Here is a 57438-nt window from a genome sequence, read left to right as displayed (position 1 = left end):
AGATCCGGAATCTCGTAGGCCTTAAGCTTGTACACTTTGCCTCTGTCCGTAAAGAAGAGGAGATAGTGATGCGTGTTGGTTACGAACAGATGGTTTACAAAGTCATCCGTCTTCGTATCCATGCCGACGATTCCGCGGCCTCCGCGTTTCTGGCTTCGGTACGTGTTTACCGGAAGGCGTTTAATATAGCCCGTGTGGGTAATAGTAATGACAACATCCTCTTGAGGAATCAGATCTTCATCTTCGATGCTGTCTTCGCCTTTGGTAATTTCACTGCGTCTTTCGTCGCCGTAGCTTTGTTTGATTTCATTGAGCTCTTCGCTGATGATAGCGAGAATAAGCTGCTCATCGGCAAGAATAGCTTTTAACTCCGCGATCCTCTGAAGAAGCTCGGCGTACTCTTGTTCAATCTTTTCCCGCTCCAGACCTGTAAGGCGCTGCAAACGCATATCCAAAATGGCTTGCGCCTGATCGTGAGAAAGGTTGAAGGTTGTCATCAAGCCTTCACGCGCAGCTTCGGTTGTACGCGAAGAACGGATCAGGGCAATGACTTCATCCAGATTGTCGAGCGCGATACGCAGACCCTCGAGAATATGAGCACGAGCTTCGGCCTTGCGCAGATCGTATTCGGTACGTCTGCGGATGATGACTTTCTGGTGCTCCAGGTAATAATAAATCATCTCCCGCAGGTTCAGAACCCGGGGTTCCCCATTTACGAGGGCGAGCATGATGATACCGAAATTGGACTGCAAAGCTGTATGCTTATACAAATTATTGAGAACGACATTCGGATTCACGTCACGACGCAGCTCCATAACGATACGCATACCGTTACGGTCCGATTCATCGCGTAAGTCTGTAATGCCGTCGATTTTTTTGTCGCGGACGAGTTCGGCGATCTTTTCAATCAAACGTGCTTTGTTTACTTGATAAGGAATTTCATGCACGATAATCCGTGCTTTATTATTCACTTCTTCAATGTCGGCTTTCGCTCTCATGGTAACGGAGCCTCTGCCTGTGGCATAAGCCTGCCGAATTCCTTCGCGGCCGAGTATATACGCACCCGTCGGGAAGTCCGGCCCCTTGATTGATTGCATCAATTCCAACGGAGTTACATCCGGGTTCTCGATCATTTGCTGAATTCCGTCGATAACCTCTCCAAGATTATGCGGCGGAATATTGGTAGCCATACCTACGGCAATCCCGGAAGATCCGTTGACAAGGAGGTTAGGGAACCGTGCCGGCAAAACAACCGGCTCCTGTTCCTCTCCGTCATAGTTCGGAATGTAGTCAATAGTCTCTTTATTGATATCACGCAGCATCTCCATTGCGATCTTGGAGAGACGCGCCTCCGTGTAACGCATAGCTGCCGCCATGTCGCCATCGACGGAACCGAAGTTTCCGTGCCCGTCAATGAGCATGTAACGCAGCGAGAAATCCTGTGCCATCCGGACCATCGTTTCATATACCGGAGAATCCCCGTGAGGATGGTATTTACCGATTACTTCGCCGACGATTCTGGCTGACTTTTTGTGCGGTTTATCTGAATACATGCCCAGCTCGGACATCGCGTATAAAATACGCCGGTGAACCGGTTTGAGGCCGTCCCGGACGTCGGGAAGCGCACGGCTGACGATGATACTCATGGCGTAATCTAAAAATGAGGTGCGCATTTCCGAACTAATATCAACCTCAACGACTTGCGAACGCATTTCTTCGGTCATGATTTATCCTCCTGAAACGTGCATCCTAGGCTGGAATAAATCCAGCCTTCTATCTCTTGAAGCCTTAAATATCCAAGTTCTTTACATATTTCGCATGCTGATGGATGAAGTTACGTCTAGGTTCCACGTTGTCTCCCATCAGTGTATCGAAAATAGAATCGGCATCCATCGCATCTTGGATGGTGACTTGCAGCAGGGTGCGGGTTTCCGGATCCATGGTTGTATCCCATAATTGTTCCGCATCCATTTCCCCTAGACCCTTGTAACGCTGAACATTGACTTTGGCTCCTTCGCCAAACTCTTTCATGATCTCATCCCGCTGCTTGTCGCTGTATGCATAGCGGGCCACTTTGCCGCGCTCCAGCTTATAAAGCGGGGGCTGCGCAATATACACATACCCCACTTCAATCAGCTTGCGCATATAACGATAGAAATACGTAAGCAGCAAGGTACGGATATGGGCTCCGTCGACGTCGGCATCCGTCATAATGATCAGCTTATGATATCGAGCTTTGGTAATATCGAAATCATCGCTGATTCCTGTACCCATCGCCGTAATAATGGCACGGATCTCCAGGTTCGATAAAATTTTGTCCAAACGTGCTTTCTCGACGTTCAAAATTTTACCGCGGATCGGCAGAATGGCCTGGAAGTGACGGTCACGGCCCTGTTTGGCCGATCCGCCGGCAGAGTCCCCTTCCACGATGTACAGCTCGCTGATGGACGCATCCTTGGACGAGCAGTCAGCCAGCTTGCCCGGAAGGGAGCTTACTTCCAGCACGCTCTTGCGGCGGGTCAGTTCTCTTGCTTTGCGGGCCGCTTCGCGCGCACGGGAAGCCTGGAGTCCTTTCTCCACGATCTTCTTCGCGATCGCCGGGTTTTCGTCCAGGAACTCGAGAAGCTTCTCGGCAAACAGAGAATCGACGATCCCGCGCACTTCGCTATTGCCGAGCTTCGTCTTGGTCTGCCCTTCAAACTGAGGCTCGGGTATCTTAACCGAGATAATGGCGGCCAAGCCCTCACGAACGTCGTCACCGGACAGGTTAGACCCGCTTTCTTTGATCGCGTTCGTTTTGCGCGCGTAGTCATTCAGAATCCGCGTCAATGCGCTTTTGAAACCGGACTCGTGAGTACCGCCTTCGTGTGTATTGATATTGTTGGCAAACGAATAGATGTTCTCCGTATAGCTGTCGTTGTACTGAATAGCCACTTCAACCTGGATATTGTCCTTGCTGCCTTCGACATAAATCGGAGGTTCATGAAGAGCTTCTTTGTTCCGGTTCAAGTGCTCGACGAAGGATTTAATTCCTCCCTCGTACATAAAGCTTTCGGAAGTATCCGTGCGTTCGTCGGTCAGATTAATCTCGATTCCTTTATTCAAAAACGCCAGCTCACGGATTCTGGATTGCAGAATCTCGTAATCATATTCGGTCGTCTCCGTAAAAATCTCCGGATCGGGCGTAAACGTAACCGTTGTTCCGGTTTCTTCCGTTTCGCCTATAATCCGAAGATCATATTGCGGTTTACCTTGGCGATATTCTTGTTCATGGATTTTACCGTGCAGCTTGACTCGTACGTGAAGATGCGAGGACAGCGCGTTAACAACGGAAATACCTACCCCGTGAAGTCCGCCGGAAACTTTGTAGCCCGAATCGTCTCCGCCGAATTTACCGCCCGCATGGAGTACGGTGAGAACCACTTCTAGCGCGGGACGCTTCATCTTGACATGTTCCCCTACGGGAATTCCGCGTCCGTTGTCAATTACGGTAATCCGGTTGTCTTTATGAACGATGACGTCGATACGGGTACAATAACCGGCCAGCGCTTCGTCGATGGAGTTATCGACAACTTCCCACACGAGATGGTGCAGGCCGCGGCTGCTGGTCGAGCCGATATACATGCCCGGTCGTTTACGAACGGCTTCCAGCCCTTCCAGTACCTGAATCTGATTCTCATCGTACGAATTTTGGTTCAAAGTCATACACCCTTCACCTGCTTTTACATAGTCAAATCGCTCAGTTCGTCAACAGCTGATTTGCGCGTTTCTTCAAAGTCATCGAGGAGATTGGGGAATAATACACTTTGCCTTGCGTCACGACAAGCGATTTGCATTCCTCTTCGCCAATGATCTCGATCTTCTTGCTGCGAGTAGCCTCCGCAATAAACTGCTTGGATATCTTCGAAGACTTCTCGATCGACAGATCGAAAATCGCGATGAGTTCCGAGGAACGAATAATCTTTTCGCCGCCTAAATGGATAAACACAATCTCTCAACTCCTGTCGATGACGCTGCCGCTCGAAACATGAAAAACGGCCGCATGGTCTAACTGGTCCAAATGGACGCTTTCGAGTCCGGTCGTTGTGATAAACGTTTGTACTTTCTTCTGGAACGTCTGGATGAGTTGGGTCTGTCTATATTCGTCAAGTTCGGAAAGAACATCGTCGAGGAGTAATACAGGATACTCACCGACTTCCTCCCGGATGAGTTCTATTTCGGCTAGCTTTAAAGAAAGAGCAGTCGTTCTCTGCTGCCCTTGGGATCCGTACGTTTGTACGTCTTTGTCGTTAATGCAGAAAAGAAGGTCGTCCCGGTGCGGACCGATCAATGAGACGCCTCTTCGCATTTCCTGTTCTTTTATCTGTGATAACTTTATCATAAATCGGTCCAATAAAACAGATTCATCTTCAAAGTGCCCGTCCGCAAAGGAAGGAGCATACTCCACCCGGAGCATTTCCTTGCCGTTGGTGATTCCCTGATGAATCTGTTCCGCCCAGCTTTGGAGTTTCTTTATAAAGCTTTGACGTTTTTTCATAATTTTAACACCGAAGGCCGCAAGCTGTTCGTTCCATACATCCAGCATAGAGCTATTGGCCGCTGAAGGAGGGTAGGACTGTTTCAGCAAATTATTGCGCTGCACAAGCACCTTCTGGTATTGAGTAAGGTCGTAAAGGTAGCTGGGATAAACCTGCCCGATCTCCATATCGAGAAACCTCCGGCGGATGCCGGGGCTTCCCTTGACGATCTCCAGGTCTTCGGGGGCGAACATCACCACATTAAGCGCCCCGACATACTGACTCAGCTTCTTTTGCTCAAGCCCGTTTACTTTCGCTTTCTTGCCTTTGCCCGATATGGAAAGCTCGAGCGTGCTCATCCCGTATTTACGTTCCACCTCGCCAAAAAGTCTGGCATGGTCCTCCTGCCATTGAATCAATTCCTTCTCCTGATGGGTACGGTGAGACTTGGTCAGTGCAAGCACATAGATGGATTCCAGTAAGTTGGTCTTCCCCTGCGCATTGGGCCCTACAAAGATGTTAACATTCCGATCCGTCGAGATTTCCACATGTGGATAATTTCGATAATGTTCCAACAACAGCCGTTTGACAAACAATGGCGTTCCTCCTGTGCTTCCTCGGGCCTATTCCCGGGACACAACGAATTCCCCGCAACCTTCTACGGCAACTTTGTCTCCGGAGTACAGCTTCCGCCCGCGGCGGTTTTCGTTTTCTCCGTTTACTTCGATATGGGCTTCCTGAAGGAAGGATTTAGCCTGTCCCCCGGTTTGAATGCAGTCCGCCAGTTTCAAAAATTGACCCAAGGTTATATATTCCGTACGAATGGTGACCTCTTTCATCGAGTCTCCTCCGTTTGTTTGATTTAATTGTCAGTCTGCTTAGTTTGTTGTGCGGTACGGGAGAATAAGCTGCAAAATATTTTGCTGTTCTTCCGGACGGATAATAATCGGCTGCATAGCGCCGGTGAATCCGATGTGAATGTTGTCGCTATCCATAACTTTAAGCGCATCGAGCATATATTTGGAGTTAAAAGAGATCCGCAGCAGCTCGCCGTTGATTTTCTGAAGCTGCAGTTGCTCCGTTACTTTGCCCAATTCGGACGAACTTGAAGAAACCTCAATGGTTTCATCTTCTTTCATCACGAGTTTAACGATATTGGTCTTATCTTCTCTGGAAAGAAGGTAAGCACGGTCGATTGCATCGGCCAGTTCTTTGGTGCCCACAACGAGTTCTGTCTGGAACGACTGCGGAATAAGCTTGGATGTATCCGGATAAGTTCCGTCCAGGATGCGCGTATAGAACAAAATCGAGTTCATTTTGAACAAGACCTGATTATCCGCGATAACGATATCGATCAAGGAATTCTGATCCGGCAAAATTTTGCTCAGCTCGTTAAGCGTGCGTCCGGAAATAACGATCGGATGGAACTTTTGTCCGGGCTCCAGATCAAGGTTAATCTCACGGGAAGCCAGTCTGTGGCGGTCGCAAGCGATAAATTTCAGCTTATTGTCCGAAATCTGCCAGAGTACGCCGGTCAGAATAGGCGTAGTTTCATTTGTCGAAACGGAAAAAGACGTCTGCTTGATCATCGTTTTGAGCAGATCGCTTGGAATCCGGATCGTACGACTTTCTTCGATTTGGGGCAGAAGCGGATATTCTTCAGGGTCGAGACCCATAATTTGTACTTCGGAAGATCCCGAGCGAATGGTGGTTTGAAAATGGTCCTTAACTTCGATCTCGATCGTTTGGGAGGGGAGCTTGCGGATCATTTCCATGAAAAATTTAGCGGGGAGCACAACGCTTCCCGGTTGAAAGAGCTCAATTACTTTCAGCTCAGCAGTTTCGGTCGGCATAAAGCTTTGGATGGAAATGTCGGTGTCACTGGCAGTCAGTGTAACACCCTCTGAAGTGGCGTCTATTTTGATTCCGGTCAAAATCGGAATAGTCGTTTTACTGGAGATGGCCTTGGAGACGTGCTGAATGGATTCATTAAGGTGATCTTTCAATATCGTTAATTTCATGTTTTCACTCCTGTGGTTCTAAATTCTAGCCGGACTACATACCCTTATATAATACCTTTTTTTTATTAGTAATAGTAGTAGAGGCACTGGATATGTGGATATGTGGACGAAAGTCACAAAAAACAAGCCTATCCACATGTGCATAGTTTGTGCATAGGCTTGTAGTTATTAAGAGGACGGATTTTTGATTTTTTCCGTCAGGCTATGAATGATTTTGAAAAGTTCCTGATCTGTCTTCAGGGCCTCGCTAATTTTTTCGTGCGCGTGGATGACGGTCGTGTGATCGCGTCCGCCGAACGCTTCACCGATCTTGGGAAGAGAGAAATCGGTCATTTCCCGGGATAAATACATGGCAACCTGCCTAGGAAAAGCAACGGCTTTAGTCCGTTTCCTCGCTTTGAAGTCCTCCATTTTCAACCCGTAGAACTCTCCGACTTTCTGCTGGATATCCTGCATCGTAATGACCCGCGGCCGGCTTGAAGGAATAATATCTTTCAGCGCTTCCGCAGCCAGATGAGTCGTAATATCCTGGTTGCTCAAGGAAGAATAGGCGACGACCCTAATCAACGCACCCTCGAGTTCCCGAATGTTCGTATCGATCTGATTCGCGATATACACCATCGCTTCATTCGGAATTTCAAGATTCTCGGCCTTGGCTTTCTTGCGTAGAATCGCAATACGCGTCTCTAGGTCCGGCGGCTGGATATCCGTAATGAGTCCCCATTCGAAGCGCGAGCGCAGACGGTCTTCAAGCGTCGGGATCTCTTTGGGAGGCCGGTCGCTGGAAATGATAATCTGCTTGCCTTCTTCATGAAGGGCGTTGAAGGTGTGGAAAAATTCTTCCTGCGTCTGTTCTTTACCCGCAAGAAACTGAATATCGTCTATAAGAAGCACGTCGATGCTTCTGTATTTGTTGCGAAATCCTTCGCCGCGGTTGTCCCGGATCGCATTGATGAATTCGTTCGTAAATTTCTCGGAAGAGATGTAAAGAACGCGCGCCCGTGGATTATGTTCGAGCACATAATGCCCGATTGCGTGCATCAAGTGGGTTTTCCCGAGTCCTACGCCTCCGTATAGAAAAAGCGGATTGTATGCTTTGGCCGGAGCCTCCGCAACGGCAAGGGAAGCCGCGTGGGCGAACCGGTTGCCGGCGCCGATAACGAACGTATCGAACGTATACCGCGAGTTCATCATATGATGAAAAGTTTCTTCTTGAACGGGAGCGGCAGGCTCCTTCGGAATTTCCGGGGGCGGGGTTTGTACCGCGACAGGTGATTTCTCGTCGGACTCGTTTACGAATTTGACCTCGACCTGTTTGCCGAGAAATTCATAGATCGTGGTCCCGATCATTTTCGCGTAGCGGCTTTCCAGCCATTCTTTCGCAAAATTGTTCGGTGCGCTGATGACGACAGTCGTATCCGTGAAGACGGTAGCTCTTGTGGATTTAAGCCAAGTATCGAAGCTCGGCTTGCTTAATTTTTTTTGTATGATAGACAGGACTTGCTGCCATGAGTCGGTCGTATGGCTATCCACAACAGTTCACTCCTTTAAACATAAAAAAGACTTGCGGAAAACGCCATGTCGCCTTGCTTCATGTCAATTACCACAAAATCTTGTCGATTCTTATCCACACGAGTCAGGTTATGCAGAAGAGACTTGCTCGAATAGAGGGAAAATTGTTCACAATGTTATCCACAGGCTGTTGATAAACGAAGGGTATCAGGAGAATATCCACAACAGAAACAATACTATATTAGCAAATGAGAGAGGGATTATCAACGCAATGTTTTAATTTATCCACATATTCAACCCCTTGTGTAAAGTTAATATTAACACCACTAGATATTGTTGATAATTTGTTTGCTTTCGACAAGTTCTGCACAGAGGGCTGAAAAATTTGTACACAGGTTGTTCCGGCCGAGCTTCCACCTTGACTTTTAGCGTCTGTTTGTGCTTTAATTGAAAAAGACATTTTTGGGATTAGATAGATCCTCAGGGAGGTGCAAATAGATGCGTCCTACGTTTAACCCGAACACAAGAACACGGAAGAAGAACCACGGTTTCCGTAAAAGAATGAGCACGAAAAACGGCCGTAAAGTGCTGCAAGCACGCCGTCAAAAAGGTAGAAAAGTACTGAGTGCTTAATTGCCAGGCCACTTGATGTGGTCTTTTTTTCTGGGTTTTTATAGGCTTGTGAGGGTTTCGACCGATTAAACCGCCCGTTACCGGTGAAAACTAGAGAATGGGCGGTCAAAGAAGCGGTTTTGTTTGGAGTGCTTGCTTGTGGAAAAAAAGCTTAGGCTTGCAAAAAGAGAAGATTTTCAAAAGGTGTACCGCTACGGAAAGTCGGCAGCGAACCACCAGTTTGTTCTATATTATATGCCTCGTCGTGAGAACGAACATTTCCGGCTGGGGATCTCGGCCAGCAAAAAGATTGGAAACGCCGTCATCCGCAACCGGCTGCGCCGCGTTTTAAAGGAAATTATCCGGCTGAACGAGGAACGGTTTCCCGGTGGCTACGATTATATCGTCATTGTGAGAAAACCGGCCGTCGAAATGGATTTCCACGAGATGGAGAAGAGCATCTACCATGTTTTCAAACGAGCGGGACTGCTGCGAAAAAACAGCTGATCCCGGCTCGTTTTGGACATGCTTTATTTTCCAAGCAATTATTTCCTTGCCGGATTAAACTATGGTATAGTTTATGGTGGAATAGAAAACTGGGAGGACCTCAATTGATTCGTCGAACCTACAAATATGCACCGCTTCTTCTGCTGTTGTTCGTGCTAACGGGTTGCGGCACGTCGCCTACCTCGTATCCTCCATTGGATCCCGCGACAGCAGGATTTTTCACCAAATACTTCATTATCCCTCTGTCTGATCTGCTCGATTTCTTTGCCAATTCGATTGGCAATTCGTACGGTATCTCTATCCTGATCGTGACTATCATTATCCGTGTGATCGTTCTGCCGCTGACGCTCAAGCAATATAAGAGCTCCAAGCGTATGCAGGAAGTCCAGCCGGAAATGGCTAAAATCCGCGAGAAGTTTAAAGATAATCCGCAGAAGCAGCAGGAAGAGACAATGAAGCTTTTCCAGAAGCATGGTGTCAATCCGCTTGCCGGATGTTTCCCGATTCTGATTCAGATGCCGATCTTGCTGGCGCTTTATCAGGCGATCGTGCGGAATCCGCACATTTTTACTCATCAATTTCTATGGATGGAACTCGGTAAACCCGATCCGTTCTATGTACTGCCGATCGTAGCGGCGGCTACAACGTTCATTCAGCAGAAAGTGATGTCGGCTCAGAACCCGATGAACAAACAGATGCAGAGCATCATGTTTATTTTCCCGGTGATGATCTTCGTGATGTCGATGAGCTTCGCATCCGCTTTGCCGCTGTACTGGATTTACAGCAACATCTTCACCATCGTTCAGACCTATTTCTTGTACGGTCGATCTCCTAAAACAAAAGGTGGACAGGCTGCATGAAAAAAGTGATTGCGACGGGAAAAACGATTGATGATGCAATAAAGGCCGGTCTTGCGCAGCTAAGCACTACGCAAGACCGGGTGCATGTCACCGTCCTGGAACAGCCGTCCAAAGGTTTTCTCGGATTGATCGGCACGAAGGAAGCGAAGGTGGAACTCGAGAAGATCCCGGATCCGATCGAAGAAGCCGTTGCTTTTCTGAAAGAGCTGTTCGACACGATGGGGCTGGCTATCTCCATTGACCAGAAGCAAACGAAAGAAGGCCATTTGTTTAACTTAAGCGGATCCGAACTCGGAATATTGATCGGTAAAAGAGGACAAACTTTGGACGCGCTTCAATATTTGGTCAACATCGTCGCAAATCGGTTCTCGAATGCGCATGTCCGTATTCTGCTCGATGCCGAGCAGTTTAGAGACAGACGGAAGCAGACGCTGCAGGAACTGGCACACCGGCTTGCGGGCCGTGTCGTCCGTTCCCGGAAGGAATTGATTTTGGAGCCGATGAACGCTCAGGAGCGCAAAATCATTCATGCCGAGCTGCAATCGCATCCGTCGGTGAAAACATACAGCAAAGGCGACGAGCCGAATCGTCGCGTTGTAATTACGTTAAGATAACTGTCTGCAATGACCCTGTATTTTCTAGGCGTCATTGCTTTTTTCATAATTTGAGCGGTTACCGCTCCGCTTACGGGGTGTTTATTTTATGATTTCAGATACAATTGCCGCCATTGCCACTCCACTCGGGGAAGGCGGTATTGCGGTTGTGAGAGTCAGCGGCGACGAAGCCGTCAAGCTGGTGGAGCCGTTATTTCGGTCTAAAGTGAAATTGTCCGAGGCTCAGACACATACCATTCATTATGGGCATATCATTCATCCTTCATCGGGTGATAAAATAGAGGAAGTTCTTATCAGCGTCATGCGCGCACCGCGTTCTTTTACGACGGAAGATGTCGTTGAAATCAACTGTCACGGGGGAATTGTCTCCGTCAAACGGGTGATGGACCTCCTGCTGGAGCAGGGGATACGTGTTGCCGAGCCCGGTGAGTTCACCAAGCGTGCTTTTCTGAACGGACGGATCGACCTGACCCAGGCGGAAGCGGTCATCGACCTGATCCGGTCCAAATCGGACCGTGCTTTTCAAATTGCTCTGAAGCAGGTGGACGGCAATTTATCCAAAGCGATAGGCGAGCTGCGCTACCAGTTGGTTGAGCTGATGGCTCATATTGAAGTGAACATTGATTACCCGGAGCATGACGTTGAGGAAATGACCAATGCGTTTATCCGCGAACGCTGCATTGAAGTGAGTTCCCGTATCGACGAGCTGTTAAGAACAGCCGAACACGGGAAGATTTTGCGTGAGGGGATTGTGACGGCGATTATCGGCAAGCCGAACGTCGGTAAGTCCTCGCTGCTCAATACGCTGGCGCAGGAGAACCGTGCCATCGTGACGGATATTCCGGGGACAACCCGGGATGTGATCGAGGAATACGTCAATGTGGGCGGTATTCCGCTCAAGCTTCTTGATACGGCCGGTATCCGGGAAACGTCGGACCTTGTAGAGCAAATCGGGGTAGAACGTTCCAGGACGGCCTTGTCCGAAGCGGATTTGATTCTCTTGGTGTTAAACAGCAGCGAACCGCTGCTGCCTGAAGAACTGGCCATGATAGAAGAACTGCGGCAGCGTCAAACTATCGTCATTTTGAATAAAACGGATCTTCCCTTACAAATAGATAAAGAGGAGATCGAAGCCAAATTCCCACAAGGGCGAGTGGTTTCCTTATCTCTTTTGGAAGGAAGCGGCCTCGCGGAGCTGGAAAAAGCGATCTCGGCTATTTTCTTCGAAGGCAATTTGGAGTCCACGGATTTAACCTACGTCAGCAACGTCCGGCATATCGGGCTGCTGAAGCAGGCCAAAGGATCGCTTCGCGAGGCAATGGAAGCCAATGATGCCTATGTGCCAATCGACATGATTCAGATTGATATCCGGGCTGCATGGGAGCATCTCGGTGAAATTATAGGAGATTCGGTTGCCGAATCGTTGATTGATCAAATTTTTTCACAGTTCTGTCTTGGAAAATAAGACGGTATAGGAGGTAGAAAGGATGGGCTATACAGCCGGAAACTACGAAGTTATCGTCATCGGAGCGGGCCACGCGGGCGTCGAGTCGGCGCTGGCCGCAGCCAGGATGGGCTGCGAAACGCTTCTGCTGACAATCAACCTGGATATGGTTGCTTTCATGCCGTGCAATCCCTCTATCGGAGGACCTGCAAAAGGGCATGTTGTCCGTGAAATCGACGCGCTTGGCGGAGAAATGGGACGCAATATCGACAAAACGTACATTCAAATGCGGATGTTGAACACGGGAAAAGGACCGGCCGTTCACGCGCTGCGTGCGCAAGCGGATAAGTTTCTGTATCAGCATATGATGAAAGAAACCATTGAAAGCACTCCGAACCTGACGTTACGTCAGGGGATGGTGGAAGAACTGCTTGTGGAGGATGGCGTCTGCAAAGGCGTAGTAACGAAAACCGGGGCCGAATATTACGGCAAAGCGGTCGTTCTGACGACAGGTACTTATCTGCGCGGGAAAGTCATTATGGGTGAACTGATGTATGAAAGCGGCCCTAACAACCAGCAGCCTTCTGTCCGGTTATCCCAATCTCTGCGTGATTTGGGTCTGGAACTCGTCCGTTTCAAAACGGGAACTCCGCCGCGTGTGCATAAGGACTCCATTGATTTTTCCAAAACGGAAATTCAGCCCGGGGACGAAAATCCAAGATTTTTCTCCTACGAAACGAAAGAGGGCACCCAAGATCAGCTGCCATGCTGGCTGACTTATACGACCGAGAATACTCACGAGATCATTAACGACAATCTGCATCGTGCACCGATGTTTTCAGGAGCCATTGAGGGAACGGGTCCCCGTTATTGTCCGTCTATCGAAGATAAAATCGTGCGTTTTGCCGATAAGCCGAAGCATCAGATTTTCCTTGAGCCGGAAGGCCGCAATACTTCCGAGTACTATGTACAGGGACTGTCGACAAGCATGCCGGAAGATGTGCAGCTCAAAATTTTGCGTTCAATTACAGGCCTGGAGAAGGTTGAAATGATGCGTACCGGTTATGCGATCGAATACGATGCGGTTGTTCCGACGCAGCTGAAACCCACCCTTGAAACCAAACTGGTGGAGGGTTTGTTTACGGCAGGTCAGATCAACGGCACATCGGGTTATGAAGAAGCGGCCGGTCAAGGCATCATGGCCGGTATTAATGCGGCCTGCAAGGTGCAGGGGAAAGACCCGGTCATTCTCGACCGTTCCGAAGGCTACATCGGCGTGCTGATTGATGACCTGGTGACCAAGGGGACGCCGGAGCCTTACCGTTTGCTCACTTCGCGTGCGGAGTATCGTCTGCTGCTCCGTCATGATAACGCCGATCTTCGGCTCACTCCGATCGGTCATAAAATCGGGCTGATTCCGGAAGAGCGTTACCAACGTTTTATGGCGAAGAAGGAACAGATCGAACAAGAACTGCATCGTCTTAAAACGACCAAGGTCCGTCCGGAACCTCACGTTCAGGCTATTCTCGAAGAAGCGGGCACTGTCCTGCTGAATAATGCCGTGGATCTTCTTACCCTTCTGAAACGCCCGGAGATCAATTACTCTCACATCGAGGGAATGATTCCTCTGCCGGCTGAGCTTTCCGATGAGGTAAAAGAACAGGCTGAAATTCAAGTGAAATATGCGGGATATATCGAAAAACAGCTGGCGCAGGTAGAACGGCTTAAAAAGATGGAAAAGAAAAAGATTCCGGACGATATCATCTATGAAGATATACACGGAATCGCCACGGAAGCGAAGCAGAAGCTCGCAAAAATTCGTCCGATATCCATTGGACAGGCGAGCCGGATCTCCGGTGTAACACCGGCGGATATCTCCATCCTGCTCGTGTATCTGGAGCATTATAACCAAGTTATCGCTGCAAGGGGATAGAGGAATTTATGACCGATTTAATACAAGAGCAGTTTGTTAGTCATTTGCAGCCTCACCGGCTGTCTTTCTCCGATGAACAGCTCCAGCAGTTTGAGACGTATTACCGTTTGCTTGTGGAGTGGAATGAGAAAATCAATCTAACCGCGATCACAGAGCGCGACCAGGTTTATTTGAAGCACTTCTATGATTCGCTTTCGCTTGCCTTTTATGTGGACATGGAAAAAGTAGAGACTATGGCGGATATCGGTTCTGGAGCCGGTTTTCCCAGCATCCCTCTGAAAATCGCTTTTCCGCATCTGAAAGTTACGATTGTGGATTCATTGAATAAACGGATCGTTTTTCTTAATGAGCTTGTAAAAGAGCTTGGCTTGAAAGACGTAACCTGTGTCCATGCTCGTGCGGAAGATGCAGCCCGGCTTCAGCAGCACCGTGACCGGTATGATCTGGTTACGGCGCGTGCAGTCGCCAGACTCAGCGTGCTAAACGAATTTTGTCTGCCTTTTGTGAAGGTAGGGGGATTGTTTGTTGCGATGAAGGCCGCGGATGCGGAAGAAGAGTTGAAAGAGGCCGCTTTTAGTATAGGTTTGCTCAAAGGACAACTTAAACAGGTAGATCGTTTGGAATTGCCAGTCGAGAAATCCGTACGACATTTTATTCAAATCAGCAAGATAGCACCTACACCCGGTAAATATCCTCGTAAAGCTGGATTGCCATTAAAACAGCCTTTAGTGAAATAGGATGTTTCACGTGGAACATCGTTACCAGGAATTTCATGAATTCTTACCTTTATTGGCAGGAAAAAGATGGGCGTTTGACGAATATCTTATGTAGGGGATTTTTACGCGATTTAAAGATCTATGGATAGAATTGTCGTGACAGGGGAGTCTGCGACCCTTCTTTAATTCTTTGGTTTCAGATAAACGGGTTGGTAGAATGCCGAGGCTTTGCTTTCTCCTTCCTGTAAAATGTCGGGGAAGAGTTGGGTGGTATTATATTCATGAAAGAGCAGCTATCAAAACTTTTTGGTTTTACGGAGCGAAGCAATATGGATGAAGTTAAAAACATACCTGTACAAAACATCAATCCGAGTCCGTACCAGCCAAGAACGATTTTTGATGATGATCGCATTGATGAACTTTGCCAAACGATTCGTACACATGGCGTTATTCAGCCTATCGTTGTAAGGGTACGTAATAATACTTTTGAGTTAATAGCAGGGGAACGCCGATTAAGAGCGGTCAAAAAGCTCGGTCTGGAAACCATTCCTGCCATTGTAAGGGAATTCAACGATTCTCAAGCCGCGTCTATTGCTTTAATCGAAAATTTGCAGCGTGAAGGCTTGACGGCGATCGAAGAAGCGGCTGCTTATCAGCAGCTTATAGAGATGCATGATCTCACACAAGAAAGCCTGGCACAGCGTCTTGGCAAAAGCCAATCGACTATCGCCAACAAGATTCGTCTGCTGAATTTGAGCGAACCTGTTAAAATGGCGCTTATTGAGCGGAAGATCACGGAGAGGCATGCGCGTGCGCTGCTTTCTTTGGATCAAGAAGAGCTCCAGGTTAAAATTCTTGAAGAGGTTATAGCCAAAGAGCTTAACGTGAAGCAGACGGAAACCCGAATTCAATTTTTGAAAGAAGCTACCCAGATTAAGAAAAGCAAACGTGTTTCTTTTTCGAAGGACGTACGGTTGGCGCTAAATACTATCAGACAGTCCGTTGAGATGGTGGCCAGCTCGGGACTCAATATTAATACGGCTGAGCAGGATCATGAAGATCACTACGAAATCATCATTAAAATTCCTAAGCAGCATTCGGCAAAATAATCAAGGGATTAAAGCATAATCCTCCTGTATGACAAAGGCAGTTCCCGTAAAGGAAGCTGAATTTGTGGCAGGAGGTTTTTTTGTTTAGGGAGATCGGAATGTGGAATTAATTGAGGGAGAGGAGTGCCAGAATTTTTTTGAAAATTTAACGTAAAAATATCAGGAAGTTTGCAAACTTTTTAGGTGCGAGATACGTCATAGGTTTGTTCGTTATTTACGTATGTTTTCTATGTGGGGAAGAGCCGCATGTGTTCGGTTTAATCGACACTCCAAAACCGATTTGAGACTATAGCCGAGCGATCCGCCAAATTTCTTCGTTTTGTTGTCGGAACCTGTATTTTTATTAGTTTCGCTCTCTTGATTATGGTAATATAGTAGTATTCTCTTTGTTAAGTTTTTAATGAGAGGTTTTAAGGTAGTGGGGTGAATGAATTGTCCAAGACAATCGCGATAACGAATCAAAAAGGCGGCGTAGGGAAGACAACGACATCTGTCAATCTGGGTGCTTGTTTGGCTTCGCTCGGCAAAAGGGTACTGCTGGTGGACATCGACCCTCAGGGTAATACGACGAGTGGGATTGGGGTCAATAAAGCAGATGTTGAATACTGTATTTATGACGTCCTCATTAATGATATTCACCCGAAAGACGCTACAGTTGCTACTAAAATTCCGAATTTGAACATTATTCCGGCTACGATCCAATTGGCTGGCGCCGAAATTGAATTGGTTCCAACGATATCGCGTGAAGTTCGGTTGAAGAAATCGCTTCAGCTTGTCGAGCATATGTACGATTATATCCTCATCGATTGTCCTCCGTCGTTAGGGATTTTGACCATTAACTCACTGACGGCTTCCGACTCCGTAATTATCCCGATTCAGTGCGAGTATTACGCGCTTGAAGGATTAAGCCAGCTGTTGAATACAGTCAGACTTGTGCAGAAACATTTAAACACATCCCTGCAAATTGAAGGCGTTCTCCTAACAATGTTTGACGCCCGTACAAACCTAGGTATCCAGGTCATTGAAGAAGTGAAGAAATATTTTCAGCAAAAAGTGTATCAAACGATTATACCGCGTAATGTCCGACTCAGCGAAGCGCCGAGCCATGGACAATCCATTATTACTTATGACCCGCGGTCTAAAGGTGCGGAAGTATACTTAGAGCTTGCAAAGGAAGTGATTAGTCTTGAGCAAACGACTAGGTAAAGGACTCGGAGCGCTTATTCCGGAGTTGGAGATCGGGGAAGAGGACAAGGTCATTGAAATTCCTTTGAATCAGCTGCGGGCGAATCCATACCAGCCTCGTAAACATTTTAACGAAGACGGTATTCAAGAGCTGGCTTCTTCCATCAAAGAACATGGCGTTATTCAGCCGATCATTGTGCGTACGGTTTTAAAAGGGTATGAGATTATTGCCGGGGAGAGAAGATTCCGCGCTTCTCAGGCAAGCGGTTTAGCGACCATTCCAGCGGTTGTGAAAAAGCTTTCCGATCAGCAGGTTATGGAAATTGCATTGATCGAAAACGTTCAGCGTGAAGATTTGAATGCGATGGAGATTGCAATCGCTTATCAAGCCATCATAGACCAGTTTTCATTAACGCAGGAAGAGCTTTCGGTAAAAGTAGGGAAGAGCCGTTCTCATATCGCAAACTTCCTTCGTCTTCTTCACCTGCCTGAGTCCATTAAGCAATATGTTTCACGTGGAACACTGTCCATGGGACATGCCCGTGCGATTGTAGGGGTTAAGGATGACAAGGTGAAGAAAGAGCTGACGGATGCTTGTATTGCTGGTCAATGGAGCGTTCGCCAGTTGGAAGAAGAGATTAAGCGGCGTGAAGAGCTTGGTTCGGAAGACAAGGAAAAACCGAAGGTAAAAGACAAGAAGAAAGATCCTTATCTTCATCAGGCGGAAGAGCAGCTTCAGGATCATTATCGTACGACGGTCCGGATCAAGCATCAAAATTATAAAGGACGGATCGAACTGATGTATTACTCCAAAGATGATTTGGAAAGATTGCTGGAAATGCTTCAAGGGCAAATTTCCTGATTGCTTATCTAACTAAACCATACATAGCATACAAATCTTTGGCTTTCTGTCCGTAAAGAAAGTGAGAGAAGGTATGCTATCTTTGTGAGGAGGGACCGGCAGTGACGAAGCCGTTTTTATATTTCGATAATGCCGCTTCCTCGTGGCCTAAACCGCTGCAGGTCGGAGAGGCTGTACTGCGATGTATCAATGAGTGTGCGGCTAATCCCGGCAGAGGCAGTCATGCCATGGCTGTACAGGCAAGCCGGATTGTGTTCGAAGCACGCAAGCATGCTGCGAAGCTGTTTGGTTTTAAAAATCCAAACGATCTTGCGTTCGGTTCCAACACAACGGAGGCCCTCAATTTGGCTATCAAAGGCCATGTGAAAGAGGGAGAGCATGTTATCTGTACAGCAGTAGAGCATAACTCCGTCCGAAGACCCCTTGAATATTTGAGGCGTACCAAAAATGTGCAGGTCACCTATCTGGAAACCGATGAATTCGGGAGAATAAACATAGATGCCTTAAAGGAAAATATTCAAAGCAACACATCGCTCGTCGTTATCAATCATAGCTCCAATTTGCTCGGAAGCATCCTGCCTGTCGCTGACATTGGGCAGCTTTGCAGAGATAAGGGGATATGCTTGCTCGTAGATGCCGCTCAGACGGCCGGAATCCTTCCTGTTCACGTGGAGCGGATGGGGATCGACATGCTGGCGTTTCCGGGTCATAAAGGCCTCCTGGGGCCTCAAGGGACGGGAGGACTGTATATCCATCCCGGGCTCGATCTGGAGCCTCTAATGCACGGCGGAACAGGCAGCCAGTCGGAAGCGATCGACCAGCCTTCCGTAAGGCCGGACAGGTACGAAGCGGGCACGCCGAATACCCCGGGATTAGCCGGGTTAAGCGAAGGCTTGAAGTTTGTCCTCCGGACGGGTGTGGAAAACATCCACGCGAAGGAGTGGGGACAGACCCAGCGGATCATGGAAGCACTTCGGGATGTGCCGCATCTCCGGCTTCTCGGTCCCGCAATCGGCGAAGAACGGACAGGCATCGTGTCCTTCGTCTTAGAGCATATGGATGCGTCCGAAGTGGCGTTCATTCTGGACCAGCATTACGGCATCGCGGTCAGAGCCGGTTATCACTGCACGCCGCTTGCGCATGAAACCGCAGGCACAGGTGAAACCGGTGCCGTCCGGGCAAGCGTCAGCTATTTTACGACAGATGAAGAAGTGGATACTTTAATTGAAGCGGTCAAAGAAATAGCGGACTCCGTTATTTTATAAGCATGAATGCAGCCGACTGGAATGAACAAGAAACAGCGAGACAAGATAGCAGAGGGGAAGAAGGACATGGGTGAAAACAACATCGGGCTGCCGGTTGAACCGATTTTATCGGTTCTTTGTTTGCTTGTCTTGTTGCTGTTAATCGGAATGCTTGCGTTGTGGATTAAACTGGGCAAGCTTCGCAAACAATATAAGAAAGTCATGAATGGCGCCGGAGAGGTTAATATCGAACAGCTGCTTGTTCACATGCAGCAGCAGATTGAGGATCAGATTATCCTGCAGGGAGACACGACGGATCGGCTGAACCGGATCAGCCAATCCATGAAGCGGATGAAATCCAAAGTCGGCATTCACCGCTATAATGCCTTCTCGGACACGGGAAGTCTTATGAGCTTCACGGTGGCCATTCTGGACGAGTATGAAGACGGGATTCTCATCACCGGCATTCACAGCAGAGAAGATACATACATCTATGCCAAACCGGTCGAGAAGGGCGGCTCCCCATACTCGCTTTCTCCCGAGGAGAAAGAAGCGATCAGTCTGACGTTAGCGCAGAAGTAGGGGAAGACCGCCGGACGGAGTAAAGCGCGTGATGGAGGGAGCCGGCGATAACGTCGGCCATATTCATCACCAGATTGAGGCGGGTATTTTGAAGCACGAAATACTCCATAAAACCGCCGACGTTTACAATACCGGTAACATGAATATCGCCAACCGACGGAAGTTCCTTATTTACGCCTGCTCCCGGCTTAAGCGGGCCATGCCCGACTTGAATAGAGCCGACACTGGATACCTGACCGAGACAAGCGTCGATCGCCACGATAAAGGGATAGCGGTGGGCTATCTCGATGGCCGTAATCGTATCCGACAAATTCATGGCGTGTACCGGCTCGTCCAAGGTTCCGTACAGGGAATAGGAAGCGCCGCTTCGTCTCTTTAAATTGCTGCCAACCAGGGGGCCTAGTGAATCGCCTGTGGAACGGTCCGTGCCGACACAAACGATTACAATAGGTTGATAGGAGGGCAGCTTTTTTAGAATCTCGGAAAAGTATGCGGCAAGAGCTCCAGGCGTGTCGCTGTCCGAATGGGAAAGTTTAATAGAAGCGGGCTGCTCGGCAGCCGATTTCGTGGAAAAGCCGAATGGTTTCATTGAGGATCCCTCCGGGTTTGTCTTCTTAATCGTGGCAAGTGCTTTCGGCAGGCTTTAGCCGGGCGCTTAGAAGTTTTTACTAGTATACGGAGAAAACCGGAGAAATATACGTAGCCGATAGAGAAGAAACTAGAGTGAAAAGAGGGATGAAGAATGGGGGAATGGCTGCTCATTGCATTCGACTCTACCCAGCAGGCGCTGCGGGCCGAAATGCTGCTCGAATACGCGGACATCGAAATCGACCTGTGCCCGACTCCCAAAGGCGTAACGGCGGGCTGTGCGCTTTCCATTCAATTTCCGGCAGAGGACTATGCGGAAGTTCAGCGGATCATCGAGACGGAGCAGGTTGAAATCAGAGGCATTTATTTCAAAAAAGAATCCGGATATGTTAGGATGGAACAGTAAGGGCGGTGGAAAAATGACTAACATGGGGAACAGACTGGCTGCCATTACGGGACTACAAAATCCTGAAGAAACGGTGACCCATTTCGTGGATGATATCAAAAAATATTTGCTGGATTCCCAACAGCTGATCAAGTACGGAGCGACGATCGTTGAAATTGTCGTCATCTACGTACTCTCGCGTCTAATCATTAAAGTAGCCGACAAGCTTGTAACCCGGATGATGGAAACGAGGGAGAAGAGCCCTCTCAAATTCGATCCGAGGCGCACGGCTACAATCGGCAAGCTTATTCACAATATCATTTCTTATGTAGTCAACTTCATAACGATTCTGCTTATTCTGGCCCAAGTAGGCATCAATCTGGGACCTATTCTCGCCGGAGCGGGGGTTCTCGGACTTGCGATCGGTTTCGGAGCCCAAAGCTTGGTGAAGGATGTCATAACGGGGTTCTTCATCATTTTCGAAGATCAGTTTGCCGTAGGGGACGTTATACAAATCGATGCGTTCCGGGGAACCGTAGAGCAAATCGGTATCCGGGTGACCCGGCTCCGCAGCTGGACGGGGGAAGTTCACTTTATCCCCAACGGGAACATCAAGCAGGTTACGAACTATTCCATTAACAATTCGCTGGCGATCGTCGATATTTCGATTGCTTATGAATCCGATATCGATAAGACGATAGAAGTTCTGCAGAACACGGTAGACCGCATGGCGGCAGGCAACGAGAACATCGTAAGCGAGCCGAAGGTGCTTGGTGTCCAGTCTCTGGGACAGTCCGAGATTGTCCTGCGGATTACAGCGGAGTGCAAACCGAATATGCAGGCGGATGTGCAGCGTAAAATGTTCGCGGAAGTGAAAAAGCAGCTGGATGCGCACGGAATTGAGATTCCGTGTCCGAAAACCGTGACCTATTTCAAAGGGGAAAGGGGAGCCATATAGCCCTATGGAGAAGAAACAGTACGAACTCGGGGATATCGTGCAGATGAAAAAACAGCATCCCTGCGGAACGAATGAGATGGAGATTATTCGTATGGGCATGGACATCCGGATCAAATGCGTAGGCTGCAAACACAGCGTGCTGGTGCCGCGCGCCAAGTTCGAAAGCAAACTGAAGAAGGTGCTCCGGTCCTCGGCAGATAAGGGAGCGGGAGTTTCCGAAAACGGAGTGTCAGGTTCTTGACGCTCCTTTTTTTCTTGCCGAATTTGCCTCTTGCAGACTAACCATAGCTTGTGCTACAATAAAAAATGTTCTCGATACGGAAAGGTACCCAAGAGGCCCAAGGGGGCTGACTCGAAATCAGCTAGGCGGCGCAAGCCGTGCGTGGGTTCGAATCCCACTCTTTCCGCCATAACTTCACCAATGATAACCTCCTGCTTCGTTATGAAGCAGGAGGTTTTTGCATGCCATTGCGGTTCAGGCTTCACCTTCACCGGCTTCCCGAAGCAGGCCAAAAGTTACGTTTTGCGAAGCGGCGGACTTCGTCCGCTTTCAAGCCGCCCCGCCGGTACGTCCCTGCCGTTCTTTCCGCACAACGGAGAAACGGTCGATGACGTAACCGATAAGCGCCCAGGAAGCTACGGTAAGCACGTAGATCACAAACATTTTACCCATGGAGATCTCGTAGACATTCGTGAACATGGGAGCAAACCAGGCAGGGACGCTGAGGGAGTAGAAGAGCAGATACAGCGAGTCCTGATTATGGCCGAAATAATGAATCAGACAGAGTAAAAGGCCGAGCATCGTTCCGTAAAGCGTGAAGGATTTCTTCATAAAGGCAGAGCTCCTTTTCAGTGGTACAGCCGTTTCCATTTGCGGTTGTGATTTTTGGTGTCGGGAAACGAGTCCCCTTTCTTTAAGTGAACGATTTCCGGGTTGTTGATCCCCATATGAAAGGCATTCTCGCCGATTTCAATGTAGCGGCCTTCGTTGGGTGCCTTGTCGCCGGGCACGAACTGCGTTTTCTCACCCATTCTTTTCACCCCCAAGTTTTAATTACGGCGTTAGTATGTCCCTTGCTTAAGAAAGCATGTGCCGCGCGGGGAGCCCGCCGGTAAGCATACATTGGCAGTTCTGGCGGCTGGACAGGTTATGACTTGTAATGGGGGAAGCAATCTGCTATAGTATTTAGGTGCGAGTTTTGTAATACAATTAATTCTCGCTCCTTGCTCCCGATCAGAATTGGGAGCCGCTTAGTCCAAAAGGAGGTGACAAGCATGCGTAAATACGAAGTGATGTATATCATTCGTACAGACATTGAACAAGAACAAGTTCAATCTACTGTAGAAAAGTTCCAAGGCATTATCACCAACGGTGGTGGCGAAATTACGAAGCACGACCTGATGGGTAAACGTCGCCTTGCGTATGAGATCAACAAGTTCCGTGACGGACACTATGTGCTCGTACATTTCAACGCAGAACCTGCAGTTGTAGCAGAGCTTGATCGTGTAATGAAGATTTCCGACGAAATCATTCGCTACCTGATCGTTAAAGACGTAGCTTAATCAGCGTGTTAAGTAAGGAAGCATCGGAGGGATGAACGTTGTTAAACCGTGTAATTCTTATCGGCAGACTGACAAGAGATCCTGAGCTGCGTTACACACCTGCGGGTGTGGCCGTAACCCAATTTACACTGGCGGTGGATCGGCCGTTCGTAAGTTCGCAATCGAAGGAACGGGAAGCCGATTTCATACCTGTCGTAACGTGGAGACAGCTTGCGGAAACTTGCGCCAACTATCTTCGCAAAGGCCGTTTGGCGGCTGTGGAAGGACGCATGCAGGTACGCTCTTACGACAATAACGAGGGACGTAAAGTTTACGTAACCGAAGTCATTGCCGACAATGTGCGTTTCCTGGAATCTGCTAATTCCGCTAACCGTGAAGAGGGTTCTTACTCCGGCGGTTCAGGCGGTGGATATGGCGGCGGCGGAAGCGGCAGCGGCCGGAATACGCGGGATCAACAGCAGGATCCTTTCCTCGACGACGGGAAACCGATCGACATATCCGATGATGATTTGCCATTCTAAGTAGAAAGGACTGACTCAAATGAGCGAACAACAAACAAGCAGCCGTCCGCAACGTTCGGAAGGCGGTGATCGTCCGGAGCGTTCGGAGCGTAAATTCACTCCACGCCGCGGTAAAGGCGGTAAGCGCCGTAAAGTTTGCTACTTCACAGCAAACAAGATCACTCATATCGATTACAAAGATATCGAGACCCTTAAGAAATTTATCTCCGAAAGAGGTAAAATCTTGCCTCGTCGTGTAACAGGTACTTCCGCGAAGTATCAGCGTATGCTGACAACAGCAATCAAGCGCTCGCGCACAATTGCTTTGCTTCCATACACTACGGAGTAGTTTGTATAGAGAAGAAGACAGCCGGTTCTGCTGGCTGTCTTCTTTTTTATCGCTAAAAAAGAAAACTGAGCTGGAAGACAGCGGCATAAACAAGAATGATTCAACAAAAAAATAAAGCGAAGGAAGCCGGAGAGAAATTTCCGGTTTTTTTGCGTTCCCGAGGGAGCAGGACTGTGGATAACCGCTGAAGTTAGACAGTCCACAGGAACTTTTATAGAATGGAGATAGGACTTGGGGACATGTGGAAAACATGGCGACTAAATCCGGACGAAAGGTTATGCACATGTGGATAAAATACGAACGAAAGTTATCTACAAAACGAGGAGCGGCGGATGATTTGAAAATCAGCAAAAAGAACGCCGAGCATTACGAATGGGGAGACGGATGCGACGGCTGGTATCTCCACAAAGGAGACGAAACGATTATTCACGAACGAATGCCTCCGGGAACGAGCGAGGAGAGACATCTGCATGAGCGCGCGGCTCAATTCTTTTTCGTTTTAACGGGACGGGTTGTGATGGAAACGGATGGCGAGTGGCTTGAGCTGGGGCCTCAAGAAGGGCTTCGGATCGCACCGGGAACTCCGCACTGTATTCATAACCGTTCGCATGATGCTGCAGAGTTTCTAGTTATCTCCAAACCGGGTACTAAAGGAGACCGAATTCCTCAGGAAGAGCTCAAACCTGACTGAAATTTAACGTGCCCGAAGCCCGCTATGCGCCAAGTTCAGGAAACACAGCTCAAGCTGTTTTGTGGTATAATCGTGTATAAAGCTTTGTAAGGGATAAGGGGAGGAGCGGGCATTGTCCAATCGGGAAAGAGAGGTTGATCTCGCGAAGCGGGTCAAGGTCATTGAATGGCTCAAAACCGAAGTTGTCGATCAGGTAGCGCATCTGTTGAAAGGGATATGGGAAGGCAATCAAGCTAAAATTATAGATGGCCTTGCCAGTCTGATTTCCAGCGTATATATACTTGGCCGCAGGCTTGGGGTCTCTTTTCGAAGTTTAGATGAAGCAATCATGGATAAAATGAAAAAGCATAGAGAAGAAGGTCACCAGCTCGAGGATTGGTATGGAGATATCTCGGCGCTGGAAGATCATCTTCGTAAGAGGTGAACGCGTTGACAAAGAAAAACTTGCAGTTCATCGGATGGGGTCTGCTGTATATACTCTTTCTGTTATCTTTTATGACGTCCTACTTGGTGATTACGGCCAGTTTTCTGATGATTCCGGTCTTGATTCTGTTCGTGAAGCTGGACGCCAAACGATTTACGGCTTTCTATCTGGGAATTCTCCTGATTGTGAATTTATTGCTGGGGTGGACGGGATTCGTCGTCTTGGCCATTTCACTGTTCCTGCTGCCGCCGGTCATCGTAATCGGCACGCTTTATAAGAAGAAGGCGCCCGCACATCTGGTCATCACGTACGGTACGCTTACTTTTCTGGCCGAAATGCTGCTTACGCTCGTGATCGGGTTCCTGTTCAAATTGAATTTCATTAAGAAATTCAAGACGATCATGCTGGATTACTTAAACAACATGCAGCCTGCCGTAAAGGGAATGCTGCCGACCCAGGGCGACATGCAGTGGTATGTGGATGTGCTCGTACAAATCATTCCGCTGGATATGATTCTGTTCTCGCTCTACTTTATCGGAGTTACTCATCTGATCGGACGCCGCCTGCTTAATCGCATGGGAGAGGACATCCCCGGCATGCCGCCTGTGAGGGAGTGGAAACTTCCGAAAGCTTTCGTCTGGATTTACCTCATCGCGTTCGCGGCGGATATGCTGTTCGTATCGGCAACCAATTCGCTGATGTCGGCGCTGCTTATCAATCTGCTGCCGCTGCTTATGTTCGCGTTCGCCATCCAAGCAATTTCGTTTCTTGCGTTCGTGGCCCATTATAAAGGTTGGGGTAAACTGCTGCCGGTGGCCGGCACGATTCTTTTGATCGTGTTTATGCCGTTTTTGCTTGTGCTCTACAGTTTACTCGGCGTGTTCGATGTGGCTTTTCCGTTGCGGGAAAGGCTCTTCAAATCTAGATAAGGGTCAGGGGAGAATAAATGCCGAAATTCTTGTCGAAACGATGGCATGGACAACATATGGTATGGACGTTTGCGCTGCTCGGCGCTTTAACGATCGTACTGTTTCTGTATGAATGGGTATTGGGTGTCGCTGCTCTGCTCGCCTCGGGACTCGTGCTGTATTTCTCGTGGAAAGCGGAGAGTGCTTTTCGTCACGATTTGAATGCTTATCTGGGCACCATCACACACCGGGTTAAAAAATCCGCGGGCGACGTGATATCGGAGCTGCCGATCGGCATGATTCTATATAATGAAGAAAAAGAAATCGAATGGCACAATCCGTTCGTCGCCAAGCTCGCCAAAAAGGACTCCGTGATCGGGGATTCCCTGGAGGAGGTACTTCCAAGCTGGAAGCCGGGCAAGGAGAAGGAAAAAGAAGAGACGTATGAAGTCGAGCAGGACGGCCAGGTGTACAAAATATGGCACCGTCCCGAAGAACGTCTTCTGTATATCCGCGATGTGACGGATTACGTCCGGCTCGTTCAGAAGCATGACGAGGAAAAAATCGCGATCGGCATCGTTCTGATGGATAACCTGGACGAAGTCACCCAGGGAATGGACGATCAGACGCGGAGCATCATGCTCGCCCGGGTAACCGGTGAAATCACGGAGTGGGCTCACCGGTACGGCGTGTATCTGCGCAGGACCGCGTCCGACCGTTTTCTGATTCTGATGAATCAGAAGGCGCTGCGCGAGCTGGAGCAGAACCGCTTCGATATCCTCGATGAAGTGCGCGATCTCACGATGGAATACAAGCTGCCGCTTACGGTCAGCGTGGGGATCGCCTCCGGTATCGAGGAGCTTGAGGAGCTCGGCCGGGTCGCTCAGACGAGCCTGGACATGTCTCTGGGCCGCGGAGGCGACCAGGTGACCGTCAAGGCGGGCCAGCGCATCTCGTTCTACGGCGGGCGCACCAACGCCGTAGAGAAGCGCACACGGGTGCGTGCCCGCGTGATCTCGCATGCGCTGAGAGATCTGATCAAGGAAAGCGACAAGGTCATCATCATGGGACACCGCTTTCCGGATATGGACTCCATCGGCGCGGCGATCGGCTTGCTGAAGGCCGTGCAGATCAGCAACAAGGAAGGCTACATTGTGCTGGAGGGCATCAATCCTTCGATCGAGAAGCTGATGGCGATGATCGAAGAGGACGAGAAGCTGAACCGGTGGTTCATCACACCGGCGCAGGCGATGCAGATCACGACGCAGCGCACGCTGGCCGTCGTGCTGGATACCCACCGGGCTTCGATGGTCGCCGAGCCGAAGCTGTTCAACCTGACACACCGTGTCATGGTCGTGGATCATCACCGCCGCAGCGAAGAATTTTTCCACGACGCGGTGCTCGTGTACATGGAGCCGTATGCATCTTCGACCTGTGAGCTGGTAACGGAGCTGCTCCAGTACTTCAACGAGAAGATGTCGCTGGACGCGCTGGAGGCCACCGTGCTGCTTGCCGGAATCGTGGTCGACACGAAGCAGTTCAGTCTCCGCACGGGCTCCCGTACGTTCGAAGCGGCTTCTTTCTTGAGACGGAACGGAGCGGATCCGACGCTCATTCAGAAGATGCTGAAGGAAGATCTTCAGGCCTATATCGAGAAAGCCGAGATTATGAGGCATACGGAAATGATGTATGATCATATCGCTCTGGCGGTCGGCGAACAGAATCACAAATATTCTCAGTTGATGATTGCCCAGGTGGCTGATACCTTATTAAATATGACCGGCGTTTTCGCCTCCTTCGTCATCTGTGAACGGCCGGACGGTTTAACCGGCATCAGCGCGCGCTCGCTCGGCGCGATGAACGTTCAAATCGTGATGGAACGGATGGGCGGCGGCGGCCACCTGACGAACGCAGCGACCCAGCTTGAGCTGACTCCGCAGGAAGCGGCGGCGAAGCTGAAACAAATATTGCAAGAGATAGAGGAAGAGGAGGGGCTTTTCGAATGAAAGTCGTATTTCTGAAGGACGTTAAAGGGCAAGGCAAAAAAGGGGAAATTAAAGAGGTATCCGAGGGCTACGCAACGAATTTCCTGATCCCCCGCGGACTGGCCGCGGCAGGAACGGACGGGGCGGTTAAGCAGGTTGACCAGCAGAAGAAAGCCGAACAGAAGCGTAAGGATCAGGAGAAAGAAGACGCGGAAGTTCTGGCAGGCAAGATGAACGAAACGACGGTGACCATCAAAACGAAAGCCGGCGAAGGCGGCCGTTTGTTCGGGGCGATCACAAGCAAGCAAATCGCGGAACAATTGGAGAAAGCCGGCTATAAAATCGACAAGCGTAAAATTTTGCTGAACGATCCTATCCGCTCCCTGGGCGTAACGAAAGTGCCCGTCAAGCTGCATACGGAAGTAACGGCAACGATCAGCGTGCAAGTATCGGAAGAATAGACGGTGTTATTATTCCTTCTAAGTTTGGACAGGATAGAAACTAACAATAGAACAGGTGAAGCTTCATGAACGAAGAAATGTTCATGGGACGTGTTCTGCCGCAAAATATAGAAGCCGAACAGGCCGTTCTTGGCGCCATCCTGCTGGACAGCGACTCGCTGATCACGGCGATGGAGCGGATGGGTCCGGACGATTTCTACCGTCCGGCCCATCAGCACATCTTCGAAGCGATGATCGAGCTGGCGGAGGAAGACGAGCCGGTCGATCTCGTGACGCTGACCGCCCGGCTGCAGAACAAGCAGCAGCTGGAGGAAATCGGCGGCGTCGCCTATTTGTCGGAGCTGGCCAATGCCGTTCCGACGGCAGCGAATATCGACTACTACGGGCAAATCGTAGAAGAGAAGTCGCTGCTCCGGAGGCTCATCCGGACCGCCTCGCAGATCGTATCGGACGGCTACGCGAGCGCCGACGATGTGGGCATGATGCTCAACGACGCGGAGGCCCGCATTCTCGAAATTTCGCAGCGCCGGGCTTCCAACGGCTTCATCTCCATCCGGGACGTTCTGATGGAAGTCTTCGAGCGGGTGGAGTTTCTTTATTCCCACAAAGGCGGCTCCACCGGGATTCCGTCGGGCTTCAACGATCTCGACAAAATGACGTCGGGCTTCCAGCGTTCCGACCTGATCATCGTGGCGGCCCGTCCTTCCGTAGGTAAGACGGCTTTCGCCCTTAACATCGCCCAGAACGTCGGTGTCAGGGCGAAGGAAACCGTCGCGATCTTCTCGCTCGAGATGGGTGCCGCTCAGCTTGTGCAGCGTATGATCTGCGCGGAGGCCAACGTCGACGCCACCCGGCTCAGATCCGGCTTCCTCGAAGGCGACGACTGGGAGAAGCTGACGATGGCGATCGGTTCGCTTTCCGAAGCGGACATCTATATCGACGATTCGCCTTCCGTCACGGTAGCGGACATCCGGGCGAAGTGCCGCCGTCTCAAACAGGAGAAGGGGCTCGGCATGATCCTGATCGACTACCTGCAGCTTATCCAGGGCAGGGGCAAGGGAGACAACCGTCAACAGGAAGTCTCCGAGATCTCCCGTACGCTTAAACAGATCGCGCGTGAGCTGAACGTGCCGGTCATCGCGCTCTCCCAGCTCAGCCGGGGTGTGGAGCAGCGTCAGGACAAGCGTCCGATGATGTCCGACCTTCGGGAGTCCGGTTCGATCGAGCAGGATGCCGACATCGTGGCGTTCCTATACCGGGACGATTACTACGACAAGGAATCCGAGAAAAAGAACATCATCGAGATCATTATCGCCAAGCAGCGTAACGGCCCGGTCGGCACGGTAGAACTGGCGTTTCTCAAAAACTTTAATAAATTCGTCAACATGGATCGCGCTCATCAGGAGATGCAGACAGGTTGATTGAAATATCCGAACAATCATACTAGAGATAGTATGATTGTTCGCGTTTTATTGACTTTGCTTCGTGCAGTCTGCTACACTAAAGTGGTGTGTAAGAGAAGTAAGCAAAATGAGTGGCGATGCAGTTCGCCTAACGGAGGTAATACAGAATGTCAACAGTGGTTGTAGTCGGAACCCAATGGGGAGACGAAGGGAAAGGGAAAATCACGGACTATTTGGCGGAGTCCGCGGAAGTGGTCGCCCGCTACCAAGGCGGCAACAATGCCGGCCACACCATTCTGATCGGAGGCAAGAAGTACAAGCTGACGATGATACCGTCCGGTATTTTCAATCACGATAAAATGTGTGTCATCGGAAACGGCATGGTTATCAACCCGGCTGCTCTGGTAGACGAACTTCAATATATTCGCGACAACGGATTCTCGGTAGACAACCTGAAAATCAGCGACCGCGCTCATGTGATTATGCCTTATCATCTGCTTCTGGACGAGCTGGAAGAAGACCGCAAAGGCGCTAACAAAATCGGCACGACCCGCAAAGGCATCGGCCCTTGCTACATGGATAAAGCGGCGCGCAACGGCATCCGCATCGCGGACCTGATGGACGCGCAAGAATTCGAGCGCAAACTCCGCCATATCGTCGAAGACAAGAACACACTGCTGAAGCAGGTGTATGGACGCGACGGACTGGATGCGGACGCGATTCTGAAAGAATACCTCGGTTACGCCGAGCAGATCCGCATGTTCGTGACGGACACGTCCGTGGTTCTGAACGATGCGATTGACGCCGGCAAGCGCGTTCTGTTCGAAGGCGCGCAGGGCGTGATGCTCGACATCGACCAAGGCACGTACCCCTTCGTGACGTCGTCCAATCCGACGGCCGGCGGCGTATGTATCGGTTCCGGCGTAGGCCCGACGAAGATCAACCAGATCATCGGAGTAGCGAAAGCCTACACGACCCGTGTCGGCGACGGTCCTTTCCCGACGGAGCTAAACGATGCCATCGGCGACCAAATCCGTGAGACGGGCCACGAATACGGCACCGTTACCGGACGTCCGCGCCGCGTCGGTTGGTTCGACAGCGTTGTGGTCCGTCACGCCCGCCGCGTGAGCGGCATCACCGGCCTGTCCCTGAACTCCATCGACGTGCTGACGGGCCTGGAGACCGTTAAAATTTGCACAGGCTACAAGTACAAAGGCGAGATCATCGAGCACTACCCGGCGAGCCTCAACATGCTTTCCGAGTGCGAAGCGGTATACGAAGAGCTCCCGGGCTGGAGCGAAGATGTTTCCAACGCGAAGTCGCTCAGCGACCTGCCGGAAAATGCGCGTCATTACCTGGAGCGCGTTTCCCAGCTGACCGGCATTCCGCTTGCCATCTTCTCCGTCGGCCGCAATCGTGAGCAGACGAACCTGGTCCGCCCGGTTTACTCTTAATCGGTTCTTTAAAACATTGTATGGAAAGGACGATTTCTTAATCATCGTCCCTAAGACCTCACACAACCGGACATGCTTCCGGCTGCGCGGGGTCTTTTTTATTGTCCGAAAGGAGTGACCGGCGGGGGCTGGGTGATCACCTTCATGCGAAGTCAACCCGAGCAGAAAGCCGCGAGCTGGAGTCTCCGGTCTTTTTTGGGGAACAGCGGGGTTGATCCGGTTCTAAACCGTCAATACTGGTTTTATAGAGAAACCAGAATAAACGAGAAGTTTCAAGGCGGTGGACGAACGAATGAAATGGTTGGGAAGGCTGGGCAGGTGGACGGCCGGTGCGGTTGTGATGTCTTTTTTGTCCATATTTACGACGTATGTGATTGTGACTACGATGGTAGATGAAGTGCTTAAGCAGTTTCAGCTGCCGCCGATAGGGAACAAGCTTTCCTTTTCTCAGATTACGGGGAAGCTGGGCGAGCAGTTCGGTCTAGGCGCGGTAGGCAAGGGAGGTTCGGTCAACGATCGGGTGGAGCGCATAGCGGCCTCCTCGTCGAAGCCCAGTCCAAGCCCGAGTCCGACCCCCACTGCAACTCCCGGAGGAGCGGAAAAGCCCGTGACGGGCAGCCTGGACGGCTCTGGGATGCCGTCACCGTCTTCTTCCCCGGTACAGGGAGGCGTCTCTTCGCCGGAGCCGAGCGGAATGCCGGATGCCGTCGCCGTAATGGGTGAGCTGAAGGAGGGGCAGGCAAACCGTGATCCGAAGGATACGCAGAAGCGGGACGTGGTCATGTCGACGGATGACTTCTCCAAGAAGAAGGATGCTCTGTCGAGCGGCGACAAGCAGAAAATCTTCTCCATTCTCGTCGCGAAGCTGCCTGCGGAAGAAGTTCAGAAGCTTTCCGCGATGGTGGAAGACGGCATTACAGCCGAGGAGCTGAAGGAAGTGGACAGCAAGCTGAAGAAATACTTGAATTCGACCGAATATGAGCAACTTTCGGGGATTTTGAAAAAATATGGGGGCTGATTAAGCCCTTTTGAACCCCTTTCAACCCTGATTTATGAGCTTCTTCCAGACCGTTCCTAATAGTGGAAGCCCTCCGTTTTCTTGAAACCGCAAGAGAAGGTGTGGTAAATTATTAAGGAAGTTTTATGCGGTGGTAGAGTTGGAGATGATCGGCAGGGCCTATCATTCTCGTGCCACGTAAAGAAACAAACGGATAAGGAGAAGGTTATGAAAGGTTTTAAAGCGGTAGATTGGGCCAGGAAGTTGTGGAAACAAAGCCGGGCTCAGTGGCATAGCTTGACCGGGAATAAAGCGGAACCTTCCACCGAACTTGCGGCTGGTCCGGCAGGGCGGGGAAAAGGGTTCTTCCTATATAGCGTCAGTTCCATAGCAATAGTCGGATTTTTAACCGTTAGCGGTCAGCAGTATGTCAAAGCGAATCTCGCGGACATTTACCCGGTCAAAGTCGGTCAGGAGACACTCGGTTATATCAGTTCGAAGGAAGTTTTGCAGGAGTACAAACAAGAACGTGAAGAGAAGCTGGAGAAGCAGTATCCGGATGTACATATGGCATTACCCGACATCGAAGAACCCAAACCGGAGAAAGCTTTCTTGAAGAAAACGGACGATGAGAAGGTGCTCGCGCTGCTTGACGAGAAGCTGAAGCCTATCGCATCCGGTGTAGAACTGGTCATCGAAGGCAAAACGTATGCGATCGTCAAAGATCAGGCCACGGCCGACCGTGTGCTGGCGGAGATCAAGAAGCCCTTTGAGCAGAAGGAAAAGGAAAGCAAGGTCGCCGTTCTGTCGGCGGACGGCAGTCCGGCTGCGGCTCCGACCACGGTCGAGAAGGTGGAATTCGTGCAGCAGGTCAAAACGGAGGAAGCCGTCGATATCCAGCCTCAGGATGTGATGAAGCCCGAGGAGCTGATCGCCAAGATCAAGACGGGCGGCGTGCAGCCGACGAAGTATACGGTGGTAGCCGGAGATTGTGTGGGCTGCATCGCCCAGAAACTGAACATCCCGAAGCAGGTGATTTACGACAAGAATCCTTGGATTCATGACGATATGATCCGCGAAGGCGATGTGCTCGATCTTACGGTTATCCAGCCGGCTCTGTCCGTCAAGACGGTCGAGAAGATGGTGGAGAACGAGGACGTCCACTTCGAAACCGAAGTCGAGACGGACCCGACGATGAAAGAAGGCATTGTGGAGACCATCTCTCCGGGCAAGAACGGGTTGAAGCAGGTCACGTATGAGCTGACGAAGATTAACGGCCAACTGACCGACGAGAAAATCGTCGGAGAAGATATCATTGAACAGCCGGTAACGGAGAAAGTAAGAAAAGGTACCAAGGTTGTAAAAGGGGAAGGCACAGGGACATTCGCATGGCCGGTTCTTTCTCCATCCATCACCTCTACGTTCGGTACACGTTGGGGCAAGATGCACAAAGGCCTCGACATTGTAGGCAATCACACGATCATGGCGGCGGACAACGGGAAAGTGGTATCGGCCGGTTATAAATCGGATTACGGCAATTATGTTCTTATCGATCATATGAACGGGTACGAAACGATGTATGCTCACATGAGCAAGGTAGAAACCACTGCCGGCACCATCGTGGAAAAAGGAGAGCAGATCGGTGTCATGGGGAGCACGGGCGACTCGACCGGCGTTCATCTTCACTTCGAGATCCATAAAGGCGGCGGCCTGGAAAATCCGCTGAAATATTTGAACCGGTAAATCGCGATGCGAATCGCCTATTCATAGACGGAAGTTTTTAAGAGAGATGTAGCCTCCCGGGCGGGGGGCTATGTCTCTTTTTGCGTACAGGTATGCTACAATAAAAGGGTATGGTTTTCTAGGTGAAGGACAGGTGATGAGAGAGACATGTTCGGCACAAATGGCAAAATACTCGTAGTCGACGACGAACAACCGATTGCAGATATATTGAAGTTTAATCTGGAAAAAGAGGGCTACCAAGTCGTCTGCGCTTATGACGGCGGAGCGGCGGTAGAGCTGGCTTTTTCCGAACGGCCGGATCTTATTCTCCTCGATCTGATGCTGCCGGTCAAAGACGGTATGGACGTGTGCCGAGAAATCCGCGCGAGGCTGAATACGCCTATTATCATGTTGACGGCCAAGGACACGGAGCTGGATAAAGTGCTCGGTCTGGAGATGGGGGCGGACGATTATGTGACGAAGCCTTTCGGCAACCGGGAGCTGCTTGCCCGCGTCAAAGCACATTTGCGCCGCCAAAGCAAAACCACGCCGCTCGGACAAGCGGAGCCGGAACCGGAGGAAGCCAACGGAATCCGGCTTCACGGGCTCTTTATCGACAGTGACATGTATGTCGTCTACCGGGACGGAGAACCGCTGGATTTGACCCACAGGGAGTTCGAGCTAATCCACTATATGGCGAAGCACCCCGGCAAGGTAATGACGCGCGAGCATCTGCTCCAGGCCGTGTGGGGCTATGACTATTACGGCGATGTCCGGACGGTGGACGTCACGATACGGCGTCTGCGCGAGAAGCTGGAGGCCGACCCAAGCAAACCGGAGTACATCGTGACCCGGCGCGGGCTCGGTTACATGATGCGGGGAACGAAAAACGGAGGCTTCTGAGATGAAGGTGATCCGGTTTTTCCAATCCATCCAGGCGAAGCTGATTATTATTTACGTCCTGCTGATCCTGATCGCCATGCAGCTGATTGCGGCTTATTTCTATCAGACGCTCGACAGCCATTATAAAAATGAATTCCGCGATTCCATCAACAGCCAGGCTACGCTGATCGCGGGGCTGGTGGAAAGCCAGTATTTGAACGAGCCGAAAAACAGCGATACGAAGAACTTGTCGGAAGAGCTGACCTACTTCGTTAACAGCCTGTTCGCGCCGGGAAATACGGAAATACAGATTATCGACGCCGGCGGGGTTGTGCTCAGCACGTCGCTGGAAGCGAATAAACAGATCGTGAATCAGAAAACGACGAAGACGGAAGTGACCCGCGCTCTTCAGGGAATCCGGGATAACGACCGCATGTTCACGGACGTGGACAATACGCGCAAGTTCGCGACGGCCAAGCCGATCGGCAGCGGCGTCCGCGTGCTGGGCGCGGTATATATCGTCTCCTCGATGGAGGATCTGTACAAAACGATGTCCAGCATCAACCGGATTCTTATCGTGGCGACGCTGATCGCTCTTGCTTTTACGGCGGGGCTGGGCGTTATTCTGTCCGGCACGATCACGAAGCCGATCAAGGAAATTACCCAGCAGGCGACGGCCGCCGCCGAAGGGAATTTCGACCAGAGCGTGAAAGTGTACGGCAAGGATGAGATCAGCCAGCTCGGCCATACGTTCAACTTCATGATGAACCGGCTCAAGGAAGCCATCTTCATCAATGAGGAAGAGAAGGAGAAGCTGGCCTCGATTCTGACGAATATGAACGACGGGGTGGTCGCCACCGACGAAGCGGGGCAGATCATCCTCATGAACCGCCGGGCGATGCAGATCCTCCAGGTTAAGGAGGAACAGTCCGCACAGCGGCACATTTCGGAGCTGCTGGGCCTCACCCGTGAGGAAATCGACCAGTACGTGCACGGCGAGCGCAACACGACGCTGATCGATGTGCCGCTGCCGGATGACGAGGACGTGCAGACCGTGCGTGTGACGTTCACGACGATTCACCGCAGGGGCGACGGCGTAACCGGAGCGATTGCGGTGCTCCAGGACGTCACCGAGCAGGAGAAGCTCGAGCAGTCGCGCCGGGAGTTCGTCGCGAACGTGTCTCACGAGCTGCGGACGCCGCTTACGACGATCAAGAGCTACCTCGAGGCGCTGGAGGATGGCGCGATGGAAGACAAGCAGCTTGCTCCGCGCTTCCTGAGCGTAACGCGCAACGAGACCGAGCGGATGATCCGGCTCGTGACGGATCTGCTCCACTTGTCGCGCCTGGATTCGAAGCAGGCGCTGCTCACGAAGGAGCAGACCGACATCGCCGACATGCTGGAGGAGGTAGCGGACCGCTTCTCCTTCCAGCTGCGACAGAAGAGCATCCGGATCCGCATTGTGGCGGAGCCGGGAATCCGTCCGGTGGCGCTGGATCGCGACAAGATCGACCAGGTGCTGGACAACCTGGTCTCCAACGCGATCAAATATACGCCGGACGAGGGAGCCATCACCATCTATGCCCGGATGGCGGAGGGGGGACAGCTCGAAATCTCGGTGCAGGATACGGGCATCGGGATTCCGAAGAAGGATCAACCGCGCATTTTCGACCGATTCTACCGGGTCGATAAGGCGCGCTCCCGCAACATGGGCGGCACCGGCCTCGGGCTCTCGATTGCCCGGGAAATAGTAAAAGCCCATGGCGGCGCCATGTCTCTGGAGTCCGAGCCGGGGTCCGGCACGAAAGTCACCTTTATGCTGCCGGTCCTGCCGGAGGAGGAGAATGCGTCATGATAGAGAAGCTGAAGTCGGTCACGCTGACCGTGCTGATTCTGCTGAGTCTGCTGCTCAGCTATCTGCTGGCGTACAGCACACCGAACTACGAGCCGCTGCCTCCTTCCGAATATATTTCCAGCGAACTGGAAGGAACGAAGGCGAAGCTGGAAGATCTGCTGTTCCCGGATCAGATTGTGCTGCATTTCGGCAATCAGCAGCATACCGTCCTTTATCCGGATTCCACTTCGTACTCGACCATTTTCGAAAGCGTCAAACAGCGCAAAATGGAACGCTTCCGTAAAGTTACCTTGAACCAGGAACGGACGAACTGGGACGAAATCCGCGAGAAGCAGGAAGGGGTCGAGGTCCGCTTCCGGGACGGCCTTCCGCTGAGCGTGCTGCAGAATACGTTTCAGATCAAAGGGGATATCCCGGACGATACGGAGCTGATTACCCGGATCTGGATTTTCGCGAGCAGCGATAAAAAATCCGCCGGGACGTACTTGTTCACGGACTCCTCGAATACGGCTTTCGAAGTGCTCGGGGCCGATTTTACGGCGAAGGATGTAGAGAACTTTACGGCGATTGCCGGCACCAACCCTCCTTATACGGCGGCCTCCGGCGGGGAGTACTATTTGCCGGTCAATCCGATTCCGGCGGCTTCCTATGACTTCGGTTACAAGGAATTTCCGACGGAGAAGCTGAAAAGCAGCCTTTTCGCAGACCCCTCCTTAACGAGGAACCTCAAGGACCGGGACGGTTCGCAGATCTACACGGACGCGAAGCGGGGGCTGCAGATTAACCAGGAAAAGAAGTGGATGAAATATACTGATCCGCTTGCGGTAACGGACAGCAAGAACAGCATCAAGGAAAACCTCGATGCGGGTGTGCAGTTTATTAACCAGCACGGCGGCTGGAACGGGACTTATACGATCAGCAAGCCGCAGCAGCAGCACGCTTTTTCGAATCAAATGTTTGTTTTCCGGCAGGTGTACGACGCGTTCCCGATCCTGACCGAGCAGAAGGAAGGCTACGGGGCTATCTATATTACTCTTCAAAAAGGAGTCGTCTCCAACTACGAGCGCTCCGTCGTTTATTCCGATTTGAAACTCATCAACCAGCAGAAAAGCGAGCTGATCGGCGGCGAGGCGCTGAACGCGAAGATTACAAATCATCCGAAGCGCTACAATATCGTGAACGTGTTCCCGGCTTACCGGCCGACGCTGGGCGTCAAAACCGTCAATCTGTCCCCCGTGTGGGCGATCGAATTTAAAGACGGGACATACGAGTTTTTCCGCTGAGTGTACAAGGAGTTTTTTTAGAAGCTCGAGAATCAAATCAAGCAGATGAGGCGTTCACGCGTCACGAGTATCTATTATTTTTACGGGAAGGAGGCTGCGCAGTTGAACTGGGGAAGAGCCAAAACCATTCTCATTCTTTCGTTTTTCTTTCTGAATGTGGTGCTGGGGTATCTCGTATGGACAGGAAAAGCGAAGCAGACCGAGCTGGCGACGGATATGACGGGCGTGCTGGAGGAGACGAACAAGCTTCTGAAGGGAAAAAGCATTCAGCTCAGCCACGAGCTGCCCAAGGAAGCGCCGAAGCTCAAGGAAATCACGTTTAAGTTCGTGGAGTCTTACCAGCCTAACGTCATGCTCAAGCTTCAGTATCCGTTCAAAATCGCCAGCCTCCTGAACCGGATTTCTCCGAAGGACGATTTGCCGAAAACCGACATTCCCAAACTGGACGCGTACAAGCACGACCCGATACTCAGCAAGAAAGGGATGTACGTGCTGAACCAGATGTACAACGATTATCCGATGTTCGATGTTCAATTAAAGCTCTATGAAACCGATGCACAAATTACCAGTTACCGGCAAGCGTATGTTGAAGTAGAATCAGGTGGAGAGGACAAGGAGCAGAAGGTGATTCCGGCTTATATTGCGGTGCGCAGTCTGGTGGAGAAGTTTCTGCTCGACGGTTCGGTGATTACGGATGTAAGGCTCGGTTACCATGGGCAATTGTTTGATTCCCAGACGCAATATATGGTGCCGAACTGGCGTGTCACGATTAATAACGGCGATATTTATTATGTGCATGCTTTTAACGGGGCGGTAGAAATGCAGACGGCTTCGGCGGAAGATGCAGCTGCGGATACTAAAAAGTAATCCGGTCTTCCGGGACGGGATTTTACGATAGAGGAGTTAACGCTTATGGGTTTACGATTTACGGTGCTCTCCAGCGGTTCGACGGGCAATGCGACCGTTATCTGCGACGGGGAAACAAAGCTGCTGGTAGACGCGGGACTCAGCGCCCGGAGAGTCGAACAGCTTATGAAGGAACGGGAGGTCAGCGGGGATCAGATCGACGCGATTCTGGTGACCCACGAGCATTCGGACCATATTAAGGGCCTTGGGGCCATTGCGCGGAAATATGATCTTCCCGTCTATGCCAATACCAAGACTTGGGAAGCGCTTGATAAACATATCGGTACGATAGTGGAACCGAACCGCCGGATTATGGAGACGGGCACGGAAGAGTACTTCGGGAACATCCGGGTCGAGTCTTACGGCATTTCTCATGATGCTGCGGAGCCGGTAGGATATTGCTTTCACAGTGGAGGCCAAAAGCTCGCCATGGCGACGGATCTGGGCTATATGAGCACCAAGGTCAAGGATGTCATCGGGGATTCCGACGCCATTATTTTGGAAGCGAATCACGACATCGAGATGCTGCGGATGGGGCGTTACCCGTGGAACATCAAACGCCGGATTCTGAGCGATCTCGGCCACTTGTCCAATGAGGCGGCCGGAGAAGCGCTGCTGGATATTATGACGGCCCGTACGAAAGCCGTGTATATGGCGCATTTGAGCCAAAATCATAACCTGATGGATTTGGCCAGGCTTACGCTGAATAGTGTATTAGAGGACCGGGGCGTCTCCCTCAAGGAGCGCAATATCCGGTTGATGGACACGTATTTTGACCGTCCTACGAAATGGGAGGAGCTGGGTACGGACTGAAGCTGTTATCGAGCTTGTCCATCCGGTTTTGAAGCTCCTGCGTGGTTATTACGCCCTTATCGATCAGAACATCGATGAGAGCGGTAAGAATGAGCGAATTGCGGTAATGGTTTTCCTTGAGATCGGCTAGCTTGCCGATGAGCTGGACTTCATCCAGGTGGGTGCGGATACGGTTATTCATGGAGGGTAGCTCCTTTACGGATTAGTGGGCCGTCCTTGGTCTAGCATTCTTATAAACCGTTTACTATTATTGTAGGCTGTTTGGCCCGGAAACATTCCTGTTTTCTCCGTGTTTTCCCAAATGAAATGCAAGATGTACAATAATCCGCCGATAGAGCGAGAGGTGTGATCGCGTGAGTTTGTTCGATGACGATTTCTATTCTACGAAGCAGCGCAAGGATCGGCGGAAGCAGGAGGAGGGGGGCTGGTCGAAGGGAAAGCCTTTCTCCTCGGCAAACAGCCCTCTGACGGGTCTGAGAGGGCTCACGGACCGCGGAAGCCGCACAGTATGGCTGGCAGGAGGCGCGGGAGCCGTGATCATGCTGCTCGTCGTCCTGCTCGTGCAGGCGCGGGCCGGCACCGGCAGCGCGAAGCCGGCGGCCCTGTCTCCCAAGCAGATGGAGGACTCCTACAACAATGCGGTCGTTCAAGCCGCGGAACGGGTAAAGCTGGCCATCGTCAGTATCGTCAATCTGCAGCAGAACGACAAGAACGAACTCAAGCAGACGGGCATCGGGTCCGGCATTGTGTTCGAGAAGAACGGCTCGAAGGTAAGAATCGTCACGAACTACCACGTGGTAGACGGCGGCAAGCAGTTCGAGGTTTATACGGCGTCCGGCGAGAAGAAGAAAGCCGAGCTGCTCGGCAAAGACCAGATCACGGATCTGGCCGTGCTGGAGACGGACGCGTCGAACTTGACGTCCATCGCGGAATTCGGCGACTCCGGCAGCCTGAAAGCCGGAGAAACCGTCATCGCGCTGGGCAATCCGCTGGGTCTCGGCTTCTCGCCGACCGTCACCAAGGGCATCGTTTCGTCGCCCAAAAGGTCTATCCCGATCTCGTTCGCCATGGACGGCCAGTACGATTGGGAGATGGAGCTGATCCAGACGGACGCCTCCATTAACCAAGGCAACAGCGGCGGCGCGCTCGTTAACCTGAACGGTCAGGTCGTCGGCATCAATTCGCTGAAAATCTCCGATATGGGCGTCGAGGGCTTAGGCTTCGCCATCCCTATCAAGGATGCGGAACCTGTGATCCGGTCGCTGATCGACAATCACAAAGTCATCCGCCCGCTGATGGGCGTGTCGACCCAGGAGCTGCAGCTTTTTCAAGGGACGGAGGAGCTCAAGCTGCCTGCCGACGTGAAGAGCGGCCTGATCGTCATCGAAGCTTCGGGACCGGCCAAGAGCGCGGGTCTCAAAAGCGAGGACGTCATCGTGGCGATCAACGGGAAGAAGATCGTGACGACCGTCCAGCTCCGCAAATTTTTGTATAACGAAAGCAAGATAGGGGATAAAATTGAAGTTGCGTATTACCGCGAAGGAAAGAAGCAGAAGACTGAGCTGACGCTTGCCGAAGCGGGAGAGAATTAAGGGAAGAAGGGGCCGAGCAATGTATTCCGTCTGTAAAGAGCACCTGGAGCTGGCCATTGACGTATTCGTGGACGAATATGAGGACGCACCGGACATCGTGGATTTGGGCAAAGTGAAGTTCGCCGAGTGGGAGCCTCCCGCTCATTGCGAGCACTGCAAGGAGAAACCGCAGTATCTGGTCGTTTGACGAGTTGAAAAAGAGGCCTCTGTACAAGGTTCGCTGGAAGCGAGCTTGGCGCAGAGGCCTTTTTGGTGTGGGGAAGTGTAAAATATAGCGATGTAATTTGAGAAAACTTGCGGCTTCCAATATGATAGAATATGGGAAAAATTTCTTGTTGAAGGAGTGTTGGGTTGAAACCTTTCTTAGAAACGTATAAAACAATCATGGTTCCTTCTACTGCGTTTTTTATTTTCGTCCTTTTAGGGATGGGAATTTTATTTTTTAAGCAGGATGCTTCCACTGAGGCAAAACGAAGCGCAAATCGGTATTTGACGGCAGTTATCAAACATAATGCGGAGGCGGTTGAAGAGAACGTGGTCTATGATTTGACGCTTACTCCTAAGGAAAAGTCAGACTTTAAAAATTACATTTGGACCAGTGATATCAAAGACTTTGAAATAAAAGACGCGCTCTTGTCAGAACCGGGCAAGTATGAAATGAGGGTTCTTATCATGAAGGAGGCCAGTCAGGAAGAAAGCAGGATTACGGTTGTAAAGAGGGACAGCAAGTGGAAGGTATTCATAAAAAAGCCCGATTAAATAAACCAAGAGACCGTAAAGACAAAGAAAATTGTCCTGTACGGTCTCTTTTGGTTTCTTTTGAAGCCTTTAGAGTAATGGCTTACTTGGTGGTCGTGCGGCGCTGATACTCCGCGATAATCGAGAACTCCTGCTCCAGCTTGCGGTAGACGCGGTCATAGAGATAGTAGAGCTCAATGTACGTAGGCGAAATCTCGATGTTCGGCTCCTGGCGCTCGGTAATCGGGATGAGCTTGTTCACGTCCTCCAGACGTTCCAGCGCGCCTACGGCGTACATAGCGAGCACGACGGCGCCGAAGCTGGAGCTTTCATGGCTCTTCGGAATGTGAACCGGGTAGCCGAACATGTCGGACATGATCTGACGCCATTCCGGGGAGCGGGCGAAGCCGCCGGACGCCCGGATTTCCGTCGCCGGACCGGCCAGATCGCGCAGGGCGATGCCGATGCCGTAGACGGCGAAGAGAATGCCTTCGAGCACGGCGCGGATGAAATGCGGCCGCTTATGATGCAGGCCGATACCGAAGAAGCTGCCGCGCGCGTCCGCGTTCCAGTACGGCGCTCTTTCGCCGGAGAGGAACGGCAGGAAGAGCAGGCCTTCGGAGCCCGGTGCGACTTCCTTGGCCGCCGCGATCATGACGTCATACGGATCGCGGCCCGTGCGACGCGCTTCCTCGACCTCCGGCCAAGAGAACTCGTCGCGGAACCAGCGGAGCATAAGGCCGCCGTTGCTTGTGGCCCCGCCGATGACCCAGTGATTCTCCGTGAGCGCGTAGCAGAACGTGCGCTCTTTGGAATCGGTCATCGGCTTGGGCACAACGGTGCGGACGGCGCCGCTTGTCCCGATCGTGAGCGCGACAACGCCGGGCTCAACCGCACCGACGCCGAGGTTGGCAAGCGCTCCGTCGGCTGCGCCGACGACGAAAGCCACCTCGGGATCGAGGCCAAGCAGATCGGCGAATTCTTGGTTCATGCCGCGCATGATGTGAGTGGTCGAAACCAGCTCGCTGAGCTGATCCTCGCGAATACCGGCGATGCGCAGAGCGTCCGGGTCCCAGCTCATGGTGTTCAGGTTGAAGAGGCAGGTGCCGCCTGCGACCGAATGATCGACCACGTAGCGGCCGAAAAATTTGTAGAGAACATATTCCTTGATCGATATGTATTTAACGGCTTTCTCGAAAATATCCGGACGCTCTTCCTTCAGCCACATGATCTTCGGAAACGGGGTCATCGGATGGATCGGGATGCCGGTTTTATGATAAAGCATGCTGCTCAGATTCTCGTCTTTCAGGCGCTGTACTTGGGCCACACTGCGGTTGTCCGCCCAAATGATGCTGTTCATCAGGGGACGTCCGTCGGCGTCCATCGGAATGACGCTGTGCATCGCCGTGCTGAAGCCGATCGCTTCGAGCTGCTTGCCGTCGATGCCTGCGCGCTGAATCGCTTCCTTAATGGATTGAAGTACGGCTTCGAACATCAAGTCCGAATCCTGCTCCGCCCAAGAAGGCTGCGGTACGGCCAGCGGATATCCGGCTTCCCCGGCTCCGAGGAGGGTTCCTTTTTCGTTCGTGATGATGGTCTTGGTGCTCGTCGTTCCAATGTCAATTCCCATGAAATAGGTCAATTCTAGTTCACCTCTGCGTCGGTATGGTCGATCTCCTTGCCTCAATGGTCAGCATCTCTATCTTCATTATAAGGCTTATCGGGCAGACTTTCGAAAATACAGCCCTTTTTTATCTGTTCGGTGGCTGCAAACCGCACTCCAAGAGGGTTTTTCCGCGGCAGGAGCCCTGCTGGAAATTACCCCCTACTGGCATCATACCTGCTTGGGGGGAAACGTCAAGTGTGTTTTTTTCGGATCGGGCGGCGTGAAAATACGGGAAATGGCCGGACGGGTGTTTTTCGGAATGGGGTAGGTTGGATTCGGGTTGGATTCAGGTGGGATTTGGGGTACAGTAAGGGAAGATTAAGCCAATGACCGGTAAAAAAAGGAGCGACTTCGCCATGCACATCACGATTGCCTCTGTCGGCAAACTGAAAGAGAAATACCTCGTCAACGGGATTGACGAGTACGTTAAACGCCTTGGCCCGTATGCCAAGGTGCAGCTTGTGGAGGTGCCGGACGAGAAGGCACCGGAGAGCATGAGCCCTGCGGAGGAGCAGCAGGTGCGGGCCAAAGAGGGCGAGCGGCTGCTGGCCAAGCTCGCCCCGGACGCTTACGTCGTGGCGCTGGCCATCGACGGCGAGATGTGGACAAGCGAGCAGCTGGCGGGCTCGCTCGATAAGCTGGCCACCTATGGGCGCAGCCAGGTGGCCTTCGTCATCGGCGGCTCGCTCGGGCTGTCGAGCGAGGTGCTGCGCCGCGCCGACGCGAAGCTGTCGTTCGGGCGCATGACCTTGCCGCACCAGTTGATGCGGCTGGTGCTGGTGGAGCAGGTTTATCGGGCGTTTAAGATAAACCGGGGGGAACCTTATCATAAATGATGGCGAAAAATTTGGCATCACAAGAAGGCTATAGAGGCCTTCAAAAGTGTGATGGAAGGTGCTATTGAAATATGTTATCCCTCTAGAGATAGGCTTTAGGGGGATTTTTGTGACCAGATACGACAATGTTTTCCAAATTCGTAATATGATTGTGATACGTCTAGGTGGCCTTCCGTGCATGTTATGTAAGCTTGATCACAGCCCCTGGATCGGGTATTGAAAGGTTGGTAACTATGCGCCGCGGCATGCGGCAGTTTTAATAAATGCTAATCAATATATCATGACCTTGGGCAAGGCTTTGTTCATAAAAATGGGTTAATTGGTTGAGTTCCGTTATCAGCTCTGTGAAACGTTCCTCAGCTTCATCGTCCGCCCAAATATCCGGGTAAATCTGTTTTGATCTAAAATCGGCAGGGTTGAAATGTTGCTTCAAGAGGGTCCTATCCACAGAATGAAGGGCTTTGAGAATACGGGGAAGCTCATCCGAACCAATGGCACTTACGAATTCTTCCGTATCCAGGACATGGACTCCTACAATAGCCTCGCTTAATGGGTGATCCTCGATCGGCTGTGAGGCAGAGTTTCTGGTTAGCAGATAATGCAATCCGTCCCATAATTTATCCATCTCATACACTGGACAGCGTTGTTTTCCCATAAGTTCCTCGACCTTATCGACGATATGGGCATTGTCTAACTGGGCAACTTCATCCGCTAAAGCATCGTTTAATGATAAGAAACAGGCCATGATTCCCATATTTCGTCTTCTCCTTTATTTTCGGGGTGATTCGACAAAGGTGATCCTTTCAGGTGTATGAGGTTTATAAAACATTTTATCAGTATTTTACAATACAAGAAAAGCTCGATTACTACTAAGCCCCGGATCTACAGTTTTGCTCTCGGGTGGGTCTTTCTGTGTAATAACATCCGGCCACGACAGTTTCAGTAATGAGCTAAGAAGGTAGGCGGTTAAACGCCGCGGCAGATTTTTCGCCGATAGACCCGGTAAAGTGAACCGTATCATAAGTGATGGCAAGTTTTTCGGCAAATCCCGCAGCAGGCTGGGAAAGGCGCCTAGCCAGGCATGGATTTGGGAAGGGCCAAGGACAACGGATATATTATAAACTTTAATAGCTTCACTGACAGCAGATGTCAGTGAAGCTATTTTATAATGATGATAATCAATGGTTACCGATGGACGGTTGATATCCCTTGATGAATTGTAAAAATAAGGAGAACTTGCAAATGAATAATACGGTCTATCTTTATGTGTTTGATACAATGTCAGACTGGGAAATAGGTTACTTAATTGCCGAACTGAACTCGGGAAGATATTATAAAAAGGGGCTGGCCCCATCAAAAATAGTCACCGTGGGAATTGAAAAGGCCCCTGTAACTACAATGGGCGGATTGAAAATACTGCCTGACATTAAACTGGATGAGTGCAGCATTGAAAGCACAGATACATTGATTTTACCCGGTGGAGATACATGGACAGAAACCATTCACCAACCCATCTTGACCATCGCCCAGCGGTGTTTAAAGGAAGGTATATTGGTTGCAGCGATTTGTGGTGCAACCATGGGACTTGCCCAGACAGGATTGCTGAATTCACGCCCGCATACAAGCAATGATTTGGAATACCTTAAAATGATCTGTCCCACTTACACGGGCGAAAAGTATTACAAAATGCAATCTGTTGTAACTGATGGAAAATTGATCACTGCATCTGGAATTGCTCCGTTGGAATTTTCTGTACATGTATTGAAAGCTCTGGGCGTGTTTTCTTCACAAACATTAGATGCCTGGTATAGTCTTAATAAGACTCAAGAATCCAAATATTTCTATGAGTTAATGAATTCAGTCCAATAAAGGTATAAGCGTAGGTTTGAGGATTTGTCAGAAGTAGAAAGTAGAATCATGGAGCCGGATTCACCTGAGTGTAATATCTATTTTTCACATAATTACGCAAAGCTCCAATCTCGGCCAGATCGTCAGCTGTCAGCTTCACTTGCAGCGCGCCGAGGTTTTCTTGTACACGTTCCAATCGTTTCGTTCCCGGAATGGGAACGCATAAAAGAGGAAGAAGGAGCTTTAAATGATCTACAAATTTACAGAAGTGCTGAATGATCTGATAGACTATTTCATTCTCGGGGATATTCTGCTGCTGGAGAGCTGGAAACAGGCCAATCATCATTCGGACAACTTAGCAATGGAATTTACAACAAACGAAAGCGGCGATCGTGCCGTGCTTGATGGTATCGTACTTCCAATGGCAGGGATTGAAAACTATCCCTATACAATTATATTTAATCTTTCTGGTAATACACCGGAATTGTTAAAATCAGATAGCCATTTACAATTTAGACGTGGTGGCTATTCGCTTAAAGTTGAGAACAACATACTGATGTTGTTTACTTGGCGAATACTAGAACAATTCACTAACGAAAGAGTCAACGCTTTACTTAATCATTACCGGCAACACAAAAAGCCGATGATTGAAATTGAAAACGGCTGGTACAGCATAGAAATATTGGGTGGGGAAACGTTGCAGGATTCATATTATGAACCCACATTTGAGTTTGTTTTGCAAAAGACAGAAAGGAAGGGGCCAGCGGAATTTGACATCAATTTAGATTTTAAGATTGAAAGTTCCACTTACTAAAATAGAAGTTTGCCAACCCTCGCATCGGTAAAGCATTTAAGGGACGATCTTCACAAGGTAATATTATTTTGGAGATCTCCAAGTAAGGCGAAGCTTCTCCCGTCAATTGGTTCCTGAAAGGTTGGTCAATATGCACTGCGGCAAGCTCCTTTCGCATTTTTCGCCGATAGCTCCGTTAAGCTGAACCGTATCATAAGTAGGGCGAAGTTCAGGTGCATTTTGAGATCGGAGCAGAACATAAGGCTAGAGTCGATGTTATTCGTACTCTTGTATAACCGGTCTGCCTGGTTGCGGTTATAAGTGACATTCGGCTCTCAATTCAATACGCTCAAGCGAACCGCTATAAAGCTATGCAATTTGGTTTTCGCAACAGACGGGAAGTCGTTTGCTCTACAAAGCGTCCATTGGATGGAGGAAGTGGAAATGGAAATAGAAAACACGAACAAGCAGTAGAATACCGTTGCTTGTTCGTGTAATTGTACGCATTGTTTCATTGTTTGCTTGTGACGGATTGTATGCCATTCGCAGACTGACTTCGCATCGAGAACGATAATATAGCCGGAAGGAGCGCGATTGCAACACCAATTGCGCCAGCCACGCCGATTGACTGTAAGGAGAAGCTTTCCACCACAATACCGCCAATGGCAGCCCCGACAGCAATTCCCAACTGGATAAAGGATGTATTCAAGCTCAGAAGGATTCCCGCTGCGCTTGGTGCCAAGCTAATCATATATACTTGTTGAATGGGACCCGTAGACCAAGCAAAAAATGACCATAACAGCAGCAACGGAAAGACAGCTATAGATGTATGGGCAAAGAGGGACATAAGGATCAAAATAGCAGCGTGGATCATTAAGCTTCCATTCAGCGTACGCGGAATACCTAATTTATCTGCACCATAACCTCCAGCCTGGGCGCCCAACAAACTTGCTATACCGAATGAAAATAGCGCGATGCTCACCATCCCATTGCTCATACCCGTAATGTTCATCAGAAATGGTGTAATAAACGTGTAAATGATCGTATAACCGACCATCCAAAAGAAGCTAATCGACAAGGTTAATAATAGCTGCGGCCTTTTCAACAGGGCAAGTTGTTCTTTAAGAGGCACATTTGCCTCTCCCTGCGACTTTGGCAACGCCATTAAAATGACCAGCATCGCGATAAAACTAAGAAGGCCGATTCCATAAAAAATCATTTTCCAGTCGTAGGTGCTGGCAATGACTCTTCCCACAGGAACACCTAAAATAAGCGATAGATTAAATCCCATCATGATAGTTGCTATGGCGGTGCCTTGTTTTCCAGGTCCGGCAATTTGAGCAGAAACAGTTAAGGCAACCACGGTAAAGACACCAGTACTAAGAGCTAAGATCACTCTCGCACCAACAAGCATCGGATAGCCCGTCGAGACCACCGTAATTAAATTCCCTATAAAAAAGAGCGCCAAAGCAGCCAGCATAAGTGTTCTCCGGCTTAGTTTAGAGGTAGCCGCAATAAGAATCGGAGTACCCACCGCGTAAGATATGGAATAAACCGAAATGAGTTGGCCGGCAGCAGCAATGGTTACGCCTACATCTTTGGAAACCAGATCCAATATCCCGGCAATTACAAATTCCGAAGTTCCCACTAAAAAACTTATAATCGCTAAAATATAAACTTTCCACGATTTAATCATTTGATTATTCTCCTTTATAATTCTATATATCTAAAAATGCAGAAATGATAACGATGAAGGATTGCAATTTCTTAACATCTTACTTTCTTTAATGCCTAGCTAGCTCCTTGCGGACAAGGGGGGCGACATCCGTTCCAAATCGTTCGATCGTTCTTAACAAATCACGATGCGGAAGCGTACTAAAGTCAACGTACAAAAGAAAACGAGTCAAGCCCAGTTGTTTGGTTACACGCACGATCTTTTCTGCTACATACTCTGAATCTCCAACATAAAGAGCGCCGCGAGGGCTCAGTGCTTCTTCATATACACTTCGTGTATAAGTCGCCCAACCGCGTTCCCTTCCAATTTGATTCATTTGTTCGGCCATAATGGGATAATACTTTTCTTTGGCTGCTTCAAACGAGTTGGCAATAAAACCATGCGAATGACAGGCGATTTGCAATTGATTAGGATCGTGCCCTGCTTGTTGGGCTGCTTTAAGATATAACTGCACTAAGGGAGCGAAACGCTCCGGCATACCGCCTATAATGGAGAAAATGACAGGAAGACCAAGCTGACCGGCACGAATGGCCGACCCCGGACTACCGCCAGTAGCAATCCATACTGGAAGCGGGATTTGTTGCGCTCGCGGGTACACGCCCATATTGTGCAGCGGTGCGCGGTGCTTGCCGCTCCATGTTACGTTCTCTGAAGATCGTATTTTGAGTAAAAGCTCCAATTTCTCATCGAATAATTCCTCATAATTTTGCAGGTTATATCCGAAGAGCGGAAAAGATTCGACAAAAGAACCGCGTCCGGCCATGATCTCGGCCCGCCCATTTGTTAAATTATCCAGAGCGGCGAAATCCTGATAAACACGGACTGGATCCGACGAAGACAATACCGTAACGGCACTGGACAGCCGAATATGGTTTGTAGTAGCTGCAGCCGAAGCCAAAATAATTGCCGGCGATGAGCTTGTGTAGTCCATGCGATGATGTTCACCGATCGCATAGACATCAAGACCGGCCTGATCAGCCAGCTGAATTTCTTCCATCGCTTGTCGCAGTCGTTCGCCTGGCAGAACGCCCCCTCCTTTGGGGTTGGTGTGAAGAAATGTAGAGATTCCAAGTTCCAATGGCACGCGATTTTCCAAAATGGTTTCCCTCCTTTACCTTTTCTATAATTCTAAAGATATAGAAATGATGCTTAAAAAATTTACGCCAGTAAATATGGCGCAAACTTCATTGCCACTTCTTGATCAACACTGTAGTGAATAAACGAACCGTTCTTTTGCGACTGGATTAAACCCGATTCCGTCAGCTGCTTGAGATGATGGGATAACGTTGAACCGGCTACGTGTCCAAGCTGCTCACCGATCGCGGTAACGCATTGATTCTTTTGCTTTATTAGCATTAAGGCAATTTTTAGTCGTGTAGGCTCACCTAGAGCCTTGTATACTTTGACAGCTTGCACTAGATCGTGGTCGACATCAGCCATTAAATTCTCCTTTCCGCCATCATTTCTATATTTATGGAATTATAGAAATGATATTACCACCTAATGACTGCGGTGTAAAGTAAAAATTTAGCTGTTTGTCAATCGTCTGTGAAACCTTAACTCGTCCGAGAAAATGCCACTTTCAAGTTTGGCCGAAGCGCTCACCAAAGCGCTCCGGCATAGCTATACGATTGCCGAAGCGACGAGGTCAGAGGGATTTTACAGCTAAATATGGACCTGACCGTGGCCAACCGGATTATGGCTTAACCCTCAAGCAATAAGCTTAAGAAGACTTAAAGTACACTTTAAGGCAAGCGTAATTTTAATACAATCGCTTGTTGCGTAACGTCGACACATTGCTGGCCAAGCACCGGTATTAATTGAATGAGTCTGCCAAAGTGAGTAGGCATAGCGAAGTCTGGCTTTCACAGGGCCGCCATTGTTTTCGCCGATAGCCCCGTTAAGCTGAGCCTTATCATAAGTGATGGTAAACACCATCAGACAAGAAATAGTACTCGATAGTAGCTTTATTAGCAGATTAAGGTAATAGTAATAGCATAGGGAGTTTACTTTTTTGGGGAAGGGTCGCAAACTGTAACTCGTAACACACACTTTACAAACTTGACCACACTTAGAAGGCTTATTCCACTTGTTGAAAATGGAGTGAGCTTTTTTGTATGCAGAAAACTACCTAGGAGGATGAAGAACAATGTCAAAATGTGTATCGGCAGTAGAGGAAAAGGTGGGTTTACTTGCCCAGGCGCAAGTGGAATATATTTCTCTACCTCCTCGTCGTGCGCTCCGACCTGCGTGAAGAACGTCATCAGGTAGTCGTTATCGTACAGTATGGCGACTTTGTACGTTTGGGGCCCATCACCTACATCGAGTATTTCTACGTACTCGGGGTGACTTCCAAGCAGTCCTCCGTTTTCATGGTCTAACCCCACGTTCCCAAGATCTCGAATGTTGTCACCTGCTTCAAGAACTACGATGTAGCCCCTTCCGACCAAACGAAACTCGGTTGCCTCTTTTTCCTTCTGCTCATCTCTAAGTTGTAGGAAATACTCCTCAACCTGAAGGAGAAGTTCCACTGGAAGTGTCACAGCAAATCGTAAGACGACAAGGTCTTGCTGTGTCTTGATGATTCTCATTCATCTGTCCCTCCTAAAAATGAAAATAACCCCTCGAAAAAGGGGTCATGGTTATGATATATGTATACCATTACGAACACTGTTCTTGACGAACGGTGTTCGTAATGGTATAACTGAAATGTGCTTATTAGAGCTCAATAAGCATGCTCTGAAATTTATACAGAAAGAAGTGAGAATAATCGATATGGGGCCAGCAAATAAAACAGCAAGTATGCAGTCAGAATTTTCATTGAAAAAAATATTACCGGTGCTGCTTGCAGTGACTTCGGGAATGTTCCTCGTAATCTTGGACAGTACGATTATGAACGTGGCAGTACCGAAATTGGTAAGCGCCTTTGATACCAATCTCAGCACCATTCAATGGGTCATTACGGCCTATACTTTGTCATTATCAGCTATTATTCCGCTCGCAGGTTGGTTCTCGGACCGTTTCTCGTCAAAACGGATGTTTATGACGAGCATCGTGTTATTTGTGCTTGCTTCTGTCTTGTGTGCCCTGGCGCAAACGCCTGAGCAACTGATCATCTTCCGTATCCTTCAAGGACTCGGAGGGGGCATGGTTGCCCCGATTGGGATTGCAACGGTGTTCTCCGTTTCGCCTCCCGACAAACGTGGTTCAGTCATGGGGATTCTCGGGATTCCGATGCTACTCGCACCGATTCTCGGTCCTATTCTGTCTGGTTGGCTTATTGAGTTTATAAATTGGCACTGGATCTTTTTCATCAATGTGCCGGTTGGGTTTATCGCGTTACTAATGGCATGGAGATACCTCCCTACAGCGAAGCCGAAGCACAACAGCAAGCTCGATGTAGTCGGCGCAATCTTAGCTCCGATATCCTTCGCCTCACTGGTCTTCGCGGTTCACCAAGCTGGTGAGAAGGGCTGGTCGAATGCATGGACGCTTGGTTCACTCATATTCGGTATCGTCATGCTTACAATTTTTATCTGGCATGAATTGCAGCAGAAATATCCTCTGCTGGAGCTTAGGGTGTTCCGCTCTCCGGCATTCGTACATGGAATTCTCGTCGCGTGGCTAAATCAGATTGCGTTGTTCGGCAGCATTCTGTTGTTCCCTCTTTATTTGCAGCAGGTTAAGGGCCTTTCGCCGCTTGAGGCTGGACTGTATGTCATTCCACAGGCAATCTTGTCAACGGTGGGAATCAACCTCGGTGGCAAATTGTTTGACCGTTACGGAGTTCGGCCGGTTGCCATTATGGGCATTCTGTCTCTATCTGGCTCATTGCTCGCATTGACACAAGTTACTGCTAATACCAGTCCGTTGTACATTATGTGTAGCTTTGCCTTTGCAGGACTAGGCCAAGGATTGACGATGATGCAGATCAATACTCATGTGCTCAAATCGGCTCCGAAGGAATTAGTCAGTCGCGTGACACCGATAACAACTTCAGCCCAGCAAATCATGTCATCCTTCGGAGTGACGATTACGATGGCTTTTCTAGCTGAAAAGATTAGAGAACTACCTTCCCAGCATACTCTCAATCAGTTGGGGCATGCTTTCGGTTCCACGTTCTGGATCACTCTGGGGTTTGCGATTGCGGCATTAGTACTCAGTTTATTTTTTGCAAAACGTATAGAAAATATGACTGCCTCACCTCAATCGAAATAGCGTTAGCTTATCAGCAGAGAGAATTTGTATTCTGCGGCCTTGGACGAAAAGAACGGAGTTCGCAATAAAGATATTTCACTTTGATAAACGACAAATATGCTGAGGAGATGTTTACAATGACAACAACTACTAAAGATCAAAAACGTATCGCTATTATCGGAGGAGGCCCCGGCGGACTAACGCTTGCGCTCATTCTTCAACATCATGGCATTCCGTCCGTCATTTATGAGCGGGAGCTGGAAGACAAGAGTCATGAACGCGGAGGTTCCCTTGACATTCATGAGGAATCCGGTCAACAGGCGCTGAAGGAAGCCGGACTTTATGAGGCTTTTCAAAAAGTAGCTCGTTATGAAGGGGAGGACTTTCGCCTATTCGATAAGACTGGAAAATGTTTTTTGGATGAAGTAGCTGATGAGAATGCTCCAGGAGGGCGGCCAGAGATCGACCGTGGCGTACTTTGCGATTTACTCTTAAGCAAGTTGGACCCAGCGATCATCCGCTATGGGTATAAGCTAGACAAGGCCGTTTCACTATCCAATGGCATGACAGAGCTTCATTTCGAGAACGGGTTCGTTGATACCGCGCATCTTGTAGTTGGAGCGGACGGTGCCTTCTCCCGTATTCGTCGGCTGCTTTCGGATACGGATGTCAGTTACTCGGGACTAACCATGTTAGAGCTTAATGTTGAGGACGCTGCTAAACGCTATCCTGATTTGGCTGCATTCAACCGTCGTGGCAAAGTGTTTGCATTGGACGATCACAAAGGCATTTTGGGGCAGTTGAATGGTGATGGGCGCATTAAGGTCTATGCGAGCCTGTGGGTGGATCGGGAGTGGCTCGAAACAAGCGGTATTAGGTCTGAAAATCCTCAGGAAGCGAAAGCAAAACTACTGGAGATCTTCCAAGATTGGGATGAGTCGCTCAAAAATTATATCCGCTACGCGGCTGATGCTGTTCTTCCAAGACGGATTTACATGTTACCGGTTGGATTCAAGTGGAAAAGGAACTCTGGTGTTACGCTGATCGGTGACGCGGCCCACGTCATGTCTCCGTTCGCTGGCGAAGGCGTTAATATGGCGATGCAGGACGCAATGGAGCTTGCACTTGCGATCGTACGGAATGAAGATCAAGCAAAAGCGATCGAGGATTATGAGGAGAAGATGTACGCCTATTCTTCGGAGATGGCTCGTGAGTCAAACGATAATCTCGTCCTGTGCTTCTCGGATGATGCAGCCCGGAAGCTTAACGAGCTTATGAATTCGTACCATGAGCAGTATAACGAAGCGAAATCGAGCCTGAAAAGCGGATTTACTATTCGCTTCCGGCATGATATAAGAAAAGTATGATGAAACCTAAACGTAAAATTGTAAGTCGCCGGGCTCGTCCGGCCAAAGAACCGCTCAGTCATGAGTTGATTGTAAAGACCGCCTATGAGTTGCTGAAAGAAGAAGGCACCTCAGGCATGAGCATGCGGAAGGTGGCCAAAGCACTGGACACCGGACCTTCCTCGCTCTATGTTTACGTAAAGAACTTGCAGGAGTTGAGCTCCTATGTGCTGGATTATGGACTTGGGGAGCTCGTGCTGCCAGAGCTAACGGAAGGCAATTGGAAGGAACAGCTTTTCCGGGCTTTGGATGCGTATGTGATGTTGCTAATCGAGCAGCCTGGACTTGCGGAGCTGTCACTTCAGGCAATTCCGGTAGGGACCCATGCATTCCGGTTGAATGAATACCTACTTACGGTCCTGCACAAGGGTGGTATTACGTCCACTTCCGCTGCTTGGGGAATGGATCTATTATTGCTGTATGTTTCCTCAGTCGCTTTCGAGAAGGCCGCTAGGTCCAGGCATGGAGAGGAACAGATGAATGCCATCCAACGTTCTTACCAAGCTTCAGATCCGGTTCGTTTCCCGCTCATTCACAGTCTGAAAGAGGAGTTGTTTTCCGGAGACACCGTTTCGAAGGAACGGTTCTATTGGGGGATTGAAGTGATCTTGAACGGTATTGTGCAAGCTAACGGTTTGCAGCGGAGCTAGATCAGTTGTTGGACGGTAACGGCTTACTGGTTTCCCTTCAAGAGCGAATTTTTGAACAAAGCGAGAACAAAGAAAGGGCCGTCCCAACGAAGGATGGCCCTTAAAACTTGCCGTTACAGACAGCGCGGTGAACCTTACTATAAGTGACGGCGAAATTTTTTTGGACGGAGGAGCGTAAATAAGCTTAAAGAGGCTGGAATGGGTAGAACGAGGGATTGAATGGATTAGGCCCGATTAGCTTGTTTTAAGAGCTGAGACGGGCCGATTAAATATTAGACAGGGGTTCAAGTCGAACAGTGGCTTGCCAAAACCAGATAGGTTGTAGATGTCATGATGAGCAGAACCTTCACCCTTTAATGTTCCCTTCGTAGTCCGACACATTCATATTGCGACTTTTTACTTGTACGAAAAGTCCAAAAATGATACACCAAACCATTATTGTATATACAGACATTCTTTCAAAAACCGCAGCATGCATATTATTATTTATCCCAATAAATAATGCGAAACTTATGATTCCAATAATGCAAAAAATGACACTCAACGTTGAAACCCATTTTTGTGGAATAATTCGGTGAGACATTAAGCCACTGCATAATATGGATAAGTTACCTCCTACTATAGCTAACATAGCTCCAATACCATGAAACGGTTCGCCCCACCAATCATACCCAGGAAACATACCAACCATGATTATGCCAATTGCATAAATTGCAGTAAGTGCCAGACCTATGATTTTTCTTTTTGATGGCAGTGTGTTCATTATCATGAAATACGCTATAGCGAATAGAATTCCATTAGCAAAAAAACCGAAATTCATCACAAAATATAATGGGGAATTAATCGTACGCTCCGCGTACTGTGTTTCCACTGGTATACCCAAATCACTAATATAGTTTATGGCATATTGATACGATGGATTGCTCCAGGCAAATGCTGATATAGCTTCGCACAAAAGATAAACAACCCCTGCTAAAATAAAGAGAAAAGAACCTGCTTGCAATATTTTTTGATTAATATTTTTCATTAGTTATTTCTCCTGTCGTCTTTGCTTAATTTGCCAGTTTGAGTAAAAAATACTCCAATTAGGGATGAAGAACGTTTATCTCATTCAAATAATTCATTTATCGTAGTATCAATAATAAAATCTACGGCTTCCTTGGTACCAATAACAGTAAAATCAAATTGAAACATCGAAGATAATAAACAATCTACAACTTGTGTTGCCATATCCAAACTTTTCTTTGGGATAAGTTGATACTCCGAAATTAAATTTTCCATTCTTATTTTATCGTTATGGAAATCCTGCTCCATATAATCGGGTGGTAGCTTTTGGATAATTAGTGGCCACTCATCCCACATTGATGTTAACCATGACATAGTAGACAATTCTATTGCCAAAGCTTTGAGACCTTCTGCAAGGCCATGTTTACTTGAATCAATTTTCATTTTTGCGTATAGAATTTGATCTAGTTCTTTTTGGTATTCATCAGCGGTTGTCATAAACAGTAATTCTTTACTTGAGAAAAATTGATAGAACGCTCCGACAGAAATGTTTGCTCTCTGTACAATATCTCGGATGCCCGTTTTTGAATAACCATACTGCTTCCAGCATTCCTTACAAGCATTGATTAGATTTTGTTTGATTAATTGGCGTTCATGTTCTGTAAAGCTCTTAGACATAGTAGGGCACCTCCATTTTCAAAAACGAATGAACGAATTTGCTATAATGTTCATAGGTTTATATTAGTGGTCCTGTTTAGAAGTGTCAAGCAAAAGTCAAAAAAGCCACAATATAATTTTAAAGGGGGATTTCATCTTAAGGAATTCCAAGAAGCTAAGGAATCGTATCTATAACAACGTTTATTTGGAAATAGTCACAATTAAAAATGAAATATCGGACAAGGTAGTGCATTTCCAATGGTACTTAACCGGGAAAACAACCAATCTTCCTGTAATGCAATATTATATTAAGGAGCTCGACAAAATCCTCCTAATGAGAAATGATAGCAAATTCCATAATGAAGATGGTAGCGTAACCAAAATGAGTTAAGTTTGTAGTAGTACATGCTGTATTATTGAGGAAGAGCTAAACACACACAAGTGACGGCGAAAAATGTTGGTTGTTAGTG

61 protein-coding genes and 1 tRNA gene (1 of these 62 only partly in view) are annotated in these 57438 nt (G+C 49.5%); 42 read left to right on the top strand and 20 right to left on the bottom strand.

The window, feature by feature from the left end; genetic code table 11:
- From gyrA to dnaA, 7 genes are all read right to left on the bottom strand, one after another.
- Positions 1-1724, bottom strand: partial view of a DNA gyrase subunit A gene (gyrA, locus tag KVT34_RS28055; RefSeq protein WP_217562997.1) — the 5' portion only. Its footprint begins 802 nt before the window's first position; 1724 of the gene's 2526 nt are visible here — the first part of the coding sequence; the start codon lies at positions 1722-1724; its stop codon lies off the left edge, out of view.
- Positions 1725-1788: 64 nt separating this feature from the next.
- Positions 1789-3705, bottom strand: coding sequence for a DNA topoisomerase (ATP-hydrolyzing) subunit B (gene gyrB, locus KVT34_RS28050; protein ID WP_217562996.1), 1917 nt, complete (start codon positions 3703-3705; stop codon positions 1789-1791).
- A gap of 34 nt (positions 3706-3739) precedes the next feature.
- Positions 3740-3988, bottom strand: a complete 249-nt coding sequence (gene remB / locus KVT34_RS28045) for an extracellular matrix regulator RemB (protein WP_042235705.1) — start codon at positions 3986-3988, stop codon at positions 3740-3742.
- A gap of 6 nt (positions 3989-3994) precedes the next feature.
- The gene (gene recF / locus KVT34_RS28040; protein WP_042235702.1) at positions 3995-5113 is read right to left on the bottom strand and encodes a DNA replication/repair protein RecF; all 1119 of its coding nucleotides are present in this window, start codon (positions 5111-5113) and stop codon (positions 3995-3997) included.
- Positions 5114-5140: 27 nt separating this feature from the next.
- Positions 5141-5356: a S4 domain-containing protein YaaA gene (gene yaaA / locus KVT34_RS28035; RefSeq protein ID WP_042235700.1), complete on the bottom strand. Its 216-nt coding sequence runs from the start codon at positions 5354-5356 to the stop codon at positions 5141-5143.
- Between the two features lie 39 nt (positions 5357-5395).
- Entirely contained in the window at positions 5396-6538 is a 1143-nt protein-coding gene (dnaN, locus tag KVT34_RS28030; protein ID WP_217562995.1) for a DNA polymerase III subunit beta, read from the bottom strand.
- Between the two features lie 168 nt (positions 6539-6706).
- Positions 6707-8071: a chromosomal replication initiator protein DnaA gene (gene dnaA, locus KVT34_RS28025; protein ID WP_217562994.1), complete on the bottom strand. Its 1365-nt coding sequence runs from the start codon at positions 8069-8071 to the stop codon at positions 6707-6709.
- Between the two features lie 477 nt (positions 8072-8548).
- Between dnaA and rpmH the strand changes: the two genes are divergently transcribed.
- From rpmH to KVT34_RS27965, 12 genes are all read left to right on the top strand, one after another.
- Complete coding sequence (rpmH, locus tag KVT34_RS28020) at positions 8549-8683, top strand: 50S ribosomal protein L34 (protein ID WP_009673467.1); 135 nt, start codon at positions 8549-8551, stop codon at positions 8681-8683.
- A gap of 138 nt (positions 8684-8821) precedes the next feature.
- The gene (gene rnpA, locus KVT34_RS28015; protein ID WP_009673476.1) at positions 8822-9169 is read left to right on the top strand and encodes a ribonuclease P protein component; all 348 of its coding nucleotides are present in this window, start codon (positions 8822-8824) and stop codon (positions 9167-9169) included.
- Between the two features lie 104 nt (positions 9170-9273).
- Positions 9274-10029 carry a YidC/Oxa1 family membrane protein insertase gene (locus KVT34_RS28010; RefSeq protein WP_217562993.1) on the top strand — a complete coding sequence of 252 codons (756 nt, stop codon included), beginning with the start codon at positions 9274-9276 and terminating at the stop codon, positions 10027-10029.
- Positions 10026-10643 carry an RNA-binding cell elongation regulator Jag/EloR gene (gene jag, locus KVT34_RS28005; protein WP_217562992.1) on the top strand — a complete coding sequence of 206 codons (618 nt, stop codon included), beginning with the start codon at positions 10026-10028 and terminating at the stop codon, positions 10641-10643. Before KVT34_RS28010 ends, jag begins: the two co-directional genes overlap by 4 nt.
- 88 nt (positions 10644-10731) lie before the next feature.
- Positions 10732-12108, top strand: coding sequence for a tRNA uridine-5-carboxymethylaminomethyl(34) synthesis GTPase MnmE (mnmE, locus tag KVT34_RS28000; RefSeq protein WP_217562991.1), 1377 nt, complete (start codon positions 10732-10734; stop codon positions 12106-12108).
- 22 nt (positions 12109-12130) lie between these two features.
- Positions 12131-14020, top strand: a complete 1890-nt coding sequence (gene mnmG / locus KVT34_RS27995) for a tRNA uridine-5-carboxymethylaminomethyl(34) synthesis enzyme MnmG (RefSeq protein WP_217562990.1) — start codon at positions 12131-12133, stop codon at positions 14018-14020.
- A gap of 8 nt (positions 14021-14028) precedes the next feature.
- Positions 14029-14757, top strand: a complete 729-nt coding sequence (rsmG, locus tag KVT34_RS27990) for a 16S rRNA (guanine(527)-N(7))-methyltransferase RsmG (protein ID WP_217562989.1) — start codon at positions 14029-14031, stop codon at positions 14755-14757.
- A gap of 260 nt (positions 14758-15017) precedes the next feature.
- The gene (noc, locus tag KVT34_RS27985) at positions 15018-15845 is read left to right on the top strand and encodes a nucleoid occlusion protein (RefSeq protein ID WP_217562988.1); all 828 of its coding nucleotides are present in this window, start codon (positions 15018-15020) and stop codon (positions 15843-15845) included.
- Positions 15846-16277: 432 nt separating this feature from the next.
- Positions 16278-17051: a ParA family protein gene (locus KVT34_RS27980; RefSeq protein WP_042235674.1), complete on the top strand. Its 774-nt coding sequence runs from the start codon at positions 16278-16280 to the stop codon at positions 17049-17051.
- Positions 17032-17892: a ParB/RepB/Spo0J family partition protein gene (locus tag KVT34_RS27975; RefSeq protein WP_217562987.1), complete on the top strand. Its 861-nt coding sequence runs from the start codon at positions 17032-17034 to the stop codon at positions 17890-17892. The genes KVT34_RS27980 and KVT34_RS27975 overlap by 20 nt, the downstream gene beginning before the upstream one ends.
- A 101-nt stretch (positions 17893-17993) precedes the next feature.
- Positions 17994-19157 carry an aminotransferase class V-fold PLP-dependent enzyme gene (locus tag KVT34_RS27970; RefSeq protein WP_217562986.1) on the top strand — a complete coding sequence of 388 codons (1164 nt, stop codon included), beginning with the start codon at positions 17994-17996 and terminating at the stop codon, positions 19155-19157.
- 66 nt (positions 19158-19223) lie between these two features.
- Positions 19224-19718, top strand: a complete 495-nt coding sequence (locus KVT34_RS27965) for a DUF4446 family protein (protein ID WP_254635203.1) — start codon at positions 19224-19226, stop codon at positions 19716-19718.
- Here KVT34_RS27965 and yyaC read toward each other — a convergent pair.
- A complete protein-coding gene (gene yyaC / locus KVT34_RS27960) occupies positions 19693-20307 on the bottom strand; it encodes a spore protease YyaC (RefSeq protein ID WP_217562984.1) in 615 nt (204 codons plus the stop codon). The genes KVT34_RS27965 and yyaC overlap by 26 nt on opposite strands.
- 153 nt (positions 20308-20460) lie before the next feature.
- On the opposite strand from yyaC, the gene KVT34_RS27955 reads away from it, so the two are divergent.
- From KVT34_RS27955 to KVT34_RS27940, 4 genes are all read left to right on the top strand, one after another.
- The gene (locus tag KVT34_RS27955) at positions 20461-20712 is read left to right on the top strand and encodes a putative Se/S carrier protein (RefSeq protein ID WP_217562983.1); all 252 of its coding nucleotides are present in this window, start codon (positions 20461-20463) and stop codon (positions 20710-20712) included.
- 13 nt (positions 20713-20725) lie between these two features.
- Positions 20726-21649 carry a mechanosensitive ion channel family protein gene (locus KVT34_RS27950; protein WP_217562982.1) on the top strand — a complete coding sequence of 308 codons (924 nt, stop codon included), beginning with the start codon at positions 20726-20728 and terminating at the stop codon, positions 21647-21649.
- A gap of 4 nt (positions 21650-21653) precedes the next feature.
- Positions 21654-21890 carry a DUF951 domain-containing protein gene (locus KVT34_RS27945; RefSeq protein ID WP_217562981.1) on the top strand — a complete coding sequence of 79 codons (237 nt, stop codon included), beginning with the start codon at positions 21654-21656 and terminating at the stop codon, positions 21888-21890.
- 78 nt (positions 21891-21968) lie between these two features.
- Positions 21969-22059, top strand: a tRNA-Ser gene (locus tag KVT34_RS27940).
- Between the two features lie 140 nt (positions 22060-22199).
- Here KVT34_RS27940 and KVT34_RS27935 read toward each other — a convergent pair.
- Together KVT34_RS27935 and KVT34_RS27930 are read right to left on the bottom strand one after the other, a co-directional pair.
- Positions 22200-22481: a hypothetical protein gene (locus KVT34_RS27935; protein WP_042235651.1), complete on the bottom strand. Its 282-nt coding sequence runs from the start codon at positions 22479-22481 to the stop codon at positions 22200-22202.
- A 17-nt stretch (positions 22482-22498) separates the two neighbouring features.
- A complete protein-coding gene (locus KVT34_RS27930) occupies positions 22499-22681 on the bottom strand; it encodes a YjzC family protein (RefSeq protein WP_009673434.1) in 183 nt (60 codons plus the stop codon).
- Positions 22682-22924: 243 nt separating this feature from the next.
- Here KVT34_RS27930 and rpsF point away from each other — a divergent pair, with 243 nt between their 5' ends.
- The 17 genes from rpsF to KVT34_RS27845 all read left to right on the top strand — a co-directional run bounded on the left by rpsF (position 22925) and on the right by KVT34_RS27845 (position 39845).
- Positions 22925-23212: a 30S ribosomal protein S6 gene (rpsF, locus tag KVT34_RS27925; protein WP_009673440.1), complete on the top strand. Its 288-nt coding sequence runs from the start codon at positions 22925-22927 to the stop codon at positions 23210-23212.
- Between the two features lie 38 nt (positions 23213-23250).
- On the top strand, positions 23251-23733 hold the full coding sequence (gene ssb, locus KVT34_RS27920) for a single-stranded DNA-binding protein (RefSeq protein ID WP_009673468.1): 483 nt from the start codon (positions 23251-23253) through the stop codon (positions 23731-23733).
- Positions 23734-23752: 19 nt separating this feature from the next.
- Complete coding sequence (rpsR, locus tag KVT34_RS27915; protein WP_082211313.1) at positions 23753-24061, top strand: 30S ribosomal protein S18; 309 nt, start codon at positions 23753-23755, stop codon at positions 24059-24061.
- Positions 24062-24398: 337 nt separating this feature from the next.
- Positions 24399-24752 (top strand): cupin domain-containing protein, encoded by a 354-nt coding sequence (locus KVT34_RS27910; RefSeq protein ID WP_217562980.1) that lies wholly within the window; start codon positions 24399-24401, stop codon positions 24750-24752.
- 112 nt (positions 24753-24864) lie between these two features.
- Positions 24865-25176, top strand: a complete 312-nt coding sequence (locus tag KVT34_RS27905) for a MazG-like family protein (RefSeq protein WP_217562979.1) — start codon at positions 24865-24867, stop codon at positions 25174-25176.
- Between the two features lie 5 nt (positions 25177-25181).
- Entirely contained in the window at positions 25182-26105 is a 924-nt protein-coding gene (locus KVT34_RS27900) for a DUF2232 domain-containing protein (RefSeq protein WP_217562978.1), read from the top strand.
- A gap of 17 nt (positions 26106-26122) precedes the next feature.
- Positions 26123-28090: a DHH family phosphoesterase gene (locus KVT34_RS27895; protein ID WP_217562977.1), complete on the top strand. Its 1968-nt coding sequence runs from the start codon at positions 26123-26125 to the stop codon at positions 28088-28090.
- Complete coding sequence (gene rplI / locus KVT34_RS27890; RefSeq protein WP_042235630.1) at positions 28087-28530, top strand: 50S ribosomal protein L9; 444 nt, start codon at positions 28087-28089, stop codon at positions 28528-28530. The genes KVT34_RS27895 and rplI overlap by 4 nt, the downstream gene beginning before the upstream one ends.
- 65 nt (positions 28531-28595) lie before the next feature.
- Entirely contained in the window at positions 28596-29951 is a 1356-nt protein-coding gene (gene dnaB, locus KVT34_RS27885; RefSeq protein ID WP_217562976.1) for a replicative DNA helicase, read from the top strand.
- 149 nt (positions 29952-30100) lie between these two features.
- Positions 30101-31387, top strand: a complete 1287-nt coding sequence (locus KVT34_RS27880) for an adenylosuccinate synthase (RefSeq protein ID WP_217562975.1) — start codon at positions 30101-30103, stop codon at positions 31385-31387.
- A gap of 292 nt (positions 31388-31679) precedes the next feature.
- Positions 31680-32405 carry a hypothetical protein gene (locus KVT34_RS27875; RefSeq protein WP_217562974.1) on the top strand — a complete coding sequence of 242 codons (726 nt, stop codon included), beginning with the start codon at positions 31680-31682 and terminating at the stop codon, positions 32403-32405.
- A 207-nt stretch (positions 32406-32612) separates the two neighbouring features.
- Positions 32613-34127: a M23 family metallopeptidase gene (locus KVT34_RS27870; RefSeq protein ID WP_217562973.1), complete on the top strand. Its 1515-nt coding sequence runs from the start codon at positions 32613-32615 to the stop codon at positions 34125-34127.
- 147 nt (positions 34128-34274) lie between these two features.
- Complete coding sequence (gene yycF / locus KVT34_RS27865) at positions 34275-35009, top strand: response regulator YycF (protein WP_009673491.1); 735 nt, start codon at positions 34275-34277, stop codon at positions 35007-35009.
- Position 35010: 1 nt separating this feature from the next.
- Entirely contained in the window at positions 35011-36843 is a 1833-nt protein-coding gene (walK, locus tag KVT34_RS27860; RefSeq protein ID WP_217562972.1) for a cell wall metabolism sensor histidine kinase WalK, read from the top strand.
- On the top strand, positions 36840-38126 hold the full coding sequence (locus KVT34_RS27855; protein WP_217562971.1) for a YycH family regulatory protein: 1287 nt from the start codon (positions 36840-36842) through the stop codon (positions 38124-38126). The genes walK and KVT34_RS27855 overlap by 4 nt, the downstream gene beginning before the upstream one ends.
- Positions 38127-38228: 102 nt before the next feature.
- Complete coding sequence (gene yycI / locus KVT34_RS27850) at positions 38229-38993, top strand: two-component system regulatory protein YycI (RefSeq protein WP_217562970.1); 765 nt, start codon at positions 38229-38231, stop codon at positions 38991-38993.
- 45 nt (positions 38994-39038) lie between these two features.
- Positions 39039-39845: an MBL fold metallo-hydrolase gene (locus tag KVT34_RS27845; protein WP_217562969.1), complete on the top strand. Its 807-nt coding sequence runs from the start codon at positions 39039-39041 to the stop codon at positions 39843-39845.
- Here KVT34_RS27845 and KVT34_RS27840 read toward each other — a convergent pair.
- Entirely contained in the window at positions 39814-40026 is a 213-nt protein-coding gene (locus KVT34_RS27840) for a nitrile hydratase subunit alpha (protein WP_217562968.1), read from the bottom strand. The two genes, KVT34_RS27845 and KVT34_RS27840, sit on opposite strands and share 32 nt — an antisense overlap.
- A 172-nt stretch (positions 40027-40198) precedes the next feature.
- On the opposite strand from KVT34_RS27840, the gene KVT34_RS27835 reads away from it, so the two are divergent.
- The 3 genes from KVT34_RS27835 to KVT34_RS27825 all read left to right on the top strand — a co-directional run bounded on the left by KVT34_RS27835 (position 40199) and on the right by KVT34_RS27825 (position 42196).
- Positions 40199-41437, top strand: a complete 1239-nt coding sequence (locus KVT34_RS27835) for a S1C family serine protease (protein WP_217562967.1) — start codon at positions 40199-40201, stop codon at positions 41435-41437.
- Between the two features lie 19 nt (positions 41438-41456).
- The gene (locus KVT34_RS27830; RefSeq protein ID WP_084706695.1) at positions 41457-41624 is read left to right on the top strand and encodes a CxxH/CxxC protein; all 168 of its coding nucleotides are present in this window, start codon (positions 41457-41459) and stop codon (positions 41622-41624) included.
- A gap of 164 nt (positions 41625-41788) precedes the next feature.
- Positions 41789-42196: a DUF4878 domain-containing protein gene (locus KVT34_RS27825; RefSeq protein WP_217562966.1), complete on the top strand. Its 408-nt coding sequence runs from the start codon at positions 41789-41791 to the stop codon at positions 42194-42196.
- A gap of 82 nt (positions 42197-42278) precedes the next feature.
- Here KVT34_RS27825 and KVT34_RS27820 read toward each other — a convergent pair whose 3' ends face one another.
- Complete coding sequence (locus tag KVT34_RS27820; RefSeq protein ID WP_217563002.1) at positions 42279-43805, bottom strand: gluconokinase; 1527 nt, start codon at positions 43803-43805, stop codon at positions 42279-42281.
- Positions 43806-44197: 392 nt separating this feature from the next.
- Between KVT34_RS27820 and rlmH the strand changes: the two genes are divergently transcribed.
- A complete protein-coding gene (rlmH, locus tag KVT34_RS27815; RefSeq protein WP_009673450.1) occupies positions 44198-44677 on the top strand; it encodes a 23S rRNA (pseudouridine(1915)-N(3))-methyltransferase RlmH in 480 nt (159 codons plus the stop codon).
- Positions 44678-44933: 256 nt separating this feature from the next.
- On the opposite strand, the gene KVT34_RS27810 is transcribed toward rlmH, so the two are convergent.
- A complete protein-coding gene (locus KVT34_RS27810; protein ID WP_217562965.1) occupies positions 44934-45431 on the bottom strand; it encodes a YfbM family protein in 498 nt (165 codons plus the stop codon).
- A 488-nt stretch (positions 45432-45919) separates the two neighbouring features.
- Between KVT34_RS27810 and KVT34_RS27805 the strand changes: the two genes are divergently transcribed.
- Positions 45920-46546 (top strand): type 1 glutamine amidotransferase family protein, encoded by a 627-nt coding sequence (locus KVT34_RS27805; protein WP_217562964.1) that lies wholly within the window; start codon positions 45920-45922, stop codon positions 46544-46546.
- Positions 46547-46592: 46 nt separating this feature from the next.
- Here KVT34_RS27805 and KVT34_RS32505 read toward each other — a convergent pair whose 3' ends face one another.
- Positions 46593-46721: a hypothetical protein gene (locus KVT34_RS32505; RefSeq protein WP_302695617.1), complete on the bottom strand. Its 129-nt coding sequence runs from the start codon at positions 46719-46721 to the stop codon at positions 46593-46595.
- A 51-nt stretch (positions 46722-46772) separates the two neighbouring features.
- Here KVT34_RS32505 and KVT34_RS27795 point away from each other — a divergent pair, with 51 nt between their 5' ends.
- Positions 46773-47339: a hypothetical protein gene (locus KVT34_RS27795; protein WP_254635202.1), complete on the top strand. Its 567-nt coding sequence runs from the start codon at positions 46773-46775 to the stop codon at positions 47337-47339.
- A 490-nt stretch (positions 47340-47829) separates the two neighbouring features.
- Here KVT34_RS27795 and KVT34_RS27790 read toward each other — a convergent pair whose 3' ends face one another.
- The 4 genes from KVT34_RS27790 to KVT34_RS27775 all read right to left on the bottom strand — a co-directional run bounded on the left by KVT34_RS27790 (position 47830) and on the right by KVT34_RS27775 (position 51644).
- Entirely contained in the window at positions 47830-49014 is a 1185-nt protein-coding gene (locus tag KVT34_RS27790; protein WP_142497158.1) for an MFS transporter, read from the bottom strand.
- A gap of 88 nt (positions 49015-49102) precedes the next feature.
- On the bottom strand, positions 49103-50152 hold the full coding sequence (locus tag KVT34_RS27785; RefSeq protein WP_483311458.1) for an LLM class flavin-dependent oxidoreductase: 1050 nt from the start codon (positions 50150-50152) through the stop codon (positions 49103-49105).
- 59 nt (positions 50153-50211) lie between these two features.
- Positions 50212-50493, bottom strand: a complete 282-nt coding sequence (locus KVT34_RS27780) for an ArsR/SmtB family transcription factor (RefSeq protein WP_108532518.1) — start codon at positions 50491-50493, stop codon at positions 50212-50214.
- 566 nt (positions 50494-51059) lie between these two features.
- Positions 51060-51644, bottom strand: coding sequence for a hypothetical protein (locus KVT34_RS27775; RefSeq protein WP_217562963.1), 585 nt, complete (start codon positions 51642-51644; stop codon positions 51060-51062).
- An 85-nt stretch (positions 51645-51729) separates the two neighbouring features.
- Here KVT34_RS27775 and KVT34_RS27770 point away from each other — a divergent pair, with 85 nt between their 5' ends.
- The 3 genes from KVT34_RS27770 to KVT34_RS27760 all read left to right on the top strand — a co-directional run bounded on the left by KVT34_RS27770 (position 51730) and on the right by KVT34_RS27760 (position 55306).
- Positions 51730-53271, top strand: coding sequence for an MDR family MFS transporter (locus tag KVT34_RS27770; RefSeq protein WP_254635200.1), 1542 nt, complete (start codon positions 51730-51732; stop codon positions 53269-53271).
- A 116-nt stretch (positions 53272-53387) separates the two neighbouring features.
- The gene (locus KVT34_RS27765) at positions 53388-54617 is read left to right on the top strand and encodes an FAD-dependent oxidoreductase (RefSeq protein ID WP_217562962.1); all 1230 of its coding nucleotides are present in this window, start codon (positions 53388-53390) and stop codon (positions 54615-54617) included.
- A complete protein-coding gene (locus tag KVT34_RS27760; protein WP_164824320.1) occupies positions 54614-55306 on the top strand; it encodes a TetR/AcrR family transcriptional regulator in 693 nt (230 codons plus the stop codon). Before KVT34_RS27765 ends, KVT34_RS27760 begins: the two co-directional genes overlap by 4 nt.
- Positions 55307-55652: 346 nt before the next feature.
- On the opposite strand, the gene KVT34_RS27755 is transcribed toward KVT34_RS27760, so the two are convergent.
- Entirely contained in the window at positions 55653-56333 is a 681-nt protein-coding gene (locus KVT34_RS27755) for a DUF998 domain-containing protein (protein ID WP_217562961.1), read from the bottom strand.
- 80 nt (positions 56334-56413) lie between these two features.
- On the bottom strand, positions 56414-56989 hold the full coding sequence (locus KVT34_RS27750; RefSeq protein WP_217562960.1) for a TetR/AcrR family transcriptional regulator: 576 nt from the start codon (positions 56987-56989) through the stop codon (positions 56414-56416).
- Positions 56990-57438 lie beyond the last annotated feature (449 nt).

It is taken from the genome of Paenibacillus sp. GbtcB18 (assembly GCF_019091125.1).
GTDB lineage: Bacteria > Bacillota > Bacilli > Paenibacillales > NBRC-103111 > Paenibacillus_F > Paenibacillus_F chitinolyticus.
Note: the sequence above shows the minus strand (reverse complement) of the source record. Positions and strands in the feature narration are given on the sequence as shown.

Excerpts from the sequence above, each read along its gene's own strand:
- gyrB (WP_217562996.1), bottom strand. The coding sequence starts at position 3,705 with ATGACTTTGAACCAAAATTCGTACGATGAGAATCAGATTCAGGTACTG.
- yaaA (WP_042235700.1), bottom strand. The coding sequence starts at position 5,356 with ATGAAAGAGGTCACCATTCGTACGGAATATATAACCTTGGGTCAATTT.
- dnaN (WP_217562995.1), bottom strand. The coding sequence starts at position 6,538 with ATGAAATTAACGATATTGAAAGATCACCTTAATGAATCCATTCAGCAC.
- rpmH (WP_009673467.1), top strand. The coding sequence starts at position 8,549 with ATGCGTCCTACGTTTAACCCGAACACAAGAACACGGAAGAAGAACCAC.
- jag (WP_217562992.1), top strand. The coding sequence starts at position 10,026 with ATGAAAAAAGTGATTGCGACGGGAAAAACGATTGATGATGCAATAAAG.
- mnmE (WP_217562991.1), top strand. The coding sequence starts at position 10,732 with ATGATTTCAGATACAATTGCCGCCATTGCCACTCCACTCGGGGAAGGC.
- mnmG (WP_217562990.1), top strand. The coding sequence starts at position 12,131 with ATGGGCTATACAGCCGGAAACTACGAAGTTATCGTCATCGGAGCGGGC.
- rsmG (WP_217562989.1), top strand. The coding sequence starts at position 14,029 with ATGACCGATTTAATACAAGAGCAGTTTGTTAGTCATTTGCAGCCTCAC.
- noc (WP_217562988.1), top strand. The coding sequence starts at position 15,018 with ATGAAAGAGCAGCTATCAAAACTTTTTGGTTTTACGGAGCGAAGCAAT.
- KVT34_RS27965 (WP_254635203.1), top strand. The coding sequence starts at position 19,224 with ATGGGTGAAAACAACATCGGGCTGCCGGTTGAACCGATTTTATCGGTT.
- yyaC (WP_217562984.1), bottom strand. The coding sequence starts at position 20,307 with ATGAAACCATTCGGCTTTTCCACGAAATCGGCTGCCGAGCAGCCCGCT.
- KVT34_RS27955 (WP_217562983.1), top strand. The coding sequence starts at position 20,461 with ATGGGGGAATGGCTGCTCATTGCATTCGACTCTACCCAGCAGGCGCTG.
- KVT34_RS27950 (WP_217562982.1), top strand. The coding sequence starts at position 20,726 with ATGACTAACATGGGGAACAGACTGGCTGCCATTACGGGACTACAAAAT.
- KVT34_RS27945 (WP_217562981.1), top strand. The coding sequence starts at position 21,654 with ATGGAGAAGAAACAGTACGAACTCGGGGATATCGTGCAGATGAAAAAA.
- KVT34_RS27935 (WP_042235651.1), bottom strand. The coding sequence starts at position 22,481 with ATGAAGAAATCCTTCACGCTTTACGGAACGATGCTCGGCCTTTTACTC.
- KVT34_RS27930 (WP_009673434.1), bottom strand. The coding sequence starts at position 22,681 with ATGGGTGAGAAAACGCAGTTCGTGCCCGGCGACAAGGCACCCAACGAA.
- rpsF (WP_009673440.1), top strand. The coding sequence starts at position 22,925 with ATGCGTAAATACGAAGTGATGTATATCATTCGTACAGACATTGAACAA.
- rpsR (WP_082211313.1), top strand. The coding sequence starts at position 23,753 with ATGAGCGAACAACAAACAAGCAGCCGTCCGCAACGTTCGGAAGGCGGT.
- KVT34_RS27895 (WP_217562977.1), top strand. The coding sequence starts at position 26,123 with ATGCCGAAATTCTTGTCGAAACGATGGCATGGACAACATATGGTATGG.
- rplI (WP_042235630.1), top strand. The coding sequence starts at position 28,087 with ATGAAAGTCGTATTTCTGAAGGACGTTAAAGGGCAAGGCAAAAAAGGG.
- dnaB (WP_217562976.1), top strand. The coding sequence starts at position 28,596 with ATGAACGAAGAAATGTTCATGGGACGTGTTCTGCCGCAAAATATAGAA.
- KVT34_RS27880 (WP_217562975.1), top strand. The coding sequence starts at position 30,101 with ATGTCAACAGTGGTTGTAGTCGGAACCCAATGGGGAGACGAAGGGAAA.
- KVT34_RS27875 (WP_217562974.1), top strand. The coding sequence starts at position 31,680 with ATGAAATGGTTGGGAAGGCTGGGCAGGTGGACGGCCGGTGCGGTTGTG.
- KVT34_RS27870 (WP_217562973.1), top strand. The coding sequence starts at position 32,613 with ATGAAAGGTTTTAAAGCGGTAGATTGGGCCAGGAAGTTGTGGAAACAA.
- yycF (WP_009673491.1), top strand. The coding sequence starts at position 34,275 with ATGTTCGGCACAAATGGCAAAATACTCGTAGTCGACGACGAACAACCG.
- walK (WP_217562972.1), top strand. The coding sequence starts at position 35,011 with ATGAAGGTGATCCGGTTTTTCCAATCCATCCAGGCGAAGCTGATTATT.
- KVT34_RS27855 (WP_217562971.1), top strand. The coding sequence starts at position 36,840 with ATGATAGAGAAGCTGAAGTCGGTCACGCTGACCGTGCTGATTCTGCTG.
- KVT34_RS27845 (WP_217562969.1), top strand. The coding sequence starts at position 39,039 with ATGGGTTTACGATTTACGGTGCTCTCCAGCGGTTCGACGGGCAATGCG.
- KVT34_RS27840 (WP_217562968.1), bottom strand. The coding sequence starts at position 40,026 with ATGAATAACCGTATCCGCACCCACCTGGATGAAGTCCAGCTCATCGGC.
- KVT34_RS27830 (WP_084706695.1), top strand. The coding sequence starts at position 41,457 with ATGTATTCCGTCTGTAAAGAGCACCTGGAGCTGGCCATTGACGTATTC.
- KVT34_RS27820 (WP_217563002.1), bottom strand. The coding sequence starts at position 43,805 with ATGGGAATTGACATTGGAACGACGAGCACCAAGACCATCATCACGAAC.
- rlmH (WP_009673450.1), top strand. The coding sequence starts at position 44,198 with ATGCACATCACGATTGCCTCTGTCGGCAAACTGAAAGAGAAATACCTC.
- KVT34_RS27810 (WP_217562965.1), bottom strand. The coding sequence starts at position 45,431 with ATGGGAATCATGGCCTGTTTCTTATCATTAAACGATGCTTTAGCGGAT.
- KVT34_RS27805 (WP_217562964.1), top strand. The coding sequence starts at position 45,920 with ATGAATAATACGGTCTATCTTTATGTGTTTGATACAATGTCAGACTGG.
- KVT34_RS27795 (WP_254635202.1), top strand. The coding sequence starts at position 46,773 with ATGATCTACAAATTTACAGAAGTGCTGAATGATCTGATAGACTATTTC.
- KVT34_RS27790 (WP_142497158.1), bottom strand. The coding sequence starts at position 49,014 with ATGATTAAATCGTGGAAAGTTTATATTTTAGCGATTATAAGTTTTTTA.
- KVT34_RS27780 (WP_108532518.1), bottom strand. The coding sequence starts at position 50,493 with ATGGCTGATGTCGACCACGATCTAGTGCAAGCTGTCAAAGTATACAAG.
- KVT34_RS27775 (WP_217562963.1), bottom strand. The coding sequence starts at position 51,644 with ATGAGAATCATCAAGACACAGCAAGACCTTGTCGTCTTACGATTTGCT.
- KVT34_RS27765 (WP_217562962.1), top strand. The coding sequence starts at position 53,388 with ATGACAACAACTACTAAAGATCAAAAACGTATCGCTATTATCGGAGGA.
- KVT34_RS27760 (WP_164824320.1), top strand. The coding sequence starts at position 54,614 with ATGATGAAACCTAAACGTAAAATTGTAAGTCGCCGGGCTCGTCCGGCC.
- KVT34_RS27755 (WP_217562961.1), bottom strand. The coding sequence starts at position 56,333 with ATGAAAAATATTAATCAAAAAATATTGCAAGCAGGTTCTTTTCTCTTT.
- KVT34_RS27750 (WP_217562960.1), bottom strand. The coding sequence starts at position 56,989 with ATGTCTAAGAGCTTTACAGAACATGAACGCCAATTAATCAAACAAAAT.